Here is a 56,336-nt window from a genome sequence, read left to right as displayed (position 1 = left end):
CTGAAAGACTTCAGGAGAATGACCACTTGTTAGGGGAGTTTGTTGAATATCTGGAATCCTTAGTTCGCAAAAAAAGGAGAGAACCTGCAGGAGATTTAATCAGTGCATTAATTCAAGCGGAAAGTGAAGGCACACAATTAAGTACAGAAGAATTGTACTCGATGATTATGCTGCTTATCGTTGCAGGTCATGAAACAACCGTAAACTTAATCACCAATATGACATATGCTCTGATGTGTCACCATGATCAACTAGAAAAGCTCCGCCAGCAGCCGGACTTGATGAATTCAGCCATAGAAGAAGCATTGCGGTTTCACAGCCCTGTTGAGCTAACGACAATTCGCTGGACGGCTGAACCGTTTATACTGCATGGGCAGGAGATTAAACGGAAAGATGTGATCATCATTTCTTTAGCATCAGCAAACCGTGATGAAAAGATATTTCCAAATGCCGACATATTTGATATTGAAAGAAAGAACAACCGCCATATTGCTTTTGGCCATGGCAATCATTTTTGTCTTGGTGCACAGCTAGCCCGCTTAGAAGCAAAGATTGCGATTTCCACCTTATTACGCCGCTGTCCAAATATACAGTTAAAAGGCGAAAAGAAACAAATGAAATGGAAAGGGAATTTTCTGATGAGAGCACTCGAAGAACTGCCGATTAGTTTTTAATTTTTTGGGGATATGTGATTTTCAAACATATCTTGTTTTACTCCTCAATTAGATTAAACGATAGTAAAAGCTGTAACATAAAAATTTGATATGATAGCTTTTTAAAAACAAAGTTTAGCATTATTTATGCCTACCGGGTATGAAGATGTCTTGCAAACACCAATAGTTTCATCCTATCGGTGTTTTTTATTTGTTTTCAGCCTCATTTGGACAAACAGCTGTTACATAGTAAACGTTTGTTAAGATAAAATAATGGAGGGCATAGTTTCTAATGAGAAAAATAATGATAGATGGAAAAGACTTTGAAAATATAGAAGTTTTACATGATGTTTTAAAAGATAAATCTTTATGGGATTGCCTGACAGGGTGGGTGGATTTGCCGCTCACTTTAGTCTTGAAAAATTTTGAGTTCAGCAATACATTTTTAGGTTCATACGCAGATGATGTATTAGAAGTTTTACAAGAGGCTCAAGAGGAACTAGAGGACGAATTTAAAATAATAATAGAGTAGACTTTCTGTTTTGTGAATTTTAACAATTTTTGTTCGCAGAAAAAGGCAATAGGGCACCGCAAATTCAATTTTCGGTGAGACCGCAATAACTTTTTGGCTTCTGATAAGTTTCTTATGATGTTGGTATCAAGTCACACAAGTACATAACTCTCCCATGACTTCTTTCTGATGTAAGTTAATTTCATTATGAGGTAATCATGGGGATAATTTTATTCTGTGAATAATATTTTAAAAGGATTTAAATTTAAATAATATTTGATTAACGAATAAAAATTCGTTATTATTTAAATTGAGTGAAATATAATTCTGTTAAGTTGTATTGGGGGTTGTGAAATGGGTATTATGCTTGACGAAACTGATAAGGCCATCTTAAGAGAATTGCAGGAAGATGCTTCAATATCAAATTTAAATTTATCTAAGAAAATTGGGCTTTCACCATCAGCTTGCCTTGCAAGAACAAAGAACCTAGTAGAAGCAGGTATAATTAAAAAGTTTACGACTATTGTTGATGAGAAAAAACTTGGAATCGAAGTCACAGCACTAGCTCTCATCAACTTATCACCCTTAAATAGGGAGACAATTCATTCATTTTTAGAGGATATAAACAAATTCCCACAGGTTCAAGAATGCTACACACTTACAGGAAGCCATGACTATATGCTTAAGATTGTGGCGAAGGACATGGAGAGTTATCGGAATTTTATCATTGATTCATTAATGCAGAACCCTGCTATTAGTGGAGTTGACACAAGCATAGTCATGAGTACAGAAAAAAGAACTGTCAGTGTGCCAATTGATGAAATGTAGGAGGTTGTTGATTTGAATAAAAATAAAGAATCGTTACATTTAAGCTCTCCAGCTATAAACACTCATATGAATAAGAGAAGTCAAATATGGGCTGCATTTCGTTCTGCATTCCCATATACAATTCCGATTTTTGCGGGGTTTTTGTTTTTGGGGATAGCTTATGGAATCTTTATGCATTCTTTGGGATTTAGCGCAATCTATCCAATCATCATGAGTTTTATGATATTTGCGGGCTCAATGGAGTTTGTTGCAGCGAATTTTTTACTTGGTGCGTTCAACCCTATGAATGCTCTTTTTTTGACGTTAATGGTCAATGCCAGGCATTTGTTTTATGGAATTTCCATGTTGGATAAGTACAGGGGGACTGGAAAGAAAAAGCTTTATCTGATTTTCGGAATGTGCGATGAATCATTTTCTATCAATTATACCGCTAATGTTCCGGCGAATGTTGACAAGGGCTGGTTTATGTTTTTTGTGACACTGCTTAATCATTTATATTGGGTCGCGGGGGCAGCGATAGGAGGTATTTTTGGATCGTACGTGAAGTTTAATACCGAAGGGCTTGATTTTGTGATGACTGCTCTGTTTATTGTGATATTCATAGAACAATGGATGAAAGAGAAAAAGCATTACAGTGCTCTCTCAGGACTTGGACTTTCAGTAGCCTGTCTTATCCTTTTTGGCGGAAACCAATTTATTATTCCTGCTATGCTCGCCATTTTAGGGGTACTGACTGTTCTGAGAAAACCATTGGAGAAAGCTGAGGTTTCCGTATGACGATGACTATGACGCAGCAAATGATCACCATTGCAATGGTCGTGCTAGGAACAATGCTGACACGGTTCCTTCCATTCATGATTTTCCCGTCTGGCAAACCGACACCGAAATATGTACAGTATCTTGGTAAAGTGCTGCCATCAGCGGTAATCGGGCTTTTGGTCATTTATTGTTTAAAAGATGTGAGTCTGCTTTCTGGAAGTCATGGCATTCCTGAATTAGTTGGAGCAGCTGCAGTTGTACTGCTTCACTTGTGGAAGAAAAATATGCTTCTTTCCATAGCGGGGGGAACCGTTGTTTATATGGTTTTGGTGCAATTGGTTTTTTAACCGATATCGGAAACTATCAAATCATGCTTTTATTAAACTTGATAAAAATATATAAAACTGACACAAGCTTATTTTGGAATCAACACTGTGCCAGTGCAAATAGCATCTGTAATGTTTCCTGGCTATTCAAGAAGTGTCTACTTTAATCGGAGGATATATAATGTCAAAAAAAGTGTCTGCTTCCTATATCATCATTATAGGATTAATGCTATTTGCATTGTTTTTTGGAGCAGGAAATCTCATTTTTCCACCTATGCTTGGTCAATTGGCCGGGAAAAATGTATGGGTCGCTAATGCAGGTTTCTTAGTGACCGGAGTTGGATTGCCATTACTGGCTATAACAGCATTTGTTTTTTCGGGTAAACAAAACTTACAGTCGTTAGCCAGCCGTGTTCACCCGGTGTTTGGCATTGTATTTACGACGATTCTCTATTTGGCAATCGGGCCTTTTTTCGCTATCTCGAGATCAGGGAACGTATCGTTTGAAATTGGGGTAAAACCTTTTTTATCAAATGATGCAGGTCCTGTCTCATTGATCATATTTACAATATTATTTTTCGGATTGGCATGCGTGTTATCACTTAATCCTTCAAAAATCATTGATATAGTTGGGAAATTTTTGACGCCAATTAAGCTGACATTTATCGGATTGCTTGTAGTGGTAGCTCTTCTTCGCCCAATTGGAACCATTCAAGCACCATCAAAAGGGTACACATCACAAGCGTTTTTTAAAGGATTTCAGGAAGGATATCTCACTCTGGATGCCCTTGTAGCATTTGTTTTTGGAATTATCATCGTGAATGCATTGAAAGAACAAGGAGCTTCTACCAAAAAACAGCTGATGGGTGTTTGTGCAAAAGCAGCCGCGATTGCAGCTGTACTCTTAGCAGTTATGTATACAGCCCTTTCCTATATGGGGGCTTCCAGCGTTGAAGAACTGGGGATTTTAGAAAATGGAGCAGAGGTCTTGGCTAAGATTTCATCCTATTATTTTGGATCTTATGGTTCAATCTTATTGGGCTTAATGATTACAGTAGCGTGTCTGACGACAAGTGTCGGACTGATCACAGCGTGTTCTTCATTTTTTCATGAATTATTTCCGAACATTTCTTATAAAAAAATTGCTGTCGTTTTATCAGTGTTTAGTACACTTGTCGCAAATATAGGATTAACCCAACTCATTAAGGTGTCAATGCCTGTCTTACTGACGATGTATCCTATCGCGATTTCCTTAATATTTTTAACGTTTTTGCATTCTGTATTTAAAGGGAAGACAGAAGTGTATCAAGGCAGTTTATTATTCGCATTCATCATCAGCTTATTTGACGGTTTGAAGGAGGCGGGAATAAAAATTGAAGTTGTGAATCATATTTTCACTCAGATTCTTCCTATGTATAACATAGGGCTGGGGTGGCTCATTCCAGCTATTACAGGGGGAATATGCGGCTATATACTGAGTATATTCCGAACAAAAACAAGTTGATCAATCAACAGCAATATCACTCAGATCTGCAGGATCTCCTCCATCAGTGGATACTTCAACTGTTACAATTGGATGTTCTGCCCCTGTCCAACCGAAAATATCAATCTTCCCGTTGTCACCCGAAATCTGTAGGTGAATATTTAATAGTTGTGAGAGCGATTGACTCTTTAGGAAATAGTCAGCCTTTAACTTCAAGACGCAACCAAGTGTCTAGGGCAATGATCTTCGTTCAAAATTCTTTGAATGAGGAAAATCTACATTCTAATATCGACTAGGTTTCACAATTCAGAGTGCAAAATCACGAAGAAAAAGCAAACTACATACCGAAGTTTGCTTTTTTGCTCTATACAAACAATGAGATGCGCCTATATTTTTATATCAGACAACTGATCAGAGGTATTTTGAAGCGAAGCCTGCCTTCCATCCATTTATTTACGATTGATCTGGCCTCTTTACCTGAAAATGATCCCTCATATGCGTTAAAAAAGCAGATAAAGCAGGGGTAATTAAAGTGTCTTTCCGCCTTATAAACATGGTTGATACGAAAGAATATTTGTCAGAGATAGTGTGGCTGCAGATGCGGCCTTCTTTTTCATGCGAAGCAATGATTGAACGAGGCAGCAGTGAAATCCCCAAGCCCGCGCTTACACAGCCAATGATCGCTTCAAGTATGCCAAATTCCATTAAATTTATAGGTAATAAACCTTCTTCTTGCAGGATATGATTGAGCTTTGCTCTGTATGAGCATCCTTTACGGAATACAAGCATTGTTTGTGTTTGAACATCCTGAATGGAAGAAATCACAGGGTGTGAAGCACTTGTAACAAGAACCATCTCTTCATCCAATACCTTTTCTTGAACTAAATCAGGGTGTTCAATAGGCCCTGAAATAAAAGCGCCGTTTAACTCATAATGTAAAACTGCTTGTATTTGTTGTTCCGTAGGGCCGGTTACTAGGTTCAAATCAACATTTGGATAGAGGTTATTATAATGTGCAAGGAGTTGAGGAAGCCAAACTGCAGCTGTTGTTTCCATTGATCCTATACGCAGTGGCCCAGAAGGCGCGGATGATTCGCCCATGGCTGCTCTAGCTTCTTCAATAGTATGTAGAATTTTCTCTGAGTAAGAAACAAGAATTTGCCCTGGGGGAGTAAGTGTGATTCCTCGACTATGACGATAGAATAATTTTGTCTGTAAATCGTTTTCTAGTTGTTATATCTTATTCGTTACATTCGATTGTGCATAATTTAAAGTCTGAGCAGCCTTGGAAATACTGCCTTCACGAGCAGTAGTGAGAAAAACCTGTAACAACTGAATATTCATGCAGTCCTCCATAATTGATATCTGATTTTGAGATGTCTTCCATCTTAATTTTGAATTATATATGATAGCAGAGCTTCATGTAAACTAAAGCTTAGAAGAATAAATGATTTCTAGAGTAAGTGATAAGGCTATTTCAAAAAATGGTTAATTACTCGAAGTTGATTCAGTATATTGCCTATGGAAATACACATCATAACATAGGCTTGACTAACAACAGAATGAAGGGGTTATTGGGAAATTATTTTATTCTAATGTAGTAAGAATAAAAATGAGCACATTATGTAGCAGATGATTAGAAATATCTGACAGTAGAAGGAGGGGATTTTATGCCATTACTTCGTTTTGACTTAATAGAAGGGCGAGATCAATCAAGTTTGAAAAAACTTTTAGATGTCGCTCACAATGTTGTAGTAGAGGCTTTTGATGTGCCTCAACAAGACCGTTATCAAATTGTTCATGAACATCCAGAAAATCATATGATTATTGAGGATACTGGGTTAGGATTTAACCGAACTAAAAATCTTGTTGTTCTTTCAGTTACAAGTAAATCCCGACCGGAAGAGAAGAAACAAAAATTTTACAGGCTGTTAGCTGAAAGACTGGAATCTGAGTGTGGTATCGCATCAACTGATTTAATTGTATCTATTGTTGAAAATGATAATGCTGACTGGAGTTTTGGGCTTGGTGAGGCCCAATTTTTAACAGGTAAATTGTAGTTGAATACTACCCTCAAATGCTTGATTGAAGAAAAGGATAGAGAAACTAGGGTAGCGGAGCAAACCATGTGTTTGCTCCGCTTTTTTATGTTTATAAAAGAATAATTAAGGAGGTATTGTGGATTTCTATAAAAAATATTTTGACATTTCAGTAAAGAGCAGATATATTTATATATGAACACATGCTCATATATAAATATTGTTTGCATCATGTTAGAATGCTTCATAACAGATTTGAAATAATAAATACATATGTATCAATAAACTTTAGGTAAGGAGGAGTTTTTTATGGGTCACAATCATAATGAAGGAGCAAATAAAAAGGTTATATTGATCTCTTTTATCATGATTACAGGTTATATGATAATAGAAGCTATAGGTGGATTTTTAACAAATAGCCTGGCGCTTTTATCTGATGCAGGCCATATGCTGAGTGATTCAATTTCATTAATGGTTGCCCTGATTGCTTTTACATTAGCTGAAAAAAAGGCAAATCACAATAAGACATTCGGCTATAAACGATTTGAGATTCTTGCAGCTGTGATAAACGGTGCTGCCTTAATTCTTATTTCTCTTTATATCATTTATGAAGCAATCGAACGCTTCTCTCATCCACCAGAAGTAGCAACAACCGGCATGCTTACAATTAGTATCATCGGGTTAGTTGTGAATCTATTGGTCGCTTGGATTATGATGAGTGGCGGAGATACAAAGAATAATCTGAATATAAGAGGAGCTTATTTACATGTAATAAGCGATATGCTCGGCTCTGTAGGTGCCATTTTAGCTGCCATACTTATCATCTTCTTTGGATGGGGCTGGGCAGACCCATTGGCTAGTATCATTGTGGCTATTCTTGTTCTAAGAAGCGGTTACAATGTGACTAAAGATTCCATTCACATATTAATGGAAGGAACTCCAGAAAATATCGATGTCTATGATATCATTCGTACAATTGAAGGGACAGAGGGAATTCAAAACATTCATGATTTACACATATGGTCTATCACAAGCGGATTGAATGCTCTTTCTTGCCACGCAGTTGTTGACGGTCAACTGACCATTTCAGAAAGTGAAAATATTTTACGCAAAATTGAACATGAACTTGAGCATAAAGGCATTACGCACGTAACCATTCAAATGGAAACCGAAGCGCATAATCACGACAATGCGATCCTTTGTCAGGCCAAAATTGAGAAGCCGCGTGACCACCATCACCATTAAATTTTTTATCTAACTTTATAGTGAGGAGATCAACTAGCATTTTGCAGATTCTGTCTACTGACAATTTGAAATTGGCGGGGTGATAATGTGTACGACACTATAGTAATCGGGGCTGGTCAAGCAGGGATCTCGATAGGATATTATCTAAAGCAGTCCGATCAAAAGTTTATTATTTTGGATAAAAGTCATGAGGTGGGGGAGAGCTGGAAAGATCGGTATGACTCATTAGTTTTATTTACTTCTCGAATGTATAGCTCTTTGCCTGGAATGCATCTTGAAGGAGAAAAACATGGATTTCCTTCAAAAAATGAAATTGTTGCTTATCTAAAGAAATATGTTAAAAAATTTGAAATTCCAATCCAATTACGGACAGAAGTAATAAGTGTCCTAAAAATAAAGAATCATTTCTTAATAAAAACAAATCGGGAAGAATATCAAACGAAGAATCTTGTCATTGCTACAGGTCCTTTTCATACCCCTAATATTCCATCAATATCAAAGGATTTAGCCGATAATATTAATCAACTACACTCATCACAATATAAGAATTCAAAACAATTGGTACATGGAAATGTACTAGTAGTTGGTGGTGGGAATAGTGGTGCTCAGATAGCTGTTGAATTATCCAAAGAAAGAGTTACATATTTAGCTTGTAGTAATAAACTTGTTTATTTCCCTTTAATGATCGGAAAAAGAAGCATCTTTTGGTGGTTTGATAAACTAGGAGTTTTACATGCAAGTCATACATCAATAGTAGGCAAATTCATTCAAAAGAAAGGTGATCCAGTATTTGGGCATGAATTAAAACATGCAATAAAACAGAAAAAGATCATCTTAAAAAAAAGAGTCATTGCCGCAAAGCAAAATGAAATCATTTTTAAAGATTCATCTACATTAGAAGTAAACAATATTATTTGGGCTACTGGTTTCAGGAATCCCTTATGTTGGATAAATATAAAAGGTGTTTTGGATCAAGAAGGTCGAATCATACATCATAGAGGTGTTTCACCTGTAGAAGGATTGTACTTTATAGGTTTGCCTTGGCAGCATAAGCGAGGTTCAGCGTTGCTTCAAGGTGTAGGAAATGATGCTGAATACATTGTAAAACAAATGAACGGTGAATAAACGAAGCAGAGCAGTAACTCACATGTTTACTGCTCTATTTTTTGCGTGAATAAGGGTAGCGAAGTGGAGATGAGCCTTCTCTTTTATTTAAGAAGTTAGAATATAGAAAGAGAAAAATCACTTTAAGCCATACTCATATTTTTATGTTCAACAATGGTCTTAAGGAGGCTGCGCATTGAATTTGTCAGGTACGCATCTTTATGGCGTATAAAGATTGTTGAGATACAGCTGTCTTTCTCAGGTAATGGGTGACAATAAACCTTACCTTGTGCAGCAAGATGCATAACAGCAGATTCCGGTACCACTGTTATACCGAGTCCAAGTGCAACACTATTTAAGATTGTCTCCAGGATGTTAAATTCCATCATTCTGTTTGGGAGCACACCTTCATCTTTGAGCCATTGTTCAAGCCTAGACCGATACCCGCACCCCTGATTAAAAACAAGAATCGGAGTCGTTGAAAAATCCTCTATATTAAACGTTTTGTTACTGGTTACAAGAGTAAGTTTTTCAGTATAAACATCATACTGTTCCAGAATAGAATGTTTCAAAGGGCCTGAAATAAAAGCTCCGTCTAATTCGTGATTCATGACCTTTTTAATAAGTTCCTCTGTTAGACCAGCCTGCAATGATAAATCCACATTAGGATACTTTTTATAATAGGAAGCTATGATGGTCGGCAGTATCCTCACTGTTTCCACTGTACCGATTTTTAATATTCCAGACGGTATATCAGTATCTAGAAAGACTTGCTCCAGTTCTTCAACATCTTTCAAAATTTTGTTAACGTATTCAATCATTTTTCGGCCCTCTGGGCTTAGTGAAACCCCTTTTTTATGGCGATTGAAAAGAGGTGTTTTGAGTTCATTCTCTAATTGCTTAATCCGCGCAGTTACATTAGATTGTACATAATTTAACTCTTTTGCAGCACCGGTAATACTCTTGTGATGGGCTACGCATTTGAAAATTTGTAAGTCTCGCAGTTCCATGAAGATCCCCCCTTCATTAAAGTATCATTATCAATGATGTTTTTCATCACTTTTGTTCATTTTACTTGATGCTTACTTCTTTTTATAATTCTCATTGTAATTTTAAAGAAAAGGGGGGGAATTCAATGAAAAAAGGTCAATTATTCATTGGTGCCCTTACATGTTTAGTAGCAAGTATGTCTTGGGGCGCGATGTTTCCAGTTGCAGATCATGCATTAGAATTTGTTGATCCGTTTTATTTTTCATTTATTCGCTACGGTGTGGTAACGATTATGTTAGTGATTTTATTATTGGTGAGAGAAGGAAAAAAATCATTTTATTTAGAGGGTAAAGCAAAATGGATCATTTTATTTGGGGTGATGGCGTTTACTGTATACAATGTTCTTATTTTTTTAGGTCAAAGGTTGATGGGGAAGTCTGGAATTATGACAGCATCCATTGCCGAGGCACTCATGCCGATGCTTTCAATTGTTATTCTATGGGGATATAAACATGTGAAACCTAAAAAATACACAATGATCAGTATATTGATTGCCTTTTTGGGGGCTTCGATGGTCATAACCAAAGGTAATATAAGTTTCTTTTTTTCATTAGGGGATCATCTATTCTCGATACTCTTTATATTCATTGGTGTTTTAGGGTGGGTTGTCTACACAATGGGGGGACAGATATTCCGAGAGTGGTCCACACTTCGTTATTCAACTTTGACATGTTTATTCGGCACAGCTATAACAGGAATCATGACAGCTATACTTACCGCGCAAGGTTACGTGTCGGTACCGAGTATTAAAGTGATTGCAGCAATTAAGTATGATTTTTTATTTATGATTACTTTACCAGGTATCATAGCCCTCCTTAGTTGGAACTATGGCATTAAAATCCTATCATCCATTAATGGGATTTTATTTATTAACTTTGTCCCCATTACTACATTGTTAATCATGGTGATCAAAGGATATAACATAACTGCATTTGATATAGTAGGAACACTGTTTGTCATTATTGGACTCATTTTAAATAACATATATCAGCGTAAGGAAGATTATAAACAGGTATTACAAAAAGAAAAAACAAATTTGACTATCACTTAGACGGTGGGGGATTTAAAATGTTTGAAGGTTTATTGTTTTTCATTTCAGCTGGAATTGTCTGTGAACTTGCTGCAATTAATAGAAATGGCCGCAAAAATATAAAGCAACAGGCGGAATTGATTCAAATTTTAAAAGAAAACCTTAATAAAGACATTAAATAAATCAAGACGGTTGGATATTATTGAAACACACCAGAAAATTCAGGTGTGTTTTTATTTTGCTTTCTATTTTAAGCCTTAAAACGTCACCAATCGCTAGTTGAATACTACGGGAACCACTCTCCATACGGAAAAAGATGATTATTTACATCATTCAGAGTTGATTTTAGGTTCTTTTGAACTTATAATGTTATATATACTGTTTTTTGTTTATTCAGAAAAAACGGGTTATAAAAATAAATATTTATATCGGAGGTGTACGCCTTACTAGGTAAGGCAAATCATTGACAACCATTAACCTTATAATCTTTACTATTTTAATTGTCTTAACAGCATTTTTTGTTGCGACTGAATTTGCGATAGTAAAGATCAGGTCATCAAAAATTGACCAACTCATATTAGAGGGAAAAAAAGGTGCCGTATCAGCCAAAAAGGTCATTACTCATTTGGACGAATATTTGTCAGCTTGTCAATTAGGGATCACGGTTACAGCGTTGGGAATTGGCTGGGTTGGAGAATCGACTTTTGAAGTGATTTTGCACCCCTTATTTGCTCATTTTCATGTAAGTGAAACAGTCTCACATGTATTGATCTTAGTGATTGCTTTTGTGATGGCGACTTTTTTGCACGTTGTAGTTGGAGAACTTGCTCCTAAAACACTCGCTATCCAAAAAGCGGAAACCATCACTCTTTTGACTGCAAAGCCAATTATTTGGTTTTACCGCATCCTGTTCCCTTTTATATGGTTTTTAAATGGTTCAGCCCGGTTTATAGTAGGACTCTTCGGTTTGAAACCTGCATCAGAACATGAACTTGCTCATTCTGAAGAAGAACTGCGCATCTTACTGTCTGAAAGCTATAAGAGCGGTGAAATCAATCAAAATGAGTTGAAATATGTAAATAATATTTTTGAATTTGATGAAAGAATCGCCAAAGAAATTATGATTCCGAGAAGAGAGATCGTAGCGATTTCTAGTGAGGATTCTTATGAAACTATTGTTAAGACCATTAAGACAGAGAGCTATACAAGGTACCCAGTCCTAAATGGAGATAAAGATTCAATCATTGGTTTTATCAATGCTAAAGAATTTTTGTCAGCTTATATTGACACAGACCAGAAGATAAAAGAGGATTTCAAGTTAGAAAATCATATCAACCCTGTTATCCATGTTATTGAATCCGTTCCAATTCATGATTTATTGGTAAAAATGCAAAAAGAGCGAACACATATCGCTATTCTTGTGGATGAATATGGCGGCACTTCAGGTTTAGTCACTGCTGAAGATATTCTTGAAGAAATTGTCGGGGAAATCAGAGATGAATTTGATAAAGATGAAGTGCCTAATATTAGAAAAGTAAATGATAATCACTATATCTTAGATTCGAAAGTGCTCATTGAAGATGTAAATGATTTATTGGGAACGACGTTAGCAAGTGACGAAGTGGATACAATAGGCGGCTGGTTTATGACTCAACAAATAGACGCTGCAGTTGGGACCGTTATAGAAGCCGATGGGTATATTTTTAAAGTGCACAAAACAGTTGGCCGGCATATTAATTATTTAGAAATTGTCCGGAAAAAAGAATAACATCTGGATAAAACACATGAGATTTTGACTAATAAGATGCTTAAAGCCTGAGATGAAATTTTCATCCAGGCTTTTTTAAACAATGATCTTGCAGTTTAAGTAGGTAATCATTATCGAAGTTCAAACGTTTCTCAGCAAAAAAGGAGGCCTGGATATCTATAGCTCTTTTACCATTACCTTCTCACCATTAAAGTCGAGTTCACCATTAAATTGAAAACCAAACCTTTGATAAAGGCGTATAGCATGAATATTATTTTCAAATATACTTAAATAAATTCTTTTGCATTTATATAGCTCAGCAAGGTGCTGAATGAGGGCTTTAAGCATTTTCTTCCCTAATCCTTTTCCCTGATAGCGTTCGTCAATAAAAAATCGGTCAAGCCAGACTCGTCCGTTTTTATTATCTTCATCATACTCGGGAAACAATCCATACATTGCAAAACCGACTAGATCTCCTTCATAGTAAAGCCCGACAGGTTTATAATAGTGACATTCGTTTGCATCCTCTAAACATATTTTTGTAGATTCAATATATGATAATTGATTCTGGCTGACATGTAGATCAAGAATTGCAGCACGATTATCATCAGTTACTCCTTTTATTTTTATACTCATACTACATTCTCCTTTTTTCTTATCCCGGTATCCTGATATTGCTAAAACTCAGCTTAAACTATATTCACGTCAAGCAACATGTAGCCTATCAAATTAAGTACCTTTTCTTATTGTGCCTAACCAGGGGCATTCCCTGCATCCAAATGACTTGACTTTATAGAAAATGAATTAATTCAAAGCTGCAGCATCATTCTTTTTTTCTTTCCAAACCATTGTAAGACCAAGGCCGACAAACATAACGAAACCTGCAAAAAGGAAAGGATAATGAATGTTAAGATCAAATAGTATACCGCCTAGAGCAGGTCCAAATATATTTCCCAGGCTGGTGTATGTGGAGTTCATGCCTGCTACGAAACCCTGCTGGTTACCGGCCATATTGGATAAATGAGCGGTTAAGGCCGGACGTAGCAAATCGAACGCCAGAAAAATAAAACAAGTTACAAGCAAAACAGTTAAAAATCCTGACATAACAGTAGACACGAAAGCCAAGATCGCACCGGTTATTAAGCACAGCTGAATCATTCTTTTCTCTCCAAGTTTGTTGACCAATTTCCCGAAAAGTAAAACTTGAATAACTACCGCAACAATGGAGCTAATCGTAATAATGGCTGCAATATCTTTTGGTGTGAAGCCAAATTTATGATCAGAAAACAAGCTGAATACCGTTTCATAAGCTGATAAACCAAAAGCCATTACAAAGACGATAATAAATGCAATGAAATAGACAGGATGAATGGATCTCTTCAAGTCTTTAATGAAATTTGATTCCTTTGTATGAGATGAGAGTTGATGGCGTTCTTCTATCGACAATGACTCTTTTAGTATAAAAACAGAAGTGACAGCTGCTATTAACGCGATGGCGGAGGCGAAGAAAAACGGCATGCGGATGCCAAAGCCGGCAATAAATCCTCCCGCACCAGGCCCAATAATAAAGCCTGTGCTAATTGCAGCAGAAACATACCCCATAGCCTTTGACCTTTCCTTTAGGGTTGTAATATCAGCTACATATGCTGTTACCGCGGGCATGATAAAAGCCGCACTTACACCACCCAATATCCTCGAGAAATAAAATATTGAAACATGGGTCCCTAATCCGAAAATCAACTCAGATAAACTGAATATAAGCAACCCGAGAATAATCATTTTTTTTCTCCCGAAACGGTCAACCCACCTACCTGCAAAAGGTGAAGTAATTAACTGAGAAATGGCAAAAGCCGCAACAAGATAACCCATTGTGCTGCCGGATAAATGCATGATTTTCATAAAAGAAGGCATTACTGGAATGATTAAACCGATACCAAGAAATGCTACGAAGATGTTGCTTAATAGTATAATGAATATCGTTTTTTGCTCATTTATTGATTTTTTCATCTGAATTCCCCTTTTACTCAATTGAACCCTTTTTACCTATCCTTTTCGCTTGAAGCTTTTTTCAAGTACAATCAAATCATAAGGTATATGGTTACCGTATAGTCAAGGAGGTTTTTATGAGCGAAGATGTTAAGAAGTATTTCACAACAGGGGAGTTTTCGAAGCTCTGCCGTGTAAAAAAACAAACCTTATTTCATTATGATGAGATTGGTCTTTTCTCGCCGGAAATAAAAAAAGAAAATGGGTATAGATATTATTCCTATCATCAATTTGAGATTTTTCAAGTCATCAGTCTATTTAAAGAGCTTGGGGTTCCATTAAAAGAAATAAAGTGTCTAATAAAAGGAAAAACACCAGACAAGATCCTGCATGTTCTAAAAGAAAAGTCTATTGAGATTGATAAAAAAATAAATGAGCTTAAGCAGTTGCAAATGATCTTACAAACAAAAGTGACGCTTACAGAACAAGCACTTGAGATTGATTTTTCCTCAATTTCTTTTGAATATTTAAATGAAGAAACATTCATGTTAAGCCGAAAAACATTAAACTTACCGGAACGAAAATATGTGGCAGCCATTTCAGAACTCATTCATGAAGTTCAGCAATATGAATTAGATGAAGGATATCCGATAGGCGGAATCTTTGCACGGGAACAAATCTTAGAAAAAGACTTCTACAATTACAGTTACTTTTATATAAAAGTAAAAGATGGGGCAGAGAACATAAATTATCATGTACGACCAAAAGGCCTGTATGCAGTTGGATATGAAATAGGCGGAAATACTGAAGAGGCGTACCGGAGAATCATTGAGTTCATTGAAAAGAATGGAATGCAAATAGGGGAAAATGCATATGAGGAATATATGCTGGATGAGATGGTAGTTGACGGGTATGAAAATACATATGCAAAAATCCTCCTTCAAGTTAAAGAGGTGTAAGATTACGAAATTTTCATATGAAAAATTGCTTCTATTGTGTGCCCAAAAAGAATATAAACTGGTTTACTAAAAGCGAGCCCACATACAGGTGACGGTACAAACGGCACTGGGAACCGCAAGTCTATCGGCGTTGAAATATGCTATAACGATTCAGGAGGCGCTAAATACTACGCTGCTGAAAAGCTGGCCATCAAGGCGCATCCAAAGAGATAAATCTAAAAGAGCTGGGATAGGGGGGACAAACAACAGAATTCCGTATACTCTGTTGTTGTGCTATGTAAATGTTCAAAAGCCATTTAGGATCGTCGACCTTTGATAATCCATCATATAAAGGTGTCATTCGATGTCTTGTTAACAAAGGCTAGTGAAATTCAACATCCAGAAAACGATTACAAGGTCGGTGATAAATTATTCATCCATGAATCAAACGGTGATCGAACATTCATTTTTGTGTTTAATATGAGTTTTCTTGATTTAGCACACTCCCTTAATAAATGCATAGGATACTATCACAAAAATTTATAATTGCGGGGATCAAAAAATGTACTATAACCCTTTTTCGCCTCAATGTTATTATTATGTGACTGTGCCGATGTATAATGACGGAAGATCTGTTTATTGGACTATTCCAAATGAGATGGAGAACGTACACAGAGGTGCCGATTTGCGCTCTTCATATGAAGATAGAAACCTTCTTTTGAAGGATTATGGACCAAAACCATTTGTTGTAAATATCAATAGAGCCACAAAACAAAACAATACGTTCCGTACTGCTTTATGGACAGGAAAGCATTTTCAAGTGACTTTGATGAGTCTTGGTATTGGAGAAGACATTGGTTTGGAAATCCATCCTAACGTTGACCAGTTCTTACGGATTGAGCAGGGGCGTGGGATCGTCAAAATGGGAAAGAGTAAAGATCATTTGAACTTTCAAAGAAATGTATATGATGATTCTGCCATTGTTGTCCCTGCCGGCACTTGGCACAACGTAATTAATACAGGAAATACGCCATTAAAACTTTACTCCATTTATGCTCCTCCTAACCATCCATTTGGTACAGTTCATGAAACCAAAGCAGATGCAGTGGCTGCGGAAGATTAGCACAGATATTCTGCAGAATTCTAGAATAATTAAAGTCACATTCAGCATGAAACATGGGGAACCAGTACCATGCTAATGAAACCCCATTTAATATCCAAGCAGCGTGTCTTGTGCTAATTTTAAGTAATTGATAAATAAAGCCGATTTAAAATTAAATCGGCTTATTGCTTTATTCGAGTTCCTTTTAGCAGAATTGGCATTATCGAATGTAAGTATTTTTTCAATCCGCGGATATCGAAATGAATCTATCAGCTCAAAGAAAGTAACTTTCACACTTGACTATATACCTATGGGGGTATATTATTGTTTTGTGAATAACAAAGAGTTAATAAGGTGGTGTAAGTAGTATCAATTATTTAGTTATTGCATTCCTACTTATTTTTGTGATTATCATTGCAACGTATAGACGTTATTATCCTATAACCGGAATCTCTTGTATCCATAAAGATAAATTAAAGGCTATGGACATCACAATATTAGATATTCGCCATTATAACGATGTACCCAATTTTTCGGATAATATTATTTTAAACATCCCATATGCGTATCTAAAACGTTTTTATTTAGAGATTCCACGTGATAAAATACACATAATAGCTTGGAATTAAATTTAGGAGTGCGTTTTCTAAAGCGCAAAGGTATCCATGTAAACAGTTATGAACTGGCAGCATTGTAAAAATAAATGAAAGAAAGGATTTCATTGATATATGGAGTATGATCAAAAGATTAAAAACCGCTTACGACGGATTGAAGGACAAATTAAAGGTGTATTGACTATGATGGAACAAGGAAAAGATTGTAGAGAGGTTGTGACCCAATTAGCAGCTTCCCGTAATGCGATCGATCGAGCGATGGGTTTAATTGTGAGCACAAACCTTGAACATTGTGTTCGTGAAAGTTTAGAAAAAGGCGAAGACACACAAAATTTAGTAAAAGAAGCAGTCGACTTATTGGTAAAGAGCCGATAAAAATTCATCAACCTAAGGTTGACGAATTTTTATATGCGTTATATTATACCCCCTATGGTATTTAAAGAGTTGAATAAAAGCAGATCTTTCGAAAAAAATTTTTTGACTTCAATATACCCATGGGGGTAATTAGTTAGGAGAATCAACATGACAGAACAAACAAAACGCACAACAATTGTTTTATTTAGCGGGGATTATGATAAAGCAATGGCAGCCTATATTATTGCAAATGGTGCAGCTGCCTACGATCATGAAGTGACGATCTTCCATACTTTTTGGGGATTAAACGCTTTACGTAAAGAAGAGCTGATTCCAGTGAAAAAAGGATTTCTTGAAAAAATGTTTGGAAAGATGATGCCTCGTGGTGCTGATAAGATGGGTTTATCTAAAATGAACTTTGCAGGTATGGGCCCTAAAATGATTAAAAATGTGATGAAAAAGCATAATGCACTTACATTACCTCAGTTGATTGAGATGGCTCAAGAACAGGGGGTAAAGCTCGTAGCTTGTACGATGACAATGGATCTTCTTGGTTTACAGGAAAAAGAACTATTAGATGATATTGACTATGCTGGTGTAGCAGCTTATTTGGCAGATGCTGAGGAAGGCAGTGTCAACTTATTTATCTAATGTTACTCATTTACTCATTGCTAAGCGGAAGGAGAAGTTTAAAGGGAAGTAAAAATATTGAAGAAACAAGGATTTAAAAAGATCACAAATATAAAAGGGGCATGAATACATGGTATTAACTTCTAGTGAGAAACTTTTTGTATATTTATATACCCCCACCCCTATATGAGAAAAGGAGGAAAAAAATGATGAAAGCAACTATTGTACTAGACGCTAAAGGTTTGGCGTGTCCAATGCCTATCGTAAAAACGAAGAAGAGAATGAAGGATTTAAAAGCTGGTGAAGTATTGGAAATTCATGCGACAGATAAAGGTTCTACAGCAGATCTGGAAGCATGGGCAAAAAGTACAGGCCATGAATATCTAGGTACTGAAGCAGAGGGAGAAATACTTCGTCATTTTCTTCGAAAAGGAGGAGAGCATTCATCAGAAAATGCATCTTCAATTCCTGAGATTTCATTAGAAGCTTTCAAACAGAAAGTAGATAGTGACGAGTCTCTTAACATTTTAGATGTTCGAGAGATAGAGGAATATGAAAAAGCTCATATCCCTGGAGTTGTGCATATCCCTCTTGGTGAAGTGGAAAAGCGCTCTGACGAATTAAACAAAAATGATGAAATTTATATTATCTGCCATTCGGGAAGAAGGAGTGAAATGGCGGCCCGCACCATGAAGAAACAAGGTTTTAAAAAAGTTATTAATGTTGTCCCCGGTATGCGGGATTGGACAGGTAAAACCGAATAAATAAAAAGCATGATGAACAGATGAGTAGCGATTATTGCGGAAAATGATGGTCTGTTTGATGCTTATAAAGTATGTGCCTTCTATTCTTAGCTGATTGAAATGGGAGTTGCATGATTTGGTTGTCAAATAACGATGGACGTTATGGGTTTAACAAAAGATGATTTTATGGAAGGAATCGAAGTAGGCGGGGCTGTTACCTTTTTTGGTTTTGCGAAAGATGCTGATGTATCCTTAACGTTTTAGTCCCGCTAAAAGATTTGATATAGGAGGTATTGAAACATGACCGTAAAGGCAATGACCCCAAAAGAAGCGACAAAAAAAATCTTTAACAAAGAACCTTTATTTATTTTGGATGTGCGTAATGAAAATGATTTTAACGATTGGAAGATAGAAGGGCATGACTTTGACCATTTGAATGTTCCTTATTTTGATCTTTTAGATGGCGTAGAAGATATCTTGGAGAAAATTCCTTCTGATAAAGAAGTGCTGGTCGTTTGCGCAAAAGAAGGTTCATCCGTCATGGTATCCGAAATGCTTTCTGAAGCAGGTCATTCTGTATCCTACCTTAAGGGTGGAATGAAAGCATGGAGCGAACATTTAGAGCCGGTAAAAGTCGGGGATTTAAAAGATGGCGGTGAGATGTATCAGTTTGTTCGAATCGGTAAAGGCTGCTTGTCATACATGGTCATTTCCAATGGTGAAGCAGCAATTATTGATGCGACACGTATGGTAGATTTCTTTATGGATTTTGCGAAGGAGAAGGGTGCAACGATTACTCACGTATTTGATACACATCTTCACGCGGACCATATTTCAGGCGGCAGAGTCATTGCTGAAAAAACAAAAGCAACCTACTGGTTACCGCCTAAAGATGCTGAAGAAGTGGTATTCGATTATCAGCCGTTGGAAGAAGGAAATGACATTATTATTGGAAATACAACGATTAAAATTCAACCGATTTATTCTCCGGGGCACACGATTGGGTCCACTTCTTTCATTGTCGATGATCTGTATCTTCTTTCAGGTGATATTTTGTTTATTGATTCAATTGGCAGACCAGACTTAGCCGGTATGGCAGAAGATTGGGTAGGAGATTTAAGAAAAACGCTTTATAGCCGTTACAAAGCGTTATCAAAGGATTTAATTGTATTACCAGCACACTTTATGATCATTGACGAGCTAAATGAGGATGGAAGTGTTGGTAAAAAACTAAGTACATTATTTAGCGAGAACCATGGTTTGAACATTGCGGATGAAACAGAATTTAGACACCTAGTAACAGATCATTTGCCTCCGCAACCAAATGCATACCAAGAGATTCGAGAAACAAACATGGGGAAAATCAGCCCAGATGAAGAAAAACAGCGTGAAATGGAGATTGGTCCAAACCGCTGTGCAATACGGTAACACAAGTTTCTATTAAAAAGAGGAGAGATGAACATGAACTCAGATAAAGTATTAGACGCAAAAGGCCTGGCATGCCCAATGCCAATCGTCAGGACAAAAAAAGCGATGAATGAACTGGAATCAGGTCAAATATTAGAAGTGCATGCAACAGATAAGGGAGCTAAAAATGATCTTGCAGCCTGGTCTAAATCAGGCGGACATGACCTTTTAGAGCAAACGGACGAGGGCGATGTATTGAAATTTTGGATTCAAAAAGGCTAATGAATGTGAAAGGGTATCGAATAGAAAGATACCCTTTTCCTATGAAAGGAGGCAAATAAAATGGATATTGCCTTTATCACAACTCTTTTCATTATAGGGTTTATTGGTGCCTTTATTTCCGGGATGATTGGTATTGGCGGAGCAGTTATTAATTATCCAATGCTATTGTACATTCCTTCTTTAGTGGGAGTGATGTCATTAACTGCCCATGAAGTTTCAGGGATAGGGGCTATTCAAGTTTTTTTTGCGACACTCGGCGGTGTTTGGGCTTATCGTAAGAGTGGTCTTCTAAATAAAGCATTAATTATTTACATGGGAAGCAGCATCCTTTTAGGGAGTGTATTGGGGAGTTACTTTTCTCATTATATATCTGAAAAAGGAATTAACTTTATATACGGAATTCTGGCTATTATAGCAGTTATTTTAATATTTATACCTAAAAAAGGACAAAAAGGACAAGAACATAGCGAAGATAAGGAAGTGATATTTAATAAATGGTTGGCTTCTTCCTTAGCGTTTATCATTGGTGGCGTATCAGGTATTTTAGGAGCTGGCGGCGCCTTTATTCTGGTCCCCATTATGTTATCGATTTTAAATATTCCTGTTAGAATCACAGTCGCTTCATCTCTTGCGATTACATTTCTTTCATCTATTGGCGCAACAGTTGGAAAAGTAATCACGGGCCAGGTTCTTTTTGTACCAGCTCTGGTTCTTATGATTGCTAGTTTCATTGCTTCTCCTATTGGTGCATCAGTTGGGCAAAAAGTAAATACAAAATTCCTGCAATGGATTTTAGCGCTATTAATAAGTGCGACAGCCATTAAAATTTGGTTAGAGCTCCTTTGATATAAGTCAGCGGGTAAATGAAAGATTAACAGGTTGATACGGCTGAAGTTTTTGAAAATCAAATGAATATGAAACATCAATTGAGGGTTTTTTATTGAATGGTTTAAAACTATGAGTCAGAGAGAGAAAAAGGCAATAGGGCACTGCAAATTAAAATTCTCAGTAGATCAAAATAACTTTTGGATTGGTATTAGAATCTTGATTATATGCTACGGAGAAAGTGACGGGTTGGAACTGCTGTTAAGGAAAACATCAGATTATGAAAAATCAAGAAGAAAGAAACTAAGTTAGAGGAGTAAACCATACGTTTGCTCCTCTTTTTCTGTTTATAAAGGACTTTGTACCAAAAGTAACGTTGGCTGCTATGAATAGGGATCAAAATGATTTGTTTTTTGATTATTTTTTAAAATAATTTAATAGGATAAAAAAGAGAGTGAAAATCATCCACCACTTAATATCGAAAATAATTCGACTTAATGAAATAGGTAATAAGGTTTAAATTCAAAAGGAAAAGTTTGCTTTATAGTCTGTTAGGCATACAGTAAAAAATAGGTGAAACGTCTGATGAAAGAAGATATTTTTCGGTTTAATATAATTAATGCCCAAAAAATGGAGATTTACAATGGGTAAATGCAAATATCTCTAAGGAAGGTCTCTCTTATTTTAAATATGAAAGGGGATGAAAAAGCGTAAATGACTTAATAGATTCTGTGCTTTATAAATCTTTAACAGAATAAATGATTAAAATAATAAAAAGTAGAAGACGGAGAATATATATGTATAAAAAAATTGGTGTTTTTATATTACTATCTTTCATAATCGTTTCATCTTTTTCACAGTCGGCTCTTGCTCATACAGTTTACCCTGTGAATCCTAATGCACAGGCAACAACGAAAGAGTTGATGAATTGGCTGGCTCATCTGCCAAACCGATCTGAAAATCGCATATTGTCAGGTGCATTCGGCGGATTCACAAATGCTTCGTTTTCCATGAAAGAAGCCAACCAAATTAAGAATGCTACTGGCCAGCTACCCGCAATTTATGGTTGTGACTATTCCAGTGGATGGTTGGAGAAGCCCTATATTTCTGATATTACTGAGACGATCGACTATAGTTGCAACAGTGACTTAATCTCATATTGGAAAAGCGGTGGAATACCACAGATTAGCTTACATCTAGCTAATCCTGCATCCAGTACTTTTGGGAAAAATGCTTCCCATATTTCAAACAGTGAGTATGAAAAGATCTTAGACTCATCAACTACAGAGGGCAAGCGGTTAGAGGCTGTTCTGAGCAAAGTTGCAGATGGCCTTGATCAGTTAAAAAATGAAGGTGTTCCTGTTCTATTCAGGCCTCTTCATGAAATGAATGGAGAATGGTTTTGGTGGGGACTAACCGAATATAACAAAAAAGACAGCCAGCGCTTCTCACTTTATAAACAACTTTATCAAAAAATCTATCATTATATGACTGATACAAGAGGTTTGGACAACCTGATATGGGTTTACTCACCGGACGCCAATCGAGACTTTAAGACTGACTTTTATCCTGGATCTTCATATGTTGATATTGTTGGATTAGATGCGTATTTCTCAGACAATTTTTCAATTCAAGGATATGATGAGTTAACAGCTCTTAATAAGCCATTTGCGTTCACAGAAATCGGCACACAAAAACAAGATGGTAATTTGGATTATTCTGCGTTTCTTAATACAGTCAAACAAAAATATCCGAAAACCGTTTATTTTCTAACTTGGGATGAGGTTCACAGCCCTTCGGTTAATAAAGGTGGTTCTAGTTTTTATAATGATAGCTGGACCCTTAATAAGGGAGAGGTTTGGGCTGGTAGTTCACTTACACCAATAGTTGAATAACTGAAATGACAAAGGACATAAACAATTTCTTCATGTCGTTGAGTAACACTTGCTGAATTTCTTACAGAAAAATTGATCCAAAGAAGATACTAGACGTTGAGCAAAGAAAAACTTAAGACGCAGACATAGGTTTGCTCCTCTTTTTCTGTCCATGAAAAGAGGAGTGGTGACTTTTGCGTAAATCGCAATTTGTGTAAATATCATTATTGTTTTTGATGATTCTAATCGTGTATTTAAAAGGAAGAGAGTAAAAAAGCCCGACGTTTACTGTTTTGAACTCACCATTTTTTAATATATAAGCTTCATAATCAATGATAGTGAGCGGAATAACTCGTGCGGGTTCAATTCTTCTAAACCACATTAATAATAAAGTGGGAGGATTTGAGAAGGGGATAGTTTAGCCGATTATGAGGGCTAAACTATCTTTTTTTACATATTTGATTAGTTTACAATACGGATTTAAATGTCATATGTTTACTAGCACTTAACTATTCAATTCAGGCTGCAATTTGTTCCTCAAAGCATAAAGCATGATGGCACCTACAAGGAATGCGACTGTATCTGCAATGACAAGTGACCAAACCACCCCATGAAAGCCGTTCACCTGATTGGCGATGAACAATACAGGAATCAGAGTAATTCCTTGTATAAATGACATAACAAAAGCGGCCGTTCCTTGCGCGGTAGCTTGGAAGATACCAGTAAATAATGAGGACATCCCTGTAATAAATATTGAAGAAGAAATAAAATGAGTAGTTCTTTAAAACGAACTGCTGCTAACCAATGTTTTTTAACTGATTCTTCATATTCATTAAAAGTCCTCTCATTGTGATAGTCATATATGTAAGGGTATCGACAGCATAGATGAGGCGTCTATAAAGAAAGCAGTGACTAGGAATGTACTGAAGTATACCGATCTAAGGATTTTCTCAGGAGAGCTTTTAGAACGTCCGGCTTAGAATCGCTTGATGGAGGGAAGTAACGCCTCATAAGAGAGAAGCCATCTGCTATGATCCAGACGCTTTTCTCGAAGAGTTTATCAGTGATGACAAAACTGATTTTCATCACTCTTTTATATATTTTTTCTCTATTTTCTTTTTAAAAAAACTTTAATGAAATAGAGAAAGCCGGAGTATGAGATCCGGCTTCTTCTGCATTATTTCCCCTTCGCCTTCTTCCGCTTTTCCTTCTCTGCCCGATAAAACTCATGAAACATCTTCATCAGCGCCCGTTTTTCAATCCGCGATACATAGCTGCGTGAGATACCGAGTTCTTTGGCAATCTCTCGCTGCGTTTTTTCCTTCTTCAAATCAAGTCCAAACCGCCCGACAATCACTTCCTTCTCACGGTCATCTAAAATGTCAATGTATTGTTTCACTTTTTCAAGCTCCATATTGAGCTGGATCGTATCTATCACGTCTTCGTTTTCTGATTTCAAAACGTCAATCAGGCTTATTTCATTCCCTTCCTTATCCTGCCCGATCGGATCGTGAAGGGAGACGTCTTTTTTTGTTTTTTTCAATGCGCGCAAATGCATGAGGATTTCATTATTCATTACAAAAGGGGGGTGCATAAATTTCCCATAACAGTTTGACTAAATAAATGTTGAGTCAGTTTCCTGTAATAAATGCTTAAACGTTTCTTAGCGAATGAAGGGGATACCTTAAATAGCCAAGCCACATTTTCAATTGCATGTGATTGTATGTACGAAAGATTAATATTACGCAACATGAAAGTTGGAATGCAAAAGTGATATGTAAAATAATTGGACTGCCACTCTAAATAATCTGTCCAAGTTGCAGGCATTGTTTTTTTATCGCCTTCATGTCTATATATATGGCAAAATTCATGAGCGAAATCATACCATTGTTCAGTTCGGCTTTTTCGGCTGTCCAAGCATATATTATAAATTCCGCTGTGTTTAAGTGCGAAGCTTGTAACAGGTTTAAACGACAGCCTAATATCTAAAGCTTCGGCAATCCGTTCAAAATTAATTTGTTCAGGCTCTGTAATATCAATCTTCCTGTATAAGTTTTCAATCCAATCCTCTAAGTGACTGTTTGTATACCTCAAGATGAAAAACCTCCTTAAAGACGACAATCTAAAAATTGGATTCGTTAAATATTATAGGGAAAACTAAGACTTTTTTCATAGGAAAAAGCATCTAAGGAGATGGAATATGAATCCGTTTAAATAATGGCTGTTTTCGTAAGTATGATGATTTTAACACGCATCTGGATTTCTCTAGAAAAGTAAAGGTCTTTAGGGATTTATGTCAAAATAATAGTAAGTACCTTATGCAACAGGGAGTTTGGTTGCTTAATAAGGAGGGGGAAGTATGAAAAAAAATATTCACATATTGGGAGCCTCTGGGGTCGGAACGTCAACATTGGGTGCTGCATTATCAAAGCATTTGCCTCATACGCATCTTGATACCGATGATTACTATTGGTTAAATAAATTCACTAAAAAAAGAGAAATTCCTGAAAGACGAAAGTTGCTTGAAAAAGACTTAACAATAAATGAGAAATGGATTCTTTCTGGTGCAGTGTGTGGCTGGGGCGATAATCTAAAAAGTTATTTTGACCTTGTCGTCTTCTTATGGATTCCACAAGATATACGGCTTGAGAGATTAAGGCATAGGGAATTTCAGCGTTATGGAAATGAAGTGTTAGCCGGTGGCAGTAAATATGAACAATCAAAAGCATTTTTAGAGTGGGCTTCTTTATATGATACTGCTGGAATGGAAGTTAGAAGTAGAGCTTTGCATGAACATTGGATGGCAGATTTATCTTGTCCAGTATTAAAAATTGAAGGCGATTGCTCAGTCAACGAAAGAGTTCACCGCGTCTTGGATTATTTGAATTCTAATTAAACTAACGGCTAGCGATTGAAAAAGAAGAACACGGAGCTGATTCACTTGCTCTTGTTGGGGGCAAGTGCTGACAACCCTATTACTGGTTTAATTAAAGAAGGAGTATAAAACCTGTATAAAAGATGTTACTAAATATCTACGACACAGGTTTTATATGTAGGTAACTAATATTCTTATTTTTAACTTTGCATTTTTTTATTCTGCAATAGTCGATTCTATTTCTGCTTTCAATTTTTCGAACCACTCTAAGTTAACCAAGTGATGTGAACGGGAATTTTCGTTCATACGGCGAAAGTAATCGATTGTGCCGGGAATTTCTTGAGTGATGGACAGGTATTCATCAAGGAGCTCGATTCGAGCTTTAGTCTGATCGATTTGTGATTGGATCAGCTCCAGTAATTTATTTTTGTCGAATTCATCTGCAAAGAGTAACGCCCCATAAAATTGCAGGTTCACATATTCCGATTTGGCGCCGTATTTGATCATTAATTTTTCGAATTCTGCCCTTCCCGAATCTGTGACTTTGTAGTTACGGATTTCACGCCCGCTGGTTGAGGGTTTCTGCTCAATCTGTTCAATAAAACACTTTTCTTCAAGCTGCTGCAGATTGTAATAAAATGAACCTTTCGTGAAGTTAACAATGTATTTGTAATGACGCTTTTCCATTAAGGCCAGAAGTTCATAGCCGTGAGCTCCGGGGTTTTGGATTAGCAAGCCAAGGATAAGTAAGGGAATCATGGTTTCATCACCTTCGCCATCCGCTCCTCAAATTCCGCGTACGTGATTTTACCCGAAGCCAAATCCATACTATGAAGGTAAATCTGTTCTGTTTTAGAATAGTCACCATTCACTTTCAGCGATTGCTCCTCTCCCGAAATGGGTTTCAGGGTATGGTGCTTTTTCGAAAAAGCCTCGAAATAGCGGTAACCGAATTTGCGTTGTGAAGCTGCGTCTAAATGAATGCCATCAGGATTCGCAGTCAAACCTGCTGCAGTAACAAAATAACAATTCTGTTTTTCATTAGCAAAACGCAGCAATTGTTCATTAACCTGTCGAAATTCAGTCGCGTGCTGTCCAAAACCGGTCTTTCCAAGAAAGTCACCAAGCCCTCCAATAATCAACGGTACCTCATCAAGTTCCAACTCGTTTCTTAGCGTCTCAATGATAAGAGTTAATTTCTCGTAATAAGTTTCATGTAGCGAACGATAACTGTCACTCTCACCTTGGTGCCAAAGGATTCCACAAATTTGACTTGACCGGAGGGCGAAGCGGGCTTCGGACAAAGCATGCTGAAAAAGGATGCCTTCCGGATGCCAGTCATTCAATGAACTGCCACCTTCGGCACAAGGGATCAAGCCAATTTCTTCATCAGGATGAGCTTTCGACCAAGCATCTGCAAAAGATGCCGCCAGGCCAACGCCGGAAACCGGACGGTCGTAATTAATCGGCTCTGTCATCATCTGCCACTGTCCATTGCGCAGCATTTTTATTTTTTCATTATAGATCGGGTCTACTTCATTCAAAAATCCACGGCCCGCCATATTCGACTGCCCCAACATTAAAAAAGACTTTATCATCTAATTTTTCACTTCTTTACATCAATATTTTAGTCTAATTAGACTATAGTCGATTCAGTTTGTCTTGTAAAGTTTTAATAAGGTTTTACTTTTATTATTAGTATGTATGAAAAACAAACTAACATTGAACATTTGGTGGATGTATTTGAGAAATAGCAAGTTCTTTTGCTATTTCTTATCCCACTATCGGGGGCGATTATTGAACAAAAACTAAAGGAGTGATACATATTAGTCATGTATAATATGTATCACTCCTTATTTTTTATAGCTTTTTTTGATTTAGATCTTGATAGACAATGAAAAAACAACAAAAACCCTGTCATGTAAGGGTTCCTATGAGCTTCAAAATCATTTTTCATGGGAAATACCTTCAATAATGGGGGTGTATCCCAAATGAAATGGATTGTTAAAAAGGGAGGACTATGTTGAAGAGGTTAAATATCAATAAAAAAGTATTAAAAAGGTTAACGATTGTACCAATTCTATTCATTTGTTATGTTTTATTTTTAAATCCTGAAGTTATACTTGAAGAGCAATGTCCTAATAAGCCTTATAGTTTAACAATCGTAAAGCACGGGACAGGTATATTTGATAAAAAAATTGTTCTAATATATTACAAAATCAACGGAAAAACAGTAGCTGTTGGAAATTTGGTGTTTTTTGAGAATTTGGGAAGAGATATAGATGTTACTTGGGATACTAATACTGATGATGGAACTTGGTGGATAGATAAAAGCGTACATTTAACCATGACCTATGCTAAAAATTTTAAGGGGGAATTAGACAAGAAAGATATTGATTTTGATTATGGTACTGTCCAATAATAATGAAGCAGTTTATTTAAAATAGGAATATACACTAAAAGAACCGCCAGTCGCGGTTCTTTTGTGTTTAGATTTAAACGGGTTTAGGAGCAGTTTTCTTTTCTTGCAAGTACCATGATTCCAGAAGATTATCATAAGTATTGCTGGTAATAAGTAGAACAAATCAATACATAACTTGACTACTTAGTAGTAAAACTCGATGCCATGAGAAAGGTTGAAGTCCTACTCATTTATGACTTATTTAAACCAATAAACGGTCAACCGAGAGTAACCGATTGGCAGGTTGAAATCCAGTCAGTTTTAAATTATCGATATTTAAATCACAAACCTTTGCTGATTTCTTCGGAGTTAACAGTCGATGAGATTTTGGATATAGACGAGGCTCTTGGTTCACGGATTCACCAGATGTGTCGTGATTACATAGTGATTATTAAAGGCGATCGAATGCAATTAAATCATAGGTAAGGTGATTGGGAATGAAGGAGGAAACGAATGTGAAAGTAATTGGTGGACTTTATATATTTGGACCTTCAAATCCAACTGAAGGTAAAGATCTTACACCAACAATCCGTTTACTTGAGGAAAAAATAAAGCAAATGGAGCGGATGCTGAGTGCTTAAAGCAGTCGTGTCTCTGTTGGCAATTTTACTCTCCGCACCGAGAATAGAAAAAGAAATTGAGCTATGGGAACAGCTTGACGGGAGGTAAAGAACAGTTGTATTGCATTAAGTTCACTGTTTATGGTGAGCCAGTCGCACAAGGACAGCCGCGTGGATCAATACGAGAAATGGGAAGGTGCATATGCGAAATCCAGCGAAATCAAAGTATTTTAAGCAGTATGTAGCTTTGGTTGCGTCTCAGCATCGACCAGAAACAATTATTACTGGTCCTGTTTCAAAGTGTACAGACCAATGCCTAAGTCAGTTTCAAACTCAAAAAAAAGAAAGAGAAAGCTGAAAATGGTCTTTTGCGGCCTACTACAAAGCCTGATGTTGATAACTATGTAAAGGGTGTGAAAGTGCTTTGAATCAGTTGATATACAAAGATGATAATCAGGTGGTGGATTTGAAAGTCAGTAAGTTTTATAGCGAAGAGCCGAGGGTGGAAATCATGATAAAAGAGGTTTCTGCCTAAAAATAAAACACAACGAAGCGCTTAGCCTCAGTGTTCTCGATAGGGAACTGGTACTTCTATTAAAACACAGGGGGGACCTTTGAGTGTACAATCCAAGAGAAATAAACATCAAAAAAGACTTAACTATTCAGCAGAAGATTGACCCAGGGAGAGTTCAAATCATTGTTTTATATGGAAATCAAGGTACAGCCCATGTCTAAGATGCTCCGGAGCACGGGAAAACAGTGATTCAAACTGTAAAGGGCAGTTTTGCGCGAGTTGATCATGAGATAGGTTACAAAATCAAATAGCAGTGGCTTTCCACTGCGGGGGGAGGAACGGTATGGATAAATTATAGGAAATTTAGTGACATCCACGAAAGATGACAGTTGAGCAGGAGGCGGAATATTTGAAAGTGCATCCGGATTACATAGCGATACTCGTGCCGAAGGTAGAGAAAAAAGATCGGTGATGAAACAATTATTGCAAAGTGTGATAGGACAAACGATTGGCTCCTTGGTGCTATCGCTGCGGTTTTATTATTTGCGATTGCAGTCCTGCCGGGATGGGGGATAAAGGCATTGCAAGAATTCGAGAAGTGGCATAATTTAAAAGAAGGCTGGAATAAAAAAAGGGGGAGCTATCTCCCCCTATATATTAGTAACATATATTAGTAACAACGTTCATAATTTCCATACCATATCCCACTCCAAGAGGTAACACCTTTCAGATACCACTTATAAACGCCGTCATCATAGACGTTAGGTATTTCATTTCTTGAATTATAAGGACCGAATTGTTCTACTATACAAGTTTTTAGTGCGTTTGCCTCGGTAGTTGTGTTTGTGGTCGAAGAAGTGGTTGCAAATGCAGGAGCTGCTGAAACAAGTAAAGCAAGTGATAAAGCTGAACCAGTTAACACTTTTTTCAATTTCATTTTAAACACTCCCTTTGTTTTTTTAATACAACTGTATTATCTCATGATATCCAGAAATATCCAAGTTATTTTTTGTTAATGTTTTGTGAACTTAGTTGAAATAAAGAAATCTGCCCGAATGCCTGTACCCCGAAAAGGGGGCACAGCATGGGCGATGAGGAGGTAATATTGTCCAAGACGGAAAACCTGCGGACACTGAACTTACAGCATTTACGCTGTTTGTTTGGTGTTCGTTTTTTATTTGAAAAAGGGGGATACAATCATGAATCAAAAAGAAATTGAAACTCTAATCACTGGATGGTGAAAGAGGTTCGTCGTTTGCAAAAGGTACTCTATGGTCAGTAATTCCCATGAAGAATTGGAGTGTTGCACAATATGGATTAGAATCAGCTATGCCAAAAGGAAGTCCCGGGAAGAGTCAGGCAGAATTGCGGCAAATGGAATGAGAGAGGAACGTCTTTTCAAACGTCTTAAGTATTATGAAGAACGAGTCTATGCGGTTGAGTTGGGGGCAGAAAAGATCAAAGGGGAGCAGCACAAAGTTATTTATAATTGCATGATGGAGGGGATGAGTTATCGTGCAATAGGTCTTCATCTTGGCATTTCAAGGGAAACTGTACGCAAAATGAAAGATGAGTTCATCAGCCATTTATGCCAAGATTGCCACTTTGAGCGCTTGTTGAATCTGAAAAAATCTGTAGTGTAAAATGGGAGGCAGGATCGGCGCGGCGGATTATTCCTGCGTCACCACTACATTCATGGAATGAGAAAACCCCCCAGCGATAAGCGAGGATCAACTCAACTGGGAGGTTTTATACAGTTAATTCGGGTGATAAAACACCAGCAGTATTGCGTAAAAATTAATATTCCCGACAAAAACAAAATAAAGCCTCATGTTTGATGATGATAAGGGTTGAATGTGCTCTATCAAACGAGGCTTTTAGAGCGAATTCACTAATAACGGGTGCATTCGTTCGTAGGAGGATTATTTCCAAGAAAAATGGGTTCTATTCATATTGAAGAGCGCTTTTCATAATAAAACCCCACGTTGATCATAAAGAGTTGGAGAAACGTGGGGCAGAGCGATGGGATATTTATGTGGAGAGTTGCTCTAATAAGTAATCTATACAGCTTTTGTTGTGATGTGCATGATTTTGTTTGATAAATCCTCATGGAGCAGTAAATAAGGTGGTTGTAATAGTACTATTAGATGCTTCTGAACATAGTTTATAACAGATAAAAAATAATGAAGGGAGAAGAAAATATGCATCATTGCAAAATTTTACCTCCAATTGTGCATCCGACTAAGTGTTGTGAACATCATACGTTCTCAAATACAATTGTTCCTCACATTCATCCGCAGCATACAACTAGCGTGAATCATCAACATTATGAGCATGTTCATTACTTTCCGCATAGTTACTCAAGTTACGATCCTGTCACTGAGCATCATAAGTATTGCGGAAAACCTTGTTGTTAGGGATTTCCGAAAACAATTAATTAAAAGAGAGGTTTTAAAGTGGCCTCTCTTTTTATTGTCTCTCCTATTTTGGCAATTTAAAAGCGTTGTTAATAACATAGCAAAACGCCATAAAAACTTCTTATGGCGTCTTCGTACAGGGAGGTGAAATTCAAAAGGCCGCTTTGGATTAAAGTGCCTAAAGACTAATAAAGGAATGCAGCACCAACAATGATTAATAGAATGAATAGCACTACGATTAATGCGAAGGTGCTACCATAACCATTTGTGTTTCCCATATAGTTACCTCCTTAATAGTAGATTAAAATATTTCAAGACTAATAAAGGAATGAAGCACCCACAATGATTAACAGGATGAACAACACCACAACTAACACGAAGGAGCTATTGTAACCATTTGACATGTTATCACCTCTTTTAGTGGAGTTAGTATAAGATATGTCAAACAATAATTTTCGACATAGATTTAAGTCTAAATAAGAGAAAATGAATATTTTGTCTAAAGGTGTAATAGCAGATACATCAGCAAAAACTATTAAAACAAACACAAACTCAAACATGAGGTCCGGAGGTGGGTAAGATGTAATGCCAAGACCACAAGATCCACGCAGAGACAAAGCTTTTCGTTTGTGGGAAGAGAGCGGCGGGAGTAAGAAGTTAAAAGACATTGCTGAGCAATTAAACGTAACAAGTAGCACTGTCCGAAAATGGAAAGCAAACGATAAATGGGAAGAAAAAATAAAAGGGAGCGCTCCTAAATCGAAAGGGAGCGCTCTTTTGCGTCGAGGCGCACCTAAAGGGAACAAAAATGCAAAAGGAAATAAGGGAGGAAGAGCACCGCTTGGAAATAAAAATGCATTAGGAAATAAAGGTGGTGCAGCTCCACTGAGAAATCACAACGCTGTGACTCATGGATTCTTCTCTAAGTTCCTGCCAGAAGAAACGCTATCGATCATGGAAGGAATACAGGAGCGATCCCCTGTTGATATGATATGGGACCAAATTCAGATTCAATATGCCGCAATTATAAGAGCGCAAAAAATCATGTTCGTTTCTGATAAGCAGGAAATGATTAAAGAATTGAAAAAAAAACTGTGCTATCTGAGACAAACGAAGTCGAAGAGGAAGAGTATGAATTCAAATTTTCTTGGGGTCGTCATGCAACGTTCTTGAACGTGAAATAAGAATGGCATTAAAAGCGCAAAACACTATTTCTGTTAAAGAGGGCAGGTTGTTTCTTGATGGAGAAGAAATGGCCCTTATAAAACGTTGAAGCCAACGTGGAGAAAAATAAATCCGAGGTCAATATCATGGGGGCGTCGGATGACAGGGCATAAAACGACTAGAGTAAACGGAGCAGGGATAGCCACTTTTTATAAAGTGACTCCTCAATTTGTTCTTATTATGATGGACTATGTGAAAAGGGAAATGGTCTTTACTTCACTTTACAAGCTGTTCTGGATGACGCATCTTCAGGGCGTGGCACTGAACGAGTCATCTTTTATGATGTGGGCTTTGATTCTGCTAAAATCACAGGAAGGGAAATGGTACCATTTCCCTTTGAGGACTTTGATGTTCCTGAGCAGTTAAAATCTACATTCTAATCACTTTTACAAAATCACGAAACAGATTACGAAAAGCTTGCGTAAAAAATGCCGAAACTCTCACGAGATATTCAAGAAAAAATGTGGTAAGATTACGTTAGAAGTAATCCAACTAGGGTGAAATAGAAATATGTATTTCTTTCAAAAGAAATGCATAAAATAAAAAATACCGGAGTGCGGCAACACTCCGGCTGGTACAAATGCTGGCTCCTTCTTGGAGCGCTGGTTATAGGTGTATTTAGATATGGACCTACCCTAGAAGTTTCCTAGGCCTCAAAGGGTGGTCTATTTCTTTTTGTCTAAATACGTCAACAAAGCGAGAATAAACATCCCAAACGCAAGCATTAAACTAAGAGCTTGAAATGTTGACACAAGGCATCACCCCCTTTCAGGGGATTTAGCCAGCAGTCCACCTTTGAGTTAGCCGTGCAAATGTACAGGAATAATTATACACTAGACAACCATTTTTGTGGTTGTCTTTTTTGTTGGTCTAAATCATTTAATCCTAAATTCAAAGGAGCTAATGAACATGAGCGAAAACAAAACGAAAGAAAATTCAAAAAGCACAGGCTGTACTATACTTCTACCAAGATAAAGGAGCAAAGAATAACGGCATATACGGCATTTATGGTCCGAAAACAGCAGATGCATGAGCTTTCTGTTGATGGAAACTATGGACCGATACGAGAGCAAAACTTGAAGCATTATTGAAATAAAGGAAGGCCCTCTGTTAAAGGGCCTTTTTTTACCTAAAGAATGTGTATTTGTTATTTGCGTGCCCATTCATTCCACAAAGGTTCTAAGCTGTTTTTTAGATCTATGAACATCTATGGGTAGAGTTAGGAAAAAAGTAATAATAGTAGTATTCCATATACTGAATGTGTATTTAAATAAGTCTATAAGCCAAATTTTAAAAGAGGTGCCTCCTTCAAAATGATCAGCAACTATTTGTAATTCCTGTGATACTGAAAAAAACAGCAGACTTAGAAGAATGCAACATAAAATTATTTGCTGAATAAAATTGATGAAGAATTTACTTTTGTCATATGAGTTTGGTGTAAGCTTTATGGCAATTGAAAAAAGAATGTACTTAATTAATATACCGGGTTATAAAGACAGCCAAAAGAATTGCAACAAACCAATAATATGGAAGCATATGGACTTGTACTCCTATGATTTAAAAAAGAATAAAGATTCAGGGTGATCAAAATGCATAAAATTATTAATTACATCCTAGTGGGGTTATTAGTACTCTACATCATTGTATCTTTTACATTAAATATAAATAATGATACTCCTTATATAACAGTTGCTCTGGTTCTCATCATTGTATCTTTTGTAATAGAAAGAAAAAAGGTACACAAAAATTAGAAAAAACAACCCTCTTCTTATATTGAAGAGGGTCTTTATTTTTAACAACTGTAATACACAAATTATTGATTAAAGTATGTATGAATTATTGTACACAGCGGATATGTTTAATTTCATTTAAATCTATTTTACATGTTTTGTTCTTTGACTTCTCATGCTGACGGCTTTATGGCCCTCAAAGAGATAGCGAAACCGAAGCATCTTTGAATTAAAAAGGCCCTCTCATAAAATGGGGGCCTTTCAGTGTTTCTTTTAAATAGCTTCTTTTAGTTGGTCTATTACACTTTTCAACCATTCTATTGGTGGTAATCCAATTGCCGGGAAATATATTTCTGTATTACACTTTATAATGTCTTCCTTTTCTTCTTCAGTTAGATTGCTATTTAGAAACTCTTCGCAATACTCTACTGTAAATAGCAAACCTGCTCTACTAATTTCCTCAATAAATTCGTCTAATGCGTGTTCAGGCGATTGGATATCTTGATGAAATGTTCCACCTAAAAAATTTTCTAATTCGTCTAAGAAATCATAACTTTCATCCATGGTACTTCCTCTCTTTTTTATATGGTTGGTTGGAATAAGCCCCCATTAAGAGGGACTTGTATAGTACTCTTCTTTATTAAATAAAACATCAATTTTGAATTAATGTTATTTAAGCAACAGATTCTCTCTTTATATCAAAGATATCAATCTGCTTTGATTCCAAAAGATCTTGTAAATGGTCTGGACTGTATTGTTCAGCTATTTGCAATTCTCCTTCTGATATAGGTATAGCCATTAGCCAAGTAACACTTTTGTTGCTAAATTCAAGTAGTTTTAAATCTTCCTCCCAGAGAAATGGGGGAACGAACATCACATGTTTCATATCGGTTTCCTGATCATACATACTAATCACATCTTTAAAAATAACACCTGGTGCACAAGAGAAATTTGAGTTGATTATATTAAAGACGCAAGTTGATAAAACATTAGCATACATGTCTGAAACTGACTCCATTGCAGCTACGATTTCTATCCGTAACGGGGTGCCATTCACCTCATAATTAATAGAATGATCCGACAAGCCTAGAGTTGAGTACGACGTGATATCTTCCTGAGGCTGGTCACTAACCGATAAAATATCTATGCTGCTATTCTTGTTATTGTCCCAATATTTCGTAGTTTTCGGCTTTCCTCCAAAAGCTCCTAAAACTGTTCTAGCAATTACTTTATTTTCTTGTGTAACGCCCATTAGACAATCACTCCTAATCACCAAAGTATACTCCTTTAGGACAAAGGTAATTCAGGTTGATAAAGCTCTGGATTTTTGCTGTTAGTTTAGAATTCGTAAACTTGAAAACCTGACCTGGAGTTAAGCTTTTGTTGAATTGTGCTAACACCAAAAGGAACCAACATTTTGTGCTACCGAGGCTCTGTTCTTGCCTTTCTTTGAAGACTTTATATTGCTGGAATAATTTTATTTTCCCAATCTGTATATTTCACATTATCATACTTTTTGGTAGCAACAATTTTGCATGAATTTAAATAATCGCCGGGAAGCCGTTGGATAGTTATATTTTGATTAGACTCTTGGTTTGAAGAACAAGTTGTAATATCATTTTGAGAAAAAGTTGTTGGAACTATTGGTGCTGTAATATCTTTGCTCTGTTCATTGTTATTTTGTTGAGCAGCAAGTATACTGTTCGTAGGAATCAACAAAACAAAAGACATTACTAAAGCTAATACAATTTTTATACTACCTTTCATTCAAAAAACATCCCTTCTTTGGTTATATGGGCCCGTATATAATATACCTCTTATTGGGATTTTTTGTTTAAATTTTGAATTGAATTAAGTGGAAATTAAGAAAGGTATGGATTTTACAGTGAAATTACTAATGAGTTTTGTATTTGGAACTTTAGGGGCATTATTAATGGTAAGTGTGAGAGAAAATTTTTCTTTCACTGTGACATTAATTGTTTTAGTTGTTGTTATTATCGTTGCTTTTATTCTTGATGAGGTATGGAAAAGGCATAAAAAAAGAGAGAAGAAGATTAATTTTCTTCTCCCTCTTTTTTAGTCAATTTGGTTTATTTTGATCTTTGGGTTTAGTGAATTTTGTAGAATATCCAGCGGCTAATAAAAAGATAATGGCAAGAACATACGCTAAAATACCTTGATGAAATACGAATATAGAAATTAAATTAGATGCTATAGCAAGAATAATGAAAATAATTGTATATATGTTTAATCGCAATAGGGAGACCTCCCTTGGTTTCTTTTGAAGAATTTTATCAGTTGTAAATAGAAAAATAAAGAAAGCCAAAGTACCCAAAGGATATTTGGCTTTCTTTATTTCGTTTAGTTATTTATTGGGCCCACAATCTTCTAAGCAGTTCATAATCTGTACGCTATATACCAATAAAGGTCCTTCATACAAGCAGCGCAAAGGATGATCGTGCCACAGGTAGCCCCACATAATGCTGCGAAGACTCCAATAGCCCAGTTACTTAGCCCTTGGTTTGCTAAGCAAGTGTTCATACAGCTTAACCATCCTTGTGCAGAAATCTCACCTTCTGAAATTGGTGTAGTCCCCGTAGCAGTCTCTTCATTATCAATATAATATCTGTAGGTAACTGAAGAAGAATCTTGATTTTCAACAATGAGTTCTTGATATCTTAAAAAATCTTTTTCTTTATCAAATACTAAGGTAATTGCACTTGTTTCTTTAATAGATTTTTTAATTTTATATGGGATTGCGACAATATAGTTGGAATCCTCTGTGTTTTTATTGACTACTGCATTATCCCCGAATAAATTATGTCCAGTTATAACCCTTACCATTTGCTGAAGCAGAACCTTCTTGAAATAGAACAAAGCCCCTTAGAAATTTCATGGGGCTTCAAAATAACATAACAATGTACAACATAGAAATATTCAGCTTTTCCTTATAGCTTAATATTATATTTCTCTTTAATGGTTTCCATATATTTTTCTACTTCTAATTTATTGTCTGGGTGTCGTTCTACATATTGACCAACAATTTCATTTAAATATTTATAGAAATTTTCGTAATCTAATATGACTTCTTCATCTTCTTCGACTGCTGGGTAATCGAAATAAAAAGCTATACCCTCATCTCCAAAGTAATCTTCTTCCCACTCTTCGTAGTCATCAGCAAATACACACCAGACATTCTCTATACCATAACCTTCTCCGTTAGAGAAATTCTCTAAAATTCGTATAAATCGTTCATCACCAATAACCTTAAAGAAATAATTAATTAATTCTTTATTTTTATTATCCATTTCATTTTTCCACCGAATTAAAGCCTCTCATAACGAGAAGGGCTTTCCACCTTTTAATACTCTCTTCTCAAAAAGAAGGGGAAAGGCTTTATCCGTTTATCCCTCGTATAGTTTATTAATCAACTCTGTAAATGAATCACAAACATAGCTAATGGAACTTTCCTTATCTTCATAAGCTATCTCATGATCCCAAAAAACAATTACGGGTTCTTGAGCAGACATTCTGTAATCAAAACAAAAGAGGTTTCCCCCTGCATCTGTAGCAAAAGGTATGATCTTATCAACTAACCGGTCTTTAACATTATCAATGGTACTAAGGAGATCAATTGGCCGAGTAGGATCTCCTATGCTCAGTAAATTGTTGATTGATTCTCGAGAATCTTGGAATAAAACAACCTTTTTATCTATAGGGGAACATCCATTATGGTCTTTAATGAATTCTTTGTAATCTGTCGGGAACTTGATTTTTAATTTCTCTTCTACCTCTTCGATCTGACTGTTTGTCGCCTCTTGAAAAGTGCGTCGTTTTCTCCATTTAATACTTTGCATTGGTTACCTCCCACTAGTCATATACCGGGCAAAGTTATCCCTTGTATTAAATAAAAAGAGCCTTTCTCTTCAAATAGAAGGGGAAAGGCTTTATCTGTTTATTCCTCGTATAGTTTATTAACCAACTCTGTAAAAGAATCACATACAGGACTTAAAGCTCTTTCAGGATCTTCAAATGCCATTTCATGATCCCAAAATACAATAGAAGGACTACTGAGTCCTTTTCTAAAATCGAAGCAGATTTCATTGCCAAACACGTCATCGGCAATCGGTATTACTTTATCTGGCATTCTGCCGTCTCGATAACGATTAGAAACGTTAACTATATATGATTCACTTTCTTTATGGAAGCTATGTAAGTATCCGAATGCAATTCCTTCCCTATCTTCAAGATCAAAAGTTTCAGGAGAGGGGGTCGCGCCAGAATAGATTTTGACATATTCTAAATAATCTTTTGGGAACTTTACTTGTAACAGGTTTTCTACTTCAATAATTTCCTCGTTACTAACAGGATGCTCTCCGAAATCCCATTCAACCATATGGTATCTCCGCCTCGATATGTAAAACCCTTCTTTATGTAAGAAGGGTTTTAATTTTATTCAACCTTTAAATATATCTGGAATCTTATCTCGCCATATTAATAGCAATTCTCTAAATTGATCGGTTTCAATTGAGTTTTCATAGGGTTCTTCTACCCTAAAAGAGTTTTCAACAATTGTCACATCTTTCTTGATGAGCACACTTGTAGCATTTAACTCAATCTCAAAATCTTCATATATCCCTTCTGAAACCTTCTCAATGTAATCTATATACTCGTTGGCTTGTTCTTCTGTAGCGATGTTTTCAATAAAATCAGAGAAAATACTGACTTCTTCTGGCAATACTATTCCTAAATCACCAAATGGATCTTCTTTAAATTTGTATGAATATTTCATATGTTATTTTTTTTATAACGGAAAGCAGTTAATGCTTTCTCCTCAAAAAGAAAGGGGAAAGGTCTTATCCGTTTATTCCTCGTATAGTTTATTAACCAACTCTGTAAATGAATCACATATATGACTCAAAGCTTTATCTGGATCTTCATATGCAATCTCGTGGTCCCAGAAAACTACGGATGGATTCTCTTTATTCAGACGATAATCGAAGCAGATTTCGTTACCGAAAGGATCACAAGCAAAAGGAACTATCCCAGGAAGCATCCTTCCATCCTGGTAATCTTCAAAGACCTCTAAAATAAAACTTGAACTATCCTCAGTTAAACCATGTAATCGATTAAAAACCGCGCCTTTTGTATTTTCAAAGTCAAATATCTTTTTACTTGGGCGCGCCCCATTGTTGTTTAATATAGTTGTAATGTAGTCTTTTGGAAACTTAATATCTAATGCCCTTTCGATTTTTTTAACAGTTGTTTCCCCAATTGGCTCTTCGGCAAATCTCCACTCTGTCATATTGTCCAACTCCTATCTGTTCTTACTTCCTCCACCCCAAAGGTGTCGGCCTCCTGTATGGCCTGTTTTCCGATGCACCTTTTGGTCAACTAATTGCATCCTTCCTGGATCTTGGTGATGATGCCAAGTATAACCGTCCGGTGTTTCACCTGCTTTTATCATCTCGATTTGAAGATCATTGAATTGATTTCTAAGTAAAGGATCCGTTTCGATTTCTTCCTTTAATTTTAAGGTTGCATCTTTAAATTGTAAATAATCGCTTTCCTTATAAAGATTAGAATCAATCTTCGTATCAAATTTTGGTTTGAAAATTGGGAAACCGTCTTTATCATATGGAACTCCAGTTTTAGGATGTTTGTCGTTTTTAAGATGACCCATTTTCAAGTTGACTGTTTTGAGGTTTCCGTATTCATCTCTGTAAGTATAAGGTGCGGCTTTAGTAAACAAATCATCCTTTGATTGAACTAATCTCTTTAATAGCGGCGTATTTTTAACATTAATAGTATTCCCGGCGTCTTGTAGAATCCCTTCTAATGCAGGAGTGTATCCATTAACATAAGATTTGACAGATGGATTGCCATTCTTAATCTTTTCACTAGTTGCTTTCCCAACTTTAGCAAGATCCTTCGAGCCTGTTGAGACAGATGACTTTCCGCCTTTCAATAACAGAAGACTTCCGCCCAAGTAAGTAACATAGTGTAGCCGCGTGTATGCATCTCCGTGAATCATTTTTTTATCCCAATTATCCTTCAATGTGTCAACCATGCTTTGGAAGGCAGCTTGATAGTCGTATTCCAGAACTGTATCCAGCACTTTTTGAGGATCTTTGTTAAGATTGTCAATTGTCCAACCGATATTCCATCCGAATTGAATAGCTCCTTCACCGGTATCCTTGGCAAGATCGTATACACCAACAATCGCCCCTTTAGCGCCATCACCTATGATTCGCAACACTTCTTTTCCGTTATCCATGAAAGCTTTACGTTGTTCAAGAAATGAAACAAATTCAAGCTGTTCAGGGGTAAGATTCTTATAGCCGATTTTCTTGGCAATTTCTAAGTATTCATCCGGGTCAGTCACTCCGTCAGCTAGCTTTTTCTTTAAATCTTTAAATTCCCGTTCTTTTTCTTCTTTCTTCTTAATCGTCAAATAAGCTTCTGTACGTTTCTCAATATCGCCTTTTTTCTTATGTATGTCGCTTTCACGGTATGCCTTGGCGTTGTAGTGGATGGGCGTAGCGTTTTTGCCTTTGCCCGAAGCTTCTTGGAGCTTTTGGAAATCTGACTTGATGAATTGTTCATTTGGTTCCGACATAGTATATTCTGTCAGTAAATCTTCGTCAAGATCACCTAGTTTTTCAATTGTTTTTTTGCGTTTATCATTGGCATCTGCAAGCTCATCCTTGAAGGTTTCTGTTGAAAACAAGTCGAGCGGGAGGATGTCGTCAATGTCATTTAGGATATCTTTCATGGCTTTTTTCTGTTCAGACATGATGGACTTTGATTTTTTATGGGCGTTAGCCAGTTCATGTTCTAGAAAAGACTCTTCAATATAAGCATCAGAGAGGCCTTTGTCCTCGACAGCTCCAGAAATGCTGTTAAAAAATGCGATTTTCATATCAATGTAGTCGATCCATTGATCAGTGACACCAACATGATCGTGATAGAATGCTTTAATGTTGTTAGCGCCTTTACCTGAGAATTCACTGTCATCCAGTTCAGCGACGCTTTGTAAAGCTTTTCTCAAGTTGACCATTTGCGTCCTTAGTTCTTTATATTCTTTGGCGCGGTCTGTAGCTTCAGACATAAGTGTTTTAGCTTCAAAGACTTTCATATTCATACCCTCTCATTTAATCATATAACAAAATATTACCATGGAAGAATGATGAAACTAACTGTTATGTGGATCAAAGGGTGGAAATGAATCGTTAGATCTGTGTCATTTTACCTATTCGCTAATCGTTTCCAAGAAAGGGCACTTTCCAATTGTACATCGCCATCATGGAAAAATTCGATAACGTAGCCGGATTCACTAAACATAAAAGTATCTGAACCAACGGCAGTTACATCATCAATTACGTTTAATGCATGTTCAAGACTAGTTTTTAATGCTGGCTGTTTCTCCGTAACCCCATAGAATGATAATGTTTCTATCTTTAAAATGGTGTTTAGCTATCCAATCGTAAATCTCGTCCTCGTAAACTATAGATTGATGACAACAAACTTCTTCCCACTTGATTCGCCCCCAAGATGTAAAGGGGAAACTGTTTGAAAGTAGTTCATAATATTTTGCCGTTAATTCTTCTGATAAGATTTCTTTGTTTTTTCCTAGAGCTTCTAAGCATTCATCAAATAAGTCCAAAATTTTCACCTCAAAAGCTTTATGTATGATAGATTTTTTCAGTATTAGAAATAAGAAAAAGCCGTTTTGAAACGGCTAAAGGGAATCAGAACTAATGATGTTTATCGAATCAAACAAGGAATTCATGAGTAGGTGCGAGAGTTACATTCCGGGATGCTTCCTTCATTTCGCTATTAGACAAAGAGCCGAAAAAGGCAAGTCCAATTAAAACGGCGGATAAACTGATAAACAATTTAGATTTCATACATGCATTCCCCTTTCGATATTTGCTTTTTAGTATATACACTATTTTAGGGGAATGATAGTCTATTACTATTCGTCCTGCGCATATCATGCTACACCTTTTATGGTGAAAACAATTTCAGAATGTTTGTGAAAAGTATTATACTATAAATAATTCTTTAATGAGGATTATCATAGTAAGGTGCAACGGATAAAATACGTAAAAAGCCCATATCATAAAAATACTTGAATAACTTTTCTTACCGTTATACAGGAGAAAGAACGGATAGAGTCCTTACAAAAAAGCAGGCATAATGCCTGCTTTTTTATTATGAACAAACCGAATAAAAAAGTTTGCGGTTTTTTTGCGGTTCAAACACTTTTTGGAAATGTTAGAATATTACATAAAAAGACATAAAAGGAGGGGTCCTGTGAATCCGGTTTTATCATCGTCAGAAGTTGGCGTAAAGATCAATGAATGGTATAAAATGATACGTCAATTTAGTGTTCCGGATGCAGAGATTTTAAAGGCAGAGGTGGAGCAAGAAATCCAACGGATGGAGGAAGATGAGTATTTACTCATTTACTTCTCCCTAATGAAATTCCGTCATCAGCTCATGTTAGATTATTTGGAACCAGTTACAACAAGAATCAGACCAACTATTGATGAACTGCTTGAAAAAATAGAAGCATCCAATAAGGGGATAACTGGTCTGTTGTCTTACTACTCTCTGTTTTTTCGTGGAATGTATGAGTTTGATAAGAGGGAATATGTCAAAGCAATTGGTTTTTATCGAGAAGCAGAAAAACACCTTACTCATGTTAATGATGATATTGAGAAGGCGGAATTTCATTTTAAGTTGGCTGAAGCTTACTATATTATGAAGCAAAATCATATCTCGATGCACCATGTTAAACAAGCGATGGACATTTATAATCAATATGAACTTTATAAAGTGCGAAAAATACAATGTCATTTCGTGATATCTGGAAATTACGTTGATTTTAAACATTTCGAGAAAAGCTTGCCGCACCTTGAAAAAGCCTTAGAGTTGTCCAAACAATTAGAGCGCAATGAAAGGCTACTTAGCTCGGCTTACTACAATCTCGGAAAGAATTACGCAGATTTAGGAATAAATGATAAAGCAGATCATTTCTTAAATAAGGCTGCCAAGGTATCAGAAGATGCTAAGTTGAGCAATTTACCACATTCCCTGTTTACATACGCTAAATTTCTTTTTAAGCAAGGGAAAACAAGTGAAGCAATAAAAATGAGTAAAAAGGGTTTATCCGCTGCAATATCCCAAGGTGATAAACTTTTTGTGTCCCTGCAAAAGTATTTGGAAGCACTTTATATTAATGCAGTAGATCAAGCGGGAATCAAAAAAACGATTGATTACTTAGAAAGAAATAAGAATTATGCGTATGTGGAAGATATCGCAATTGATACGGCTGAAGTTTTTGCAAAATCAAAGGAATTTGAAACATCATATGTTTATCATCAAAAAATGCTTGAAACGCAAAAACAAATTCAGAGGGGAGAATGCCTGTATGAATTTTAAAAAGGGCGTAATCATTATTCTTACTGCAGTAACTTTAAGTTTAGGTCTCGTTACTACTTTTACTGTTGAGCAAGGTATTGCGTATCATCAACTTTCTGACCGAAATCAAACATGAAAACTGATTAAACCCTCTTAATTGAGGGTTTTTTATTAAGGTAGTAGGGCACCGTAAATTATATTTTCGGTGAGACCGCAATAACTTTTTGGTTCTGATGGAAAATCTCTCAATGGTGAATTAAGCAGTATTAAAAGATTAGTTTATTAAAATTCACTTTGTTGATGCAGACAGTGCTTCAACTGGTGGTTTCAAAATTGCAGGAGGTCAAGTTAGAGACTAAAGGAAGAGAGGAATCTTCCTTTTTTTATTTGGACGGATTGAAAATAGTGCGCATTTTCGGCCAAAATGAATATAAAATAGCGTCAATGAATGGAAGTTGTCAGTAAGTAATAGTTGTAACAGAAACAACTATATCCTAAAGGAACTGTACAATCTCTTGTCTCTGTTTATACATCCAAGTATGAGTAAGAAATGCAGACTTATTAAAATCACAATTTGCCCTGAGAATTTTTAGCGGATTTTTTTAATTGACGTACCCAAATAAAGTGTCGAATCAGATAGAAGGTAGTTATCAGGGCAATCATTAATAAAGTCCATAAGGATGAGAAAGATAGGATAATCAAAAAACAGATAATAAGTATTATTGATAAACTCTTTGAAAACTTTCCAGGCAATAATTTATATGCAGACAAAACACCACAAATCGCATTACTAATAAAGAAAGCGTTAGCGATTCCAACTATTTGTTCAACATTAATGAGATGTAAAAATAAAAGAATAAAAACAATGGCATGAACTATTGTTAATAAACCAATAGATCCAATCGGTATATTGGTTTTGGAGCGGTAAGAAATCAAGGTTATTTTTTTAGTCTCCGAAGCTATTAGACGTGATACTCCACCAGTAACTAATAGATATGTGCTCATACATAATATTGTTGTGATAAAAGCCATTGTCGGGGAAGCAAACGTTCCGAGCATTGGAATCAAAATAATCGTTAATTTTAAGTGAGTATGTGTGTGGTGTAAGTCAATCCATTGATAACCAGCAGCTACAACAATACAAACCGTTGTAATGACAGCTGAGCTTATTACTATTGCTTGGGGAATCGTTCTATTTCTGTTTTTGACATCTAAACTATAATTACCTATAATTTCCCAACCTACTAGAGCCCAAAAAAGCAAAAGAATACTGTAACCAAAGTCATCAAGATGAAATGGAGTTTTAATAAAAGTCTTATCTTTCATATGGAGAATTGAACTAATCCCTCCACTTAACAATACTACTGTGGCGGCTGTGGAAAATATAAATGACACTTTTCCCACAGAAGAGATATTCGATAATAGAATGAATAAACAAATCATCATAAGAATGATTCCAAATATCTCTAAGGGCCAATCATTATTTATGAATAAAGCCTTGAGGTATTGACTGGCTGTCATGAGAACAGCAACTGGTCCCATACTTCCCGCAATAATAAAAAATATAGAAGTTAATTGTTTTATATGCTGTCCAAATGCAAGCTCAACTGTATGTGCAACACCAGATTCATTTGGGAATTCAACACTTAACTTTCCAAACAATGAAGCAAATAGAAAACTAATGATCATCATAATAAACCATGCGAAAACAGCATAATCCCCAGTCTTTCCAAAAATGATTGGTGGTAGCAAAATGATCCCAGATCCCAAAATAGGTCCGACAATTAATCCGCTTAAAAGTACGGGACCAAGTTTTCTTTCTTTCACTTTTCATTCCATCCCTTCTTAAACGTGTTTTACGTTCATATTTCAATTGTAATTTGTTTCCTTTCATCAGTAAAATAGATATATATGATCTTTTCCATCGGAATTAGTAATGTTTAAAGGGGGAGAAATGATGGAAATACGGCATTTAAAAACATTTATAACAATAGTGGAAAAGGGAGGATTTACAAAAGCAGCTGAATATTTGGGTTATGCCCAATCAACCATAACTTCACATATTAAAGATATAGAGCAAGAAATAGGAAAACCGTTATTTAATCGTTTTGGGAAGAAAATGCTGTTAACTGAAGTGGGAGAACGTTTGTTTCCTTACGCTAACGAAATGATCAAGATTTCTGAAAAAGTAAAACAAATACAATTAAGCGATGAACCTATGGGGAATCTCGTTATTGGTGCCCCGGAATCTTTAACGGTTTACCGTTTACCTCAAATTATTCACGAATTCAAAAAGCTTTTTCCTAAAGTGAAAGTAACTTTAAAATCATCGACGTGCTGGGAATTAAAAGATGATCTCCGAAATGGGAAGGTGGATTTAGCGTTTCTGTTGGAGTATGAACAAGAGGAATCTGATTTATATATAGAAAAACTGATAACTGAGCCAATGATATTGATATTCCCTGAACAGCATCAGTTAAAAAATATTTCATTTGATGATTTTTATTTTTCATCTGATGAAGTGATTTTATATACAGAACATGGGTGCAGCTACCGTACTTATTTTGAAGAGTATATGAAACACCAAGGACTGGTTTCGGAGAATACCTTTGAATTCTGGAGTGTTGAGGCTATAAAGCAGTGCGTTTTGTGCGGTTTAGGAATTTCACTATTACCGTTGATCACTGTACAAAAAGAGTTACAAGAAAACAAATTAAGTGGATTAATTATGGATGAAACACGTATTATAACGCAGATGGCATATCATAAAAAAAGATGGCTTTCCACAGCGATGGTTGAATTTATGAATATAGTAAAAAAACATGCGGAATTATGGGGGAAAACCAGACTTTATTGTCAATGATCTTTAAAATCTTACTTCATTCTTACGCCAGAATAAATAATTGTAAGCACCTATAATCTAAATCAACAAACGTTGATATATAAAGGTTTTGTAACAGAAAGTGCGGTTCTGCTTTATTGAGGGTCTAGTGGTGTTGAAATCGATGATCCACCATCGGTTTTTTATTTGTTTTCACACTCATTGAAAATGATCTCATTAGGACAAACCACCTTTACATAGCATTACCCAAGGGGTGATGCATTTTATGAAGGTAATAATCATCGAGGGACCGCAAGCTGACAAATGCATTAACGATTGCTATCATTATTTAATAAAACTTTATAGGAAGGAGATCCAGGGTGATAGCAATATATGTAAGGGTATCGACCGAGGAACAAGCGATCAAGGGATCGAGCATCGACAGCCAGATCGAGGCCTGTATAAAGAAAGCAGGGACTAAGGATGTACTGAAGTATGCCGATGAAGGATTTTCTGGAGAGCTTTTAGAACGTCCGGCGTTGAATCGCTTGAGAGAGGATGCAAGCAAAGGACTTATAAGTCAAGTCATTTGTTACGATCCTGACCGTCTTTCTCGGAAGTTAATGAATCAGCTTATCATAGATGATGAACTCCGAAAGCGAAACATACCCTTGATTTTTGTAAATGGAGAATACGCCAATTCTCCAGAGGGTCAATTGTTTTTCGCAATGCGCGGGGCAATCTCAGAATTTGAAAAAGCCAAAATCAAAGAACGGACATCAAGCGGCCGACTTCAAAAAATGAAAAAAGGCATGATCATTAAAGATTCCAAGCTATATGGCTATAAATTTGTTAAAGAGAAAAGAACTCTTGAGATATTTGAAGAGGAAGCAAAAATTATTCGAATGATTTTCAATTACTTCACCGATCATAAAAGCCCTTTTTTCGGCAGAGTAAATGGTATTGCTCTACATTTAACTCAGATGGGGGTTAAAACAAAAAAAGGCGCCAAAGTATGGCACAGGCAGGTTGTTAGACAGATATTAATGAACTCTTCTTATAAGGGTGAACATAAGCAGTATAAATATGATACAGAGGGTTCCTATGTTTCAAAACAGGCAGGAAACAAATCTATAATTAAAATAAGACCTGAAGCAGAGCAAATCACTGTTTCAATTCCAGCAATAATCCCAGCCGAACAATGGGATTATGCTCAAGAACTCTTAGGTCAAAGTAAAAGAAAACACTTGAGTATCAGCCCTCACAATTACTTGTTATCGGGTTTGGTTAGATGCGGAAAATGCGGAAATACCATGACAGGGAAGAAAAGAAAATCACATGGTAAAGACTACTATGTATATACTTGCCGGAAAAATTATTCTGGCGCAAAGGATCGCGGCTGCGGAAAAGAAATGTCTGAGAATAAATTGAACCGGCATGTATGTGATGAAATTTTTAAATTCATCACAAATCCCCAAAAGTATGCTTCTTTTAAAGAGATTGAACAATCAAATCACCTGTCTGATGAATTAGAACTCATTCAAAAAGAGATAGAGAAAACAAAAAAAGGCCGCAAGCGTCTTTTAACGCTAATCAGCCTAAGCGATGACGATGATTTAGATATTGATGAAATCAAAGCACAAATTATTGAGCTGCAAAAAAAACAAAACCAGCTTACTGAAAAGTGTAACGAAATTCAATCAAAAATGAAAGTCCTGGATGATACAAGCTCAAGTGAAAATGCTCTAAAAAGAGCTATAGACTATTTTCAATCAATCGGTGCAGATAATTTAACCCTTGATGATAAAAAAACAATTGTTAACTTTATCGTGAAAGAAGTTACCGTTGTGGATTCTGACACTATATATATTGAAACGTATTAAAGAGGGTTATTGCCCTCTTTTTGTAATTGAAACCTCTGAAGTAGATCCAGACATCGAAGAAAACAGATAGCCAATCAAATTAGTAAGCGCCTTTCTAAATGGGCTTATGAAACTGGTGCACATTACATGTATCAACATTTATCCAAACAAACCATTCGGCAGTCGAGTATTCAAGTGCAGATTTCTTTATTGTGGATGCTTTTTATGTGTGAGAAATAGACTTGGGATGAAGATTATCGCAAGGACAATGGCGGATACTAAGAATCCGGCATGGTAACCTTTTAAGTCATTCGCAATCGTTGGTTGCAATCCTTGTATAGTAGTTGCGACAACAGTTGCGATAACAGCTGAACCAAAACTTGAACCAAGGTTTTCAATAATATTAATACCGACACCTGCTTCTGGAAGTTGTTTGCTGTCAAGTCCTGTATAAGCATCACTTGTTAACGGAAGCATAATTCCTCCAAAACTGGTCCCGCGGATGAATAATATGATAGAAATCCACATCATACTTGTTTTATCGGTGATAAAGATAAGCGGAATAGATCCGATAAGCGAAAGAACAAGACTGACCATAACCACGTATTTTGCACCGATCTTATCAATCATTTTTCCAATCATTGGCCGAGTAACGAGCATCCCAACTCCTTGAGGGATTAATGCAAGCGCAGCTTCGATTGCCGTGAAATGACGGAAGTTTTGAAAGAACAATGGAAGTATTAACATGGGTCCCATGACGGCAATATTCGCTAATAATAACCCGACGCTGGATGTTAAGAAGTTTTTGTGTGCAAACAAATTTATAGGGAGTACGGTTTGATTTTTTCTGATTCGATTATATACGATGTAAATTAAAGCTAAAGCGAGGCCGAAGCCCACCCATAGGATTGTTTCGCTATTGTTAAATGATGCATGGTCTGCTGCTTTTGTAATTCCGTATATCATTGCTGCACTCATTAAGGATAGATTGATAATTCCAAAAATATCAAGTTTACTATTTTTGTTGAATGGCTCAAAGTCTGGAAGAGTTTTCATCATCAGTGGTGCAGCAATCAAAACGATGAACACGTTGATGAAGAAAATCCAATGCCATGATGTAGCTTGAACGATGAAGCCCCCGATTACAGGTCCTAAGATTGGGCCCAAAATCATAGGTGTGCTGACGATAGCCATAACTTTTCCTATATTCTCTGGACCTGCTGTTTTAACCAAGAGTGTTGACATAAGTGGAGTAATAATCCCAGCGCTAAATCCTTGAAGCATACGGAATAAGATAAAGCTAGAAACATCCCAACTAATTCCAGCAAAAACAGAAGTTACACCAAAGGCAATGACTGCGCCGATTAAGATTTTCTTTCCATTAAATTTGTTCATAAGCCATCCGGATACTGGAACTGCAATAGCAAGAGCTAAAACATAACCTGTAATGGACCATTGAATGGTATCCAACGTCGTACTGAAATCCTTATTTAATTTGTCGATGGCAATGTTCACCATAGTTGAGTCAAGCATTGGGGCAATTGCTCCAAGTGCAATAGCCCAGGCAGCCATGAGGATTTCTTTTGGTAATCCTGGTTCCTTTACTTTGCCTTTCAACATATTATTCTCCTCTCAAAAGTTGTATTTTTGTTTCCTGGTCAACAAAAAATAACATAATTTTGTTTCCGTGTCAACAAAATAACGGTAATAAAAAGGCAGCCGAAACTCAATAGAGTTGGCTGCCTGTGGTTACATTTTCATTATTTAAATTTATTCCGACTTAATATCAACACCATGTTTTTTTATTTCTGCATCCAAATGTCTATTATACTTTTCCGCAAAGTTAATCATAAAATCAAATTGTTCCTCGGTTACCTGTTCAAATACTGCCTTATCACGCTCTAGAAACTCTTTATGCAGTTTATCATGGATTTTATAAATTTCTTTCCCTTGCTCGGTAAGCCTAAAATGAATTTCTTTCTTGTTATCTGGCTTCTGGTAGCTCTCGATTAAGCCTTTTTCTATGAGCTTTTTAGTCATTTTACTAATGGCGCCCCTCGTCATATAAAGGGACTCAGCAAGTTTTGTCACATTAGTATTTCCATGTTCAATGGATTCTATACAATGTACTTCAGAAGGCTTATACCCTTTAAGACAGACTTCCATCTTTGGCTTATTAAGCCAAGCCATCTTGTTAAACAAGTCCCTGAAATTCATTAGGAGCAGTTCTTTTTTGTTCATGGCGAGTCCTCCCACCCGTTGGTGCATCAGCAATAGTGTAATGGATTTTTGTTTCCGTTTCAATAATAAACCAAGAGAGGAGAAGAGATCACCGAATATATTTAAACGTATGAAAGAGGAGTATGCACCCCCCTTTTGTAATTACAATCTCATTTTCAATACACCTCGCAGCATACGTCGCCAGCTTTGTCCCTTTACCAGCGGAATAGCTTTCAATTCCTTTTATCAGCCCGATCGTTCCGATGGAGATTAAGTCCTCTGCATCCTCACCTGTATTTTCAAATTTTTTCACAATATGGGCGACCAAGCGAAGATTATGCTCAATCAGCATGTTTCTGGCATGTTCATCCCCTTTAGCCATGAGCTCTAAGTATTTTTTTTCTTCGCTGCTTGAGAGCGGTTGTGGAAAGGCATTGTTTTTCACGTAAGATACTAAAAAGACAAGCTCTTTAACAACAAAGCCGAGCGCTGCGAAAACACCTGTCACCATCGTCACCTCCACAAAAGTATGTAGGCAAAAGCCTATATGTAAATGTATGTGACCGGGAGGCTGTCTGTGTCTGTACCGGGAAATTTCTCGCGGGGGAGTCCGGCTTTGGTAAGCAGCATACTAACTTCAAATGTTAAAAATATTCTTCATCAAGCGCCCATACATTGAAATGAACAAAGGTATGGGGGATGGGAATGAAAAAATGGATGGCAGGCCTGTTTCTTGCTGCAGCAGTTCTTCTTTGTTTAATGGTTCCGCAACAGATCCAAGGCGCATCTTCGTATGACAAAGTGTTATATTTTCCGCTGTCTCGTTATCCGGAAACCGGCAGTCATATTAGGGATGCGATTGCAGAGGGACATCCAGATATTTGTACCATTGACAGAGATGGAGCAGACAAAAGGCGGGAGGAATCTTTAAAGGGAATCCCGACCAAGCCGGGCTATGACCGGGATGAGTGGCCGATGGCGGTCTGCGAGGAAGGCGGTGCAGGGGCTGATGTCCGATATGTGACGCCTTCTGATAATCGCGGCGCCGGCTCGTGGGTAGGGAATCAAATGAGCAGCTACCCTGACGGCACCAGAGTGCTGTTTATTGTGCAGTAATAAAGAAGAGGCTCTTTCTTGAGCCTCTGTTGTTACAATCCTTCGCCGAGCTGAATTTTCGGGGGATAGGTTTCTGCTTTTCGCCAATATTGGCGTGTGCCTTCGTCCCGTACAACGATGCCCAGCTGTGCCAGTTCGAGACGGAATTCTTCAATATCGTCTTTTTCTTCGTCCTGCAGTGCTTTGTGACGAGCTTTTAATAAGGCATGGGCGCCTTGCGATAGGTCTGGTGCATCAGGAATCCATCGGCGAAATTGATCTTTAAACGGATCACCATCTGTTGCCCATTCGTAATGATGCTGTCTAAAGGCCTTCTCAACGTTTACTGGTTTTTCATCAATTTCTTCCCGTACCAATTCATATCCGGCTGTTCCCAGGAGGACAAGCCGTTTGTGATCCATAAATACAAGAGCGATGTCATCGGAATGAATTGTTTGCACTTTTTTTCCTTTGATGAATTCCACTGTGTGATCTGTAATTTTGACAGACAGCAGCATTGCAATAACAGAATGAGCGAACCAAATCCCCGCACACATACCGAGAAGAGCAGTGATAAATGAAGCTGTAGATCCCTGAAAAGAGGTAATGAGCCGAAGTGGTCCTTCAAGAGGGATCCAGGGGAGGGATAATGCCCATTTCGCAATCTGCGGAATAAAATACCCGATTGCAAAACCGATGATTGCAAGTGCAGCGTATAAAAAGAATACAGCGGTTTTCGTAACTCCGATAAGAGTATGAGATTGATTCTGCAACATGTCACCTTCTTTTTACTAAAAAAATCGAATACCTTCCCATATTTTAACTTAAACTGATGGTAAATCAAGGATAAAGTGATAATTATGGATATAAAGAGATTCAGTAATAGAACTGGCAGGCACAGTCAGTCATGAAAAATAAAATTTACATGCGCAGACGATGTAAGCCCCATTTGTTTTCTGCGTATCACAATACAATCCAAAGGGAACATAAAGAGTAAAGGCTTTTTAGACAATCAGGAGGAACAGATATGAAAATTGGATTAATCGGCTTAGGGAAAATGGGCATAAACATAGGAAAGCAATTCATTGACCGCAATCATCAAGCGGTTGGATATGATGTAAATCAAGCGGCTGTTGATGAACTGAAAGCATACGGGGCTGAGGGGACAACGAATCTTAAAGAGTTCATTTCTTTATTAGACCCGCCGCGTATCCTATGGGTTATGGTACCGCATGGCATTGTCGATGCTGTTTTGCGTGATGTATCACCTTTATTAAGTAAAGGCGATATGATTATCGAAGCTGGAAACTCTCATTATAAAGAATCAATTCGCCGCTAAAATCAAATGAAAGAAGCGGGTATCCATTATCTCGATGCCGGAACGTCGGGCGGAATGGAAGGCGCACGGCATGGAGCCTGTTTTATGGTGGGGGGCGACCATGAAGCATGGGAGATTGTGGAACCGCTTTTTCGTGATACTGCCGTCGAAAATGGTTATCTATACGCTGGTGAAGCGGGAAGCGGACATTTTTTAAAAATGATCCATAATGGAATTGAGTATGGAATGATGGCCGCGATTGGTGAAGGATTCGAAGTGCTTGAAAACAGCCAATTTGATTTTGACTATGAGAAGGTTGCCAGAGTGTGGAATCATGGTTCTGTCATTCGTTCTTGGCTTATGGGACTGACTGAGCGAGCTTTCGCTAAGGATGCGAAACTGGATCAGATCAAGGGCATTATGCATTCCTCAGGTGAAGGAAAATGGACGGTGGAAACCGCGCTTGATCTGCAGACGGCAACGCCGGTCATCGCCATGTCACTAATGATGAGATACCGTTCTTTAACAGACGATACGTTTACAGGAAAGGTGGTCGCTGCGCTTCGAAATGAATTTGGAGGCCATGCGACAGAAAAAAAGTAAGGGGGCTAACAAGCCTCCTTATTTTTTTGGCACCTTCAGAAGATGAGGGAACTTTTTATAAATGACCAGCATGATGATCAGAATATATGTACCGTAAATGCTGATAGACAATAATTTATTGCTGGTGAAATTGGCACCTGCAATAGTGACAACAACAATATTGGGGATTTTCCCTATTAAAGACGCAAAGAAAAAAACATGCCAGCGAACCTGGCTCAGCCCGCAGATCACGTTCATTACAAGTGAAGGTATGACAGGTATCAGCCTTCCTAATAAAACAGCGGTAAAAGCGTTTTTGTTGAAGGAAGCCTCGTAGCTTTGTATGGCAGGATAGGCCTGAACTTTTTTTCTGGCCCAATCTCTAAAACTGTACCTGGCGAGAAAAAACAGCAATATAGTACCAAGCATTGAGCCGGTCAGTGTAATCCAAATTCCATTTGCAGTCCCGAACACTGCGCCATTTAAAGCAGCAACCAAAGCAAACGGCACTATTGGGAAAAAAACATCGGCAGCAATCAGCAGCATACTAAATAAAACGGAAAACATCCCTCCTGCTTTGATTGAATCAAGCCAAGCTTCTTTCTGAAAAAAACCAACTGAAATGATAGCGATAATCACAAGTATACCTATTACTTTTTTTAACATGTCTATGGTCACTCCCAACTTAGGTGATGTCAGGAGCCAAAACCTCCGTCATCTAAATTAGTATAACTGGTGCCATTTCAGCGGTTCAACTGAAAACCAGGTTGAGAACACAATTCTTTTTAACCTTATAAAAAAGGCTGTCCATCTCTCTGTTTTCTGCATTCTTATTAATAGGGAGGGATAGAAATGGTAACCATAAAAAAGGATTTTATACCGGTATCAAATGATAATCGTCCTGGCTATGCGATGACGCCTGCTTATATTACGGTGCATAATACAGCGAATACAGCAAAAGGCGCTAATGCGAAAATGCACGCCAATTTTGTGAAAAACCCGAGCACATCCGAAAGCTGGCATTTTACAGTTGACGATTCAGTCATTTATCAGCATCTCCCGATAGATGAAAACGGCTGGCATGCGGGAGACGGTACAAACGGGACAGGAAACCGCAAATCGATCGGGATTGAAATCTGCGAAAATGCTGACGGCGATTTTGGAAAAGCAACATCAAATGCCCAGTGGCTGATCAGAAAGCTGATGAAGGAAAACAATATTCCGTTACATCGTGTTGTTCCCCACAAAAAATGGTCCGGGAAAGAATGTCCGCGGAAACTCTTGGACCACTGGAACTCTTTTATAAACGGAATTTCTTCCTCGGATACACCTCCAAAAGAAACTTCACCATCATATCCTCTGCCGTCTGGGGTTATAAAGCTCACTTCGCCTTATCGAAAGGGCACAAACATTCTCCAGCTGCAAAAGGCTTTAGCTGCACTTCACTTTTACCCTGATAAGGGAGCCAAAAACAATGGCATAGATGGAGTTTACGGACCGAAAACAGCGAATGCCGTCAAGCGTTTTCAGCTCATGAACGGATTAACTGCAGACGGGATTTATGGGCCAAAAACAAAGGCCAAGCTTAAATCGAAGTTAAAGTAAATGCAGGATTTAACGGATAACCTGTTTCCAGTGCGGATTCAGGTTATTTTCTTTTCTTTGGTTTGTGTGTTTTTCAGATTGGAAAGAAGGGAA

The 56,336-nt window shown here is 36.9% G+C and carries 60 protein-coding genes and 18 pseudogenes (1 of these 78 cut by a window edge); 46 read left to right on the top strand and 32 right to left on the bottom strand.

Going from position 1 to position 56,336, the window contains the following annotated elements:
* The 7 genes from MKY50_RS13525 to MKY50_RS13495 all read left to right on the top strand — a co-directional run.
* A protein-coding gene (locus tag MKY50_RS13525; RefSeq protein ID WP_341116817.1) for a cytochrome P450 family protein crosses the window boundary here: on the top strand, positions 1–674 show its 3' portion. The gene continues 559 nt to the left of window position 1, outside the view; only the last 674 of its 1,233 coding nucleotides appear in the window; its start codon lies off the left edge, out of view; it ends in the stop codon at positions 672–674.
* A gap of 271 nt (positions 675–945) precedes the next feature.
* Complete coding sequence (locus MKY50_RS13520; RefSeq protein ID WP_044052493.1) at positions 946–1,185, top strand: barstar family protein; 240 nt, start codon at positions 946–948, stop codon at positions 1,183–1,185.
* 333 nt (positions 1,186–1,518) lie between these two features.
* Positions 1,519–1,992 carry an azlBCD operon transcriptional regulator AzlB gene (gene azlB, locus MKY50_RS13515; RefSeq protein WP_015251617.1) on the top strand — a complete coding sequence of 158 codons (474 nt, stop codon included), beginning with the start codon at positions 1,519–1,521 and terminating at the stop codon, positions 1,990–1,992.
* A gap of 12 nt (positions 1,993–2,004) precedes the next feature.
* The gene (gene azlC, locus MKY50_RS13510) at positions 2,005–2,769 is read left to right on the top strand and encodes an azaleucine resistance protein AzlC (protein ID WP_015251618.1); all 765 of its coding nucleotides are present in this window, start codon (positions 2,005–2,007) and stop codon (positions 2,767–2,769) included.
* Positions 2,766–3,098: a branched-chain amino acid transporter AzlD gene (gene azlD, locus MKY50_RS13505; RefSeq protein WP_003245988.1), complete on the top strand. Its 333-nt coding sequence runs from the start codon at positions 2,766–2,768 to the stop codon at positions 3,096–3,098. Before azlC ends, azlD begins: the two co-directional genes overlap by 4 nt.
* 160 nt (positions 3,099–3,258) lie before the next feature.
* A complete protein-coding gene (gene brnQ, locus MKY50_RS13500; protein WP_251233086.1) occupies positions 3,259–4,581 on the top strand; it encodes a branched-chain amino acid transport system II carrier protein in 1,323 nt (440 codons plus the stop codon).
* Positions 4,539–4,856, top strand: a complete 318-nt coding sequence (locus MKY50_RS13495; RefSeq protein WP_162868995.1) for a hypothetical protein — start codon at positions 4,539–4,541, stop codon at positions 4,854–4,856. Before brnQ ends, MKY50_RS13495 begins: the two co-directional genes overlap by 43 nt.
* Positions 4,857–5,013: 157 nt before the next feature.
* Here MKY50_RS13495 and gltR read toward each other — a convergent pair.
* Positions 5,014–5,904 (bottom strand): annotated as a pseudogene (gene gltR / locus MKY50_RS13490) (glutamate biosynthesis transcriptional regulator GltR).
* Between the two features lie 326 nt (positions 5,905–6,230).
* Here gltR and MKY50_RS13485 point away from each other — a divergent pair.
* From MKY50_RS13485 to MKY50_RS13475, 3 genes are all read left to right on the top strand, one after another.
* The gene (locus tag MKY50_RS13485; protein ID WP_004398711.1) at positions 6,231–6,620 is read left to right on the top strand and encodes a tautomerase family protein; all 390 of its coding nucleotides are present in this window, start codon (positions 6,231–6,233) and stop codon (positions 6,618–6,620) included.
* A 288-nt stretch (positions 6,621–6,908) separates the two neighbouring features.
* Positions 6,909–7,844, top strand: coding sequence for a CDF family zinc transporter CzcD (czcD, locus tag MKY50_RS13480; RefSeq protein WP_341116816.1), 936 nt, complete (start codon positions 6,909–6,911; stop codon positions 7,842–7,844).
* Positions 7,845–7,931: 87 nt separating this feature from the next.
* The gene (locus MKY50_RS13475) at positions 7,932–8,969 is read left to right on the top strand and encodes a flavin-containing monooxygenase (RefSeq protein ID WP_185183702.1); all 1,038 of its coding nucleotides are present in this window, start codon (positions 7,932–7,934) and stop codon (positions 8,967–8,969) included.
* 122 nt (positions 8,970–9,091) lie between these two features.
* Here MKY50_RS13475 and czcR read toward each other — a convergent pair whose 3' ends face one another.
* Entirely contained in the window at positions 9,092–9,958 is an 867-nt protein-coding gene (czcR, locus tag MKY50_RS13470; protein WP_015251625.1) for a LysR family transcriptional regulator CzcR, read from the bottom strand.
* Positions 9,959–10,083: 125 nt separating this feature from the next.
* On the opposite strand from czcR, the gene MKY50_RS13465 reads away from it, so the two are divergent.
* The 3 genes from MKY50_RS13465 (at position 10,084) to MKY50_RS13455 (ending at position 12,796) form a co-directional block, all read left to right on the top strand.
* On the top strand, positions 10,084–11,049 hold the full coding sequence (locus MKY50_RS13465; RefSeq protein ID WP_015714359.1) for a DMT family transporter: 966 nt from the start codon (positions 10,084–10,086) through the stop codon (positions 11,047–11,049).
* 17 nt (positions 11,050–11,066) lie between these two features.
* The gene (locus MKY50_RS13460; protein ID WP_014477437.1) at positions 11,067–11,210 is read left to right on the top strand and encodes a YrzO family protein; all 144 of its coding nucleotides are present in this window, start codon (positions 11,067–11,069) and stop codon (positions 11,208–11,210) included.
* A gap of 281 nt (positions 11,211–11,491) precedes the next feature.
* A complete protein-coding gene (locus MKY50_RS13455) occupies positions 11,492–12,796 on the top strand; it encodes a hemolysin family protein (RefSeq protein ID WP_341116815.1) in 1,305 nt (434 codons plus the stop codon).
* Positions 12,797–12,952: 156 nt separating this feature from the next.
* Here MKY50_RS13455 and bltD read toward each other — a convergent pair whose 3' ends face one another.
* Together bltD and blt are read right to left on the bottom strand one after the other, a co-directional pair.
* Positions 12,953–13,411, bottom strand: coding sequence for a spermine/spermidine acetyltransferase (gene bltD, locus MKY50_RS13450; RefSeq protein WP_015714357.1), 459 nt, complete (start codon positions 13,409–13,411; stop codon positions 12,953–12,955).
* Between the two features lie 168 nt (positions 13,412–13,579).
* Complete coding sequence (blt, locus tag MKY50_RS13445; protein WP_101172364.1) at positions 13,580–14,782, bottom strand: multidrug efflux MFS transporter Blt; 1,203 nt, start codon at positions 14,780–14,782, stop codon at positions 13,580–13,582.
* A gap of 116 nt (positions 14,783–14,898) precedes the next feature.
* Between blt and bltR the strand changes: the two genes are divergently transcribed.
* The 13 genes and pseudogenes from bltR to MKY50_RS13380 all read left to right on the top strand — a co-directional run bounded on the left by bltR (position 14,899) and on the right by MKY50_RS13380 (position 23,551).
* On the top strand, positions 14,899–15,720 hold the full coding sequence (bltR, locus tag MKY50_RS13440; RefSeq protein ID WP_341116814.1) for a multidrug efflux transcriptional regulator BltR: 822 nt from the start codon (positions 14,899–14,901) through the stop codon (positions 15,718–15,720).
* Between the two features lie 81 nt (positions 15,721–15,801).
* Positions 15,802–15,912 (top strand): annotated as a pseudogene (locus MKY50_RS13435) (N-acetylmuramoyl-L-alanine amidase); the annotation flags it as partial.
* On the top strand, positions 15,893–16,036 hold the full coding sequence (locus MKY50_RS13430; protein ID WP_032722385.1) for a hypothetical protein: 144 nt from the start codon (positions 15,893–15,895) through the stop codon (positions 16,034–16,036). The pseudogene MKY50_RS13435 and the gene MKY50_RS13430, both read left to right, overlap by 20 nt.
* A 225-nt stretch (positions 16,037–16,261) precedes the next feature.
* Entirely contained in the window at positions 16,262–16,822 is a 561-nt protein-coding gene (locus MKY50_RS13425) for a cupin domain-containing protein (protein ID WP_015251632.1), read from the top strand.
* A 383-nt stretch (positions 16,823–17,205) separates the two neighbouring features.
* Positions 17,206–17,498 (top strand): annotated as a pseudogene (locus MKY50_RS13420) (sulfurtransferase).
* 31 nt (positions 17,499–17,529) lie between these two features.
* A complete protein-coding gene (locus MKY50_RS13415; protein ID WP_003237170.1) occupies positions 17,530–17,790 on the top strand; it encodes a metal-sensitive transcriptional regulator in 261 nt (86 codons plus the stop codon).
* 147 nt (positions 17,791–17,937) lie between these two features.
* A complete protein-coding gene (locus tag MKY50_RS13410; RefSeq protein ID WP_024572226.1) occupies positions 17,938–18,420 on the top strand; it encodes a DsrE/DsrF/DrsH-like family protein in 483 nt (160 codons plus the stop codon).
* A 185-nt stretch (positions 18,421–18,605) separates the two neighbouring features.
* Positions 18,606–19,163, top strand: a complete 558-nt coding sequence (locus MKY50_RS13405) for a sulfurtransferase TusA family protein (protein WP_110109440.1) — start codon at positions 18,606–18,608, stop codon at positions 19,161–19,163.
* Between the two features lie 117 nt (positions 19,164–19,280).
* A pseudogene (locus tag MKY50_RS21760) lies at positions 19,281–19,406 on the top strand (DsrE/DsrF/DrsH-like family protein); the annotation flags it as partial.
* A gap of 29 nt (positions 19,407–19,435) precedes the next feature.
* Positions 19,436–20,570, top strand: a pseudogene (locus MKY50_RS13395) (MBL fold metallo-hydrolase).
* A 33-nt stretch (positions 20,571–20,603) separates the two neighbouring features.
* Positions 20,604–20,831, top strand: a complete 228-nt coding sequence (locus MKY50_RS13390; protein ID WP_088326596.1) for a sulfurtransferase TusA family protein — start codon at positions 20,604–20,606, stop codon at positions 20,829–20,831.
* Positions 20,832–20,891: 60 nt separating this feature from the next.
* Positions 20,892–21,677, top strand: coding sequence for a sulfite exporter TauE/SafE family protein (locus MKY50_RS13385; RefSeq protein WP_341116813.1), 786 nt, complete (start codon positions 20,892–20,894; stop codon positions 21,675–21,677).
* Positions 21,678–22,453: 776 nt separating this feature from the next.
* On the top strand, positions 22,454–23,551 hold the full coding sequence (locus tag MKY50_RS13380) for a glycosyl hydrolase (protein ID WP_341116812.1): 1,098 nt from the start codon (positions 22,454–22,456) through the stop codon (positions 23,549–23,551).
* 484 nt (positions 23,552–24,035) lie between these two features.
* Here MKY50_RS13380 and MKY50_RS13375 read toward each other — a convergent pair.
* From MKY50_RS13375 to MKY50_RS13365, 3 genes and pseudogenes are all read right to left on the bottom strand, one after another.
* Positions 24,036–24,287 (bottom strand): annotated as a pseudogene (locus MKY50_RS13375) (MATE family efflux transporter); the annotation flags it as partial.
* 420 nt (positions 24,288–24,707) lie between these two features.
* Positions 24,708–25,106 (bottom strand): annotated as a pseudogene (locus tag MKY50_RS13370) (sigma-70 family RNA polymerase sigma factor); the annotation flags it as partial.
* Positions 25,106–25,624, bottom strand: coding sequence for an ImmA/IrrE family metallo-endopeptidase (locus tag MKY50_RS13365; protein WP_341116811.1), 519 nt, complete (start codon positions 25,622–25,624; stop codon positions 25,106–25,108). The pseudogene MKY50_RS13370 and the gene MKY50_RS13365, both read right to left, overlap by 1 nt.
* Before the next feature lie 265 nt (positions 25,625–25,889).
* Between MKY50_RS13365 and MKY50_RS13360 the strand changes: the two genes are divergently transcribed.
* Positions 25,890–26,426, top strand: a complete 537-nt coding sequence (locus MKY50_RS13360; protein WP_029318119.1) for an ATP-binding protein — start codon at positions 25,890–25,892, stop codon at positions 26,424–26,426.
* 195 nt (positions 26,427–26,621) lie between these two features.
* On the opposite strand, the gene MKY50_RS13355 is transcribed toward MKY50_RS13360, so the two are convergent.
* Positions 26,622–27,164 carry a PadR family transcriptional regulator gene (locus tag MKY50_RS13355; protein ID WP_029318118.1) on the bottom strand — a complete coding sequence of 181 codons (543 nt, stop codon included), beginning with the start codon at positions 27,162–27,164 and terminating at the stop codon, positions 26,622–26,624.
* Complete coding sequence (locus MKY50_RS13350) at positions 27,161–28,003, bottom strand: sialate O-acetylesterase (protein ID WP_341116810.1); 843 nt, start codon at positions 28,001–28,003, stop codon at positions 27,161–27,163. The genes MKY50_RS13355 and MKY50_RS13350 overlap by 4 nt, the downstream gene beginning before the upstream one ends.
* 425 nt (positions 28,004–28,428) lie before the next feature.
* Here MKY50_RS13350 and MKY50_RS13345 point away from each other — a divergent pair, with 425 nt between their 5' ends.
* From MKY50_RS13345 to MKY50_RS13320, 6 genes and pseudogenes are all read left to right on the top strand, one after another.
* Positions 28,429–28,827 (top strand): hypothetical protein, encoded by a 399-nt coding sequence (locus tag MKY50_RS13345; RefSeq protein WP_341116809.1) that lies wholly within the window; start codon positions 28,429–28,431, stop codon positions 28,825–28,827.
* Positions 28,828–29,004: 177 nt separating this feature from the next.
* Positions 29,005–29,292 (top strand): annotated as a pseudogene (locus MKY50_RS13340) (ATP-binding protein); the annotation flags it as partial.
* Positions 29,293–29,297: 5 nt separating this feature from the next.
* Positions 29,298–29,447, top strand: coding sequence for a hypothetical protein (locus MKY50_RS13335; RefSeq protein ID WP_076458162.1), 150 nt, complete (start codon positions 29,298–29,300; stop codon positions 29,445–29,447).
* A gap of 95 nt (positions 29,448–29,542) precedes the next feature.
* Positions 29,543–29,961 (top strand): annotated as a pseudogene (locus MKY50_RS13330) (RusA family crossover junction endodeoxyribonuclease).
* A gap of 83 nt (positions 29,962–30,044) precedes the next feature.
* Positions 30,045–30,251, top strand: a pseudogene (locus tag MKY50_RS13325) (XtrA/YqaO family protein).
* Between the two features lie 71 nt (positions 30,252–30,322).
* Positions 30,323–30,506, top strand: a pseudogene (locus tag MKY50_RS13320) (hypothetical protein); the annotation flags it as partial.
* Between the two features lie 104 nt (positions 30,507–30,610).
* On the opposite strand, the gene MKY50_RS13315 reads toward MKY50_RS13320, so the two are convergent.
* Complete coding sequence (locus tag MKY50_RS13315) at positions 30,611–30,877, bottom strand: hypothetical protein (protein WP_029318115.1); 267 nt, start codon at positions 30,875–30,877, stop codon at positions 30,611–30,613.
* 297 nt (positions 30,878–31,174) lie between these two features.
* Here MKY50_RS13315 and MKY50_RS13310 point away from each other — a divergent pair.
* Both MKY50_RS13310 and cotD read left to right on the top strand, forming a co-directional pair.
* A pseudogene (locus MKY50_RS13310) lies at positions 31,175–31,583 on the top strand (sigma-70 family RNA polymerase sigma factor).
* A gap of 558 nt (positions 31,584–32,141) precedes the next feature.
* On the top strand, positions 32,142–32,357 hold the full coding sequence (cotD, locus tag MKY50_RS13305) for a spore coat protein CotD (protein WP_076458314.1): 216 nt from the start codon (positions 32,142–32,144) through the stop codon (positions 32,355–32,357).
* 185 nt (positions 32,358–32,542) lie between these two features.
* On the opposite strand, the gene MKY50_RS13300 is transcribed toward cotD, so the two are convergent.
* Entirely contained in the window at positions 32,543–32,635 is a 93-nt protein-coding gene (locus MKY50_RS13300) for a YjcZ family sporulation protein (protein WP_029318114.1), read from the bottom strand.
* Between the two features lie 39 nt (positions 32,636–32,674).
* Positions 32,675–32,761: a YjcZ family sporulation protein gene (locus tag MKY50_RS13295; protein ID WP_073991391.1), complete on the bottom strand. Its 87-nt coding sequence runs from the start codon at positions 32,759–32,761 to the stop codon at positions 32,675–32,677.
* 181 nt (positions 32,762–32,942) lie between these two features.
* Here MKY50_RS13295 and terS point away from each other — a divergent pair.
* Positions 32,943–33,538: pseudogene (terS, locus tag MKY50_RS13290) on the top strand (phage terminase small subunit); the annotation flags it as partial.
* 5 nt (positions 33,539–33,543) lie between these two features.
* Positions 33,544–33,961, top strand: a pseudogene (locus MKY50_RS13285) (phage tail tube protein).
* A gap of 285 nt (positions 33,962–34,246) precedes the next feature.
* On the opposite strand, the gene MKY50_RS13280 reads toward MKY50_RS13285, so the two are convergent.
* Positions 34,247–34,333 (bottom strand): putative holin-like toxin, encoded by an 87-nt coding sequence (locus MKY50_RS13280; RefSeq protein WP_072592549.1) that lies wholly within the window; start codon positions 34,331–34,333, stop codon positions 34,247–34,249.
* Between the two features lie 176 nt (positions 34,334–34,509).
* Here MKY50_RS13280 and MKY50_RS21755 point away from each other — a divergent pair.
* Positions 34,510–34,677, top strand: a pseudogene (locus tag MKY50_RS21755) (peptidoglycan-binding domain-containing protein); the annotation flags it as partial.
* 907 nt (positions 34,678–35,584) lie between these two features.
* On the opposite strand, the gene MKY50_RS13270 reads toward MKY50_RS21755, so the two are convergent.
* The 3 genes from MKY50_RS13270 to MKY50_RS13260 all read right to left on the bottom strand — a co-directional run bounded on the left by MKY50_RS13270 (position 35,585) and on the right by MKY50_RS13260 (position 37,078).
* Positions 35,585–35,875 carry a contact-dependent growth inhibition system immunity protein gene (locus MKY50_RS13270; RefSeq protein ID WP_116316513.1) on the bottom strand — a complete coding sequence of 97 codons (291 nt, stop codon included), beginning with the start codon at positions 35,873–35,875 and terminating at the stop codon, positions 35,585–35,587.
* A 109-nt stretch (positions 35,876–35,984) separates the two neighbouring features.
* Positions 35,985–36,563: a suppressor of fused domain protein gene (locus MKY50_RS13265; protein WP_341116808.1), complete on the bottom strand. Its 579-nt coding sequence runs from the start codon at positions 36,561–36,563 to the stop codon at positions 35,985–35,987.
* A gap of 206 nt (positions 36,564–36,769) precedes the next feature.
* Complete coding sequence (locus MKY50_RS13260; RefSeq protein ID WP_250629350.1) at positions 36,770–37,078, bottom strand: hypothetical protein; 309 nt, start codon at positions 37,076–37,078, stop codon at positions 36,770–36,772.
* Between the two features lie 88 nt (positions 37,079–37,166).
* Here MKY50_RS13260 and MKY50_RS13255 point away from each other — a divergent pair, with 88 nt between their 5' ends.
* Positions 37,167–37,391, top strand: coding sequence for a hypothetical protein (locus MKY50_RS13255; protein ID WP_162868992.1), 225 nt, complete (start codon positions 37,167–37,169; stop codon positions 37,389–37,391).
* A 317-nt stretch (positions 37,392–37,708) separates the two neighbouring features.
* Here the strand turns inward: MKY50_RS13255 and MKY50_RS13250 are convergent, their stop codons facing one another.
* The 10 genes from MKY50_RS13250 to MKY50_RS13210 form a co-directional block, all read right to left on the bottom strand.
* Positions 37,709–38,155, bottom strand: coding sequence for a hypothetical protein (locus tag MKY50_RS13250; RefSeq protein ID WP_250629349.1), 447 nt, complete (start codon positions 38,153–38,155; stop codon positions 37,709–37,711).
* Positions 38,156–38,259: 104 nt separating this feature from the next.
* Positions 38,260–38,619, bottom strand: a complete 360-nt coding sequence (gene cdiI / locus MKY50_RS13245; RefSeq protein WP_076458157.1) for a ribonuclease toxin immunity protein CdiI — start codon at positions 38,617–38,619, stop codon at positions 38,260–38,262.
* A gap of 96 nt (positions 38,620–38,715) precedes the next feature.
* Entirely contained in the window at positions 38,716–39,168 is a 453-nt protein-coding gene (locus MKY50_RS13240) for an SMI1/KNR4 family protein (RefSeq protein WP_014477424.1), read from the bottom strand.
* 98 nt (positions 39,169–39,266) lie between these two features.
* Entirely contained in the window at positions 39,267–39,707 is a 441-nt protein-coding gene (locus MKY50_RS13235; RefSeq protein ID WP_116316515.1) for an SMI1/KNR4 family protein, read from the bottom strand.
* A gap of 60 nt (positions 39,708–39,767) precedes the next feature.
* Positions 39,768–40,103: a tRNA-Val4 gene (locus MKY50_RS13230; protein ID WP_116316516.1), complete on the bottom strand. Its 336-nt coding sequence runs from the start codon at positions 40,101–40,103 to the stop codon at positions 39,768–39,770.
* Between the two features lie 72 nt (positions 40,104–40,175).
* Positions 40,176–40,616: an SMI1/KNR4 family protein gene (locus MKY50_RS13225; RefSeq protein ID WP_076458154.1), complete on the bottom strand. Its 441-nt coding sequence runs from the start codon at positions 40,614–40,616 to the stop codon at positions 40,176–40,178.
* A 12-nt stretch (positions 40,617–40,628) separates the two neighbouring features.
* Positions 40,629–42,449 (bottom strand): T7SS effector LXG polymorphic toxin, encoded by a 1,821-nt coding sequence (locus MKY50_RS13220; protein WP_341116803.1) that lies wholly within the window; start codon positions 42,447–42,449, stop codon positions 40,629–40,631.
* 110 nt (positions 42,450–42,559) lie between these two features.
* Entirely contained in the window at positions 42,560–42,691 is a 132-nt protein-coding gene (locus MKY50_RS21750; protein ID WP_445662046.1) for a hypothetical protein, read from the bottom strand.
* 22 nt (positions 42,692–42,713) lie between these two features.
* On the bottom strand, positions 42,714–42,986 hold the full coding sequence (locus MKY50_RS21745; protein WP_445662044.1) for a CDI toxin immunity protein: 273 nt from the start codon (positions 42,984–42,986) through the stop codon (positions 42,714–42,716).
* 100 nt (positions 42,987–43,086) lie between these two features.
* On the bottom strand, positions 43,087–43,221 hold the full coding sequence (locus MKY50_RS13210) for a hypothetical protein (RefSeq protein WP_042976549.1): 135 nt from the start codon (positions 43,219–43,221) through the stop codon (positions 43,087–43,089).
* 409 nt (positions 43,222–43,630) lie between these two features.
* Between MKY50_RS13210 and MKY50_RS13205 the strand changes: the two genes are divergently transcribed.
* On the top strand, positions 43,631–44,761 hold the full coding sequence (locus tag MKY50_RS13205) for a response regulator aspartate phosphatase (protein WP_032726212.1): 1,131 nt from the start codon (positions 43,631–43,633) through the stop codon (positions 44,759–44,761).
* Between the two features lie 546 nt (positions 44,762–45,307).
* Here the strand turns inward: MKY50_RS13205 and MKY50_RS13200 are convergent.
* Positions 45,308–46,567, bottom strand: coding sequence for an APC family permease (locus MKY50_RS13200; protein ID WP_341116801.1), 1,260 nt, complete (start codon positions 46,565–46,567; stop codon positions 45,308–45,310).
* Positions 46,568–46,697: 130 nt separating this feature from the next.
* Here MKY50_RS13200 and MKY50_RS13195 point away from each other — a divergent pair, with 130 nt between their 5' ends.
* From MKY50_RS13195 to spoIVCA, 3 genes and pseudogenes are all read left to right on the top strand, one after another.
* The gene (locus tag MKY50_RS13195) at positions 46,698–47,603 is read left to right on the top strand and encodes a LysR family transcriptional regulator (protein WP_341116798.1); all 906 of its coding nucleotides are present in this window, start codon (positions 46,698–46,700) and stop codon (positions 47,601–47,603) included.
* A 244-nt stretch (positions 47,604–47,847) separates the two neighbouring features.
* A pseudogene (locus MKY50_RS13190) lies at positions 47,848–48,026 on the top strand (hypothetical protein).
* On the top strand, positions 47,984–49,444 hold the full coding sequence (gene spoIVCA, locus MKY50_RS13185) for a site-specific DNA recombinase SpoIVCA (RefSeq protein WP_250629351.1): 1,461 nt from the start codon (positions 47,984–47,986) through the stop codon (positions 49,442–49,444). Before MKY50_RS13190 ends, spoIVCA begins: the two are co-directional and overlap by 43 nt.
* A gap of 186 nt (positions 49,445–49,630) precedes the next feature.
* Here the strand turns inward: spoIVCA and MKY50_RS13180 are convergent, their stop codons facing one another.
* The 3 genes and pseudogenes from MKY50_RS13180 to MKY50_RS13170 all read right to left on the bottom strand — a co-directional run.
* Positions 49,631–51,043: an MDR family MFS transporter gene (locus MKY50_RS13180; RefSeq protein ID WP_116316519.1), complete on the bottom strand. Its 1,413-nt coding sequence runs from the start codon at positions 51,041–51,043 to the stop codon at positions 49,631–49,633.
* Between the two features lie 150 nt (positions 51,044–51,193).
* A complete protein-coding gene (locus MKY50_RS13175; protein ID WP_033884465.1) occupies positions 51,194–51,664 on the bottom strand; it encodes a MarR family transcriptional regulator in 471 nt (156 codons plus the stop codon).
* 139 nt (positions 51,665–51,803) lie between these two features.
* Positions 51,804–52,154, bottom strand: a pseudogene (locus MKY50_RS13170) (sigma-70 family RNA polymerase sigma factor); the annotation flags it as partial.
* A gap of 194 nt (positions 52,155–52,348) precedes the next feature.
* Here MKY50_RS13170 and nucB point away from each other — a divergent pair.
* Positions 52,349–52,759, top strand: a complete 411-nt coding sequence (gene nucB / locus MKY50_RS13165) for a sporulation-specific Dnase NucB (protein ID WP_009967785.1) — start codon at positions 52,349–52,351, stop codon at positions 52,757–52,759.
* A gap of 32 nt (positions 52,760–52,791) precedes the next feature.
* Here nucB and MKY50_RS13160 read toward each other — a convergent pair whose 3' ends face one another.
* Positions 52,792–53,514: a YqeB family protein gene (locus MKY50_RS13160; RefSeq protein WP_010886572.1), complete on the bottom strand. Its 723-nt coding sequence runs from the start codon at positions 53,512–53,514 to the stop codon at positions 52,792–52,794.
* Between the two features lie 251 nt (positions 53,515–53,765).
* Here MKY50_RS13160 and gnd point away from each other — a divergent pair.
* A pseudogene (gnd, locus tag MKY50_RS13155) lies at positions 53,766–54,659 on the top strand (phosphogluconate dehydrogenase (NAD(+)-dependent, decarboxylating)).
* A gap of 18 nt (positions 54,660–54,677) precedes the next feature.
* On the opposite strand, the gene MKY50_RS13150 reads toward gnd, so the two are convergent.
* Positions 54,678–55,304 (bottom strand): TVP38/TMEM64 family protein, encoded by a 627-nt coding sequence (locus MKY50_RS13150; protein WP_116316520.1) that lies wholly within the window; start codon positions 55,302–55,304, stop codon positions 54,678–54,680.
* A gap of 186 nt (positions 55,305–55,490) precedes the next feature.
* On the opposite strand from MKY50_RS13150, the gene cwlH reads away from it, so the two are divergent.
* Complete coding sequence (gene cwlH / locus MKY50_RS13145; protein ID WP_341116795.1) at positions 55,491–56,243, top strand: N-acetylmuramoyl-L-alanine amidase CwlH; 753 nt, start codon at positions 55,491–55,493, stop codon at positions 56,241–56,243.
* Positions 56,244–56,336 lie beyond the last annotated feature (93 nt).

This window comes from Bacillus sp. FSL R7-0685, from assembly GCF_038002425.1.
In the GTDB taxonomy this organism is placed as follows: Bacteria; Bacillota; Bacilli; order Bacillales; family Bacillaceae; genus Bacillus; species Bacillus subtilis.
The sequence above is the reverse complement of the archived record's forward strand: the minus strand, read 5'-3'. Positions and strand labels throughout refer to the sequence as shown.

Bases quoted from the DNA above. Each gene is read 5' to 3' on its own strand.
- MKY50_RS13300 (WP_029318114.1), bottom strand. From the start codon at position 32,635: ATGGGAAACACAAATGGTTATGGTAGCACCTTCGCATTAATCGTAGTG.
- MKY50_RS13235 (WP_116316515.1), bottom strand. From the start codon at position 39,707: ATGGTTGAATGGGATTTCGGAGAGCATCCTGTTAGTAACGAGGAAATT.
- MKY50_RS13295 (WP_073991391.1), bottom strand. From the start codon at position 32,761: ATGTCAAATGGTTACAATAGCTCCTTCGTGTTAGTTGTGGTGTTGTTC.
- MKY50_RS13495 (WP_162868995.1), top strand. From the start codon at position 4,539: ATGCGGCTATATACTGAGTATATTCCGAACAAAAACAAGTTGATCAAT.
- MKY50_RS13315 (WP_029318115.1), bottom strand. From the start codon at position 30,877: ATGAAATTGAAAAAAGTGTTAACTGGTTCAGCTTTATCACTTGCTTTA.
- MKY50_RS13350 (WP_341116810.1), bottom strand. From the start codon at position 28,003: ATGATAAAGTCTTTTTTAATGTTGGGGCAGTCGAATATGGCGGGCCGT.
- bltD (WP_015714357.1), bottom strand. From the start codon at position 13,411: ATGAGTATAAAAATAAAAGGAGTAACTGATGATAATCGTGCTGCAATT.
- MKY50_RS13405 (WP_110109440.1), top strand. From the start codon at position 18,606: ATGATGAAAGCAACTATTGTACTAGACGCTAAAGGTTTGGCGTGTCCA.
- MKY50_RS13460 (WP_014477437.1), top strand. From the start codon at position 11,067: ATGTTTGAAGGTTTATTGTTTTTCATTTCAGCTGGAATTGTCTGTGAA.
- MKY50_RS13465 (WP_015714359.1), top strand. From the start codon at position 10,084: ATGAAAAAAGGTCAATTATTCATTGGTGCCCTTACATGTTTAGTAGCA.
- brnQ (WP_251233086.1), top strand. From the start codon at position 3,259: ATGTCAAAAAAAGTGTCTGCTTCCTATATCATCATTATAGGATTAATG.
- cwlH (WP_341116795.1), top strand. From the start codon at position 55,491: ATGGTAACCATAAAAAAGGATTTTATACCGGTATCAAATGATAATCGT.
- MKY50_RS13520 (WP_044052493.1), top strand. From the start codon at position 946: ATGAGAAAAATAATGATAGATGGAAAAGACTTTGAAAATATAGAAGTT.
- MKY50_RS13260 (WP_250629350.1), bottom strand. From the start codon at position 37,078: ATGAAAGGTAGTATAAAAATTGTATTAGCTTTAGTAATGTCTTTTGTT.
- MKY50_RS13175 (WP_033884465.1), bottom strand. From the start codon at position 51,664: ATGAACAAAAAAGAACTGCTCCTAATGAATTTCAGGGACTTGTTTAAC.
- MKY50_RS13250 (WP_250629349.1), bottom strand. From the start codon at position 38,155: ATGGTAAGGGTTATAACTGGACATAATTTATTCGGGGATAATGCAGTA.
- MKY50_RS13425 (WP_015251632.1), top strand. From the start codon at position 16,262: ATGTACTATAACCCTTTTTCGCCTCAATGTTATTATTATGTGACTGTG.
- czcR (WP_015251625.1), bottom strand. From the start codon at position 9,958: ATGGAACTGCGAGACTTACAAATTTTCAAATGCGTAGCCCATCACAAG.
- MKY50_RS13210 (WP_042976549.1), bottom strand. From the start codon at position 43,221: ATGAAATCTAAATTGTTTATCAGTTTATCCGCCGTTTTAATTGGACTT.
- MKY50_RS13415 (WP_003237170.1), top strand. From the start codon at position 17,530: ATGGAGTATGATCAAAAGATTAAAAACCGCTTACGACGGATTGAAGGA.
- azlB (WP_015251617.1), top strand. From the start codon at position 1,519: ATGGGTATTATGCTTGACGAAACTGATAAGGCCATCTTAAGAGAATTG.
- MKY50_RS13195 (WP_341116798.1), top strand. From the start codon at position 46,698: ATGGAAATACGGCATTTAAAAACATTTATAACAATAGTGGAAAAGGGA.
- MKY50_RS13410 (WP_024572226.1), top strand. From the start codon at position 17,938: ATGACAGAACAAACAAAACGCACAACAATTGTTTTATTTAGCGGGGAT.
- blt (WP_101172364.1), bottom strand. From the start codon at position 14,782: ATGAAAAAATCAATAAATGAGCAAAAAACGATATTCATTATACTATTA.
- MKY50_RS13360 (WP_029318119.1), top strand. From the start codon at position 25,890: ATGAAAAAAAATATTCACATATTGGGAGCCTCTGGGGTCGGAACGTCA.
- MKY50_RS13265 (WP_341116808.1), bottom strand. From the start codon at position 36,563: ATGGGCGTTACACAAGAAAATAAAGTAATTGCTAGAACAGTTTTAGGA.
- MKY50_RS13220 (WP_341116803.1), bottom strand. From the start codon at position 42,449: ATGAAAGTCTTTGAAGCTAAAACACTTATGTCTGAAGCTACAGACCGC.
- cdiI (WP_076458157.1), bottom strand. From the start codon at position 38,619: ATGGATAATAAAAATAAAGAATTAATTAATTATTTCTTTAAGGTTATT.
- MKY50_RS13270 (WP_116316513.1), bottom strand. From the start codon at position 35,875: ATGGATGAAAGTTATGATTTCTTAGACGAATTAGAAAATTTTTTAGGT.
- MKY50_RS13355 (WP_029318118.1), bottom strand. From the start codon at position 27,164: ATGATTCCCTTACTTATCCTTGGCTTGCTAATCCAAAACCCCGGAGCT.
- azlD (WP_003245988.1), top strand. From the start codon at position 2,766: ATGACGATGACTATGACGCAGCAAATGATCACCATTGCAATGGTCGTG.
- MKY50_RS13150 (WP_116316520.1), bottom strand. From the start codon at position 55,304: ATGTTAAAAAAAGTAATAGGTATACTTGTGATTATCGCTATCATTTCA.
- MKY50_RS13160 (WP_010886572.1), bottom strand. From the start codon at position 53,514: ATGTTGCAGAATCAATCTCATACTCTTATCGGAGTTACGAAAACCGCT.
- cotD (WP_076458314.1), top strand. From the start codon at position 32,142: ATGCATCATTGCAAAATTTTACCTCCAATTGTGCATCCGACTAAGTGT.
- MKY50_RS13230 (WP_116316516.1), bottom strand. From the start codon at position 40,103: ATGAAATATTCATACAAATTTAAAGAAGATCCATTTGGTGATTTAGGA.
- MKY50_RS13225 (WP_076458154.1), bottom strand. From the start codon at position 40,616: ATGACAGAGTGGAGATTTGCCGAAGAGCCAATTGGGGAAACAACTGTT.
- MKY50_RS13240 (WP_014477424.1), bottom strand. From the start codon at position 39,168: ATGCAAAGTATTAAATGGAGAAAACGACGCACTTTTCAAGAGGCGACA.
- czcD (WP_341116816.1), top strand. From the start codon at position 6,909: ATGGGTCACAATCATAATGAAGGAGCAAATAAAAAGGTTATATTGATC.
- nucB (WP_009967785.1), top strand. From the start codon at position 52,349: ATGAAAAAATGGATGGCAGGCCTGTTTCTTGCTGCAGCAGTTCTTCTT.
- MKY50_RS13385 (WP_341116813.1), top strand. From the start codon at position 20,892: ATGGATATTGCCTTTATCACAACTCTTTTCATTATAGGGTTTATTGGT.
- MKY50_RS13380 (WP_341116812.1), top strand. From the start codon at position 22,454: ATGTATAAAAAAATTGGTGTTTTTATATTACTATCTTTCATAATCGTT.
- MKY50_RS13390 (WP_088326596.1), top strand. From the start codon at position 20,604: ATGAACTCAGATAAAGTATTAGACGCAAAAGGCCTGGCATGCCCAATG.
- bltR (WP_341116814.1), top strand. From the start codon at position 14,899: ATGAGCGAAGATGTTAAGAAGTATTTCACAACAGGGGAGTTTTCGAAG.
- MKY50_RS13485 (WP_004398711.1), top strand. From the start codon at position 6,231: ATGCCATTACTTCGTTTTGACTTAATAGAAGGGCGAGATCAATCAAGT.
- MKY50_RS13180 (WP_116316519.1), bottom strand. From the start codon at position 51,043: ATGTTGAAAGGCAAAGTAAAGGAACCAGGATTACCAAAAGAAATCCTC.